Here is a 57671-nt window from a genome sequence, read left to right as displayed (position 1 = left end):
TCAATTCTTGTTCTGTAGCAAGGGTTTCGTCTTGGTTTTCTAATGCAGATAAAGCATTGGCATGATCAGTTTGAAGTGACGGTATCGCACTTTCCCAACCCCTGCTAATACGCGGTACCGTTGAAATAGTTTCAAACAAAATGGCACCACCAATCACGTCACCATCGATACCGTCTAACACTTCAAGATCAAAACGCGCTTCGCCATTGGCAAGTTCAATAATTATTGGATTGGTTTGGGCAACTTGCCATTCGCCTTCATTAATACGGAAACGCCATGTATCCACACCCGCTTCGGTGGTTGCGGTCAACAATACTTTACCTGCGTCGTAAACTTCAACTGAAATGCTATCTAAGTCATCTTGATTTGGCACACCATCACCATCACCATCCCCTGTTGGGCCATCGATGAGACTGAAATCTGAATTGTCCGCGATGCCATCACCATCAATATCCTCCCATTCCGTATTGTCTAACGGATAGCGGTCAACCCAGTCATTGAACCCATCGTTGTCATCATCAAGATCGACTCTGTTATATATACCATCGTTATCAGTATCGAAATAAATACCGAGCGTATCAATATAAGCAGATAGGATCTCATCTTGGCTGAGAGCTTGATTATGGGCAGCGAATGCATAGATACCATCACCAGTTTGCAATGAACCGCTGTGAATACCCAAAGGTGTTTGAGGATGATTAATCAAAATAGCGTTTTGCAGGATACTCCCCACATGGACACCATTAATCCACATCTCCGTTTGACCGCCACGACCGACAATCACCACATGCGCTAGGGCACCATAAGGACTGGCTATGGATTGGCCATTAACGGGGAAGAATACATAATCAGATGTGCCATATAGAGTCGCCCCCATATTATTAGCCTTTTGCTCGAAACGGATTTGCCAATGGGTGTTAAGCCCTTCAGCATTGTTTCTATTACCCAATAAACCGCCGATATTTGAGGTGTTTTGAGTAAACTGAACAATAAATTCATAAGACACTTCACCACTCAAGTTACTTAAATCGAGCGTTTTCTCAAACGGCTGTGTGATCAAATCAGTCACAACCAACTCTGGTAAAATGCTTAATTGCGCATGATTTGCTATCCACTTAGTGGTATTAAGTTGATTAGGTGTCGGTAGACTCGCTTGAATGCTAGCTAACACATCAGGGATGCCGTCACTGTTGTTATCAATCGATAAATCAGCATCCGTTGGATCGTTAGGATCAAGACCATAATCCACTTCGATGCGATCTGGCATGCCATCACCATCGTTATCGGTATATGGATTGTTATCATCCGAGTCATTGATCCCGAGTACCCCGTCATTATCTTCATCGAGTGCGTTTTGGGTATTGACTAATACGATAAGCGCTTCAACGTCTTCGAGTGTCGACCAGCTATTTGTTGCCAATGTCGCTTGATAATAACTTAGCAAGCTTTCAGGCAAATATTGATTAGGGAACAACGCCTCAAGCTGCGCTAGGGTCACCTCATCGGTAGCAGTATTTTGTAGCTCAACGAACTGGGTATCGGTGCTAGATTGGCTGCTGTTCACTTCAGCGATTAACGCATTCAATTGCGCGATGGTTGAGGCGGTAGTATTGCTCAACGCACTGCGATACTGGCTAAGAATAGCTACATCGCTTGAAACATCTGTTAACCCGATAAACTCCGCAAACAAGTCAGAATCGTTAATCGCACTATTGGCAACACGTGATGCAAGATTAGCTAACGCTAATGGATTCACTATTGACTCAATGGACGCCGTTTGAATGTTCGAGAACCTCACGCCATCTTTAACCACGGACCAACTGACACTCTCATTAGCATTTCTATCGACTGTTAACACCGACATTAATGTTAATGTGAAATCGTCCCCCTGATAAAAAACGTTCACATTACCGCTATCCGTCAAAACACTACTGGCTTGAAGATCAAAATTGGTATTCAATACCCAAGGGATATTGGGTACGCTGCGTGGTGTCAGCACCTTAAATGTCACCAGCTCATCATAGTGTTTAGCAATATCAACCAATCTAAAGGTCGCAGTACCATCTCGCAGCACGGTTATTTCACTCAACTGCGCTGGAGTTAAATAATTAAACTCTCCGGTTTGCACAACACGAGGGGAAAGATTAAACACTTGAATGTTCGCTGATTCAGCGCCGATATTTTCTAGTGACAGCGCATGTCGACCATTACTTTGTAGGTCACTGATTGAAAGTTGGTAATTCACACTGTTTTGAACATTGGTAAGCTTGGAATGCTCAACAAAGCGAATCGAAGGTCGTGTTTTGTCGACATAACGGGTTTCGAGCACATATTCAGAAATATTCGCTGGCATAGTAAAGGCCGTTGGCTCAGTGATCTGGCTGCGCACCCCATCTGAAATCAATACAAATGTGATATTGAAACGCGCAATATATTGACTATCAATCTGTGCCAATAAGTTACTCGTTCCTAAACCAACCTGAACTTGTTCAGGAACACCTTGAATAAAGTCATCGACCTCCATTTCTTGTTCAAGTTCCGCCACTTTCGTTGTCGTTAGATTGAACAACTTGCTGGCAGCGCTCGCTTGGCGACCACTTTTATCGAGGCGCTTCATCAGACGACGCGTATCGCGATACATCCGCTCTTTCAGCGCTTGTGATAATTGCCCATCCGTTTTGAGGGTATTCACTAAGTCAGTAATCGCTTGATTTGGCTTTCTGCCGCCAGCTTCAATCGAAAGCCCTGCCAATACTTCACGCATATTTCGAGCTTTTTCGAACGCTTCTAAACCATACTCGGCAATATATTGTTCAGCTTTTTCTGAGCTTGATAAATCCACTGGGCGCAGCTTATCCATCAGGTCGGGATCGTTTGTTCCTAAAAACTCTTGCGCGATTTGTTGACGCAACATAGCAATTTTCGCTTGAGAAAAATCCCCTTCCGCTAACTGCGCAACGGCTTCAGACAACGGCGTGATCACTAACGTCTCGCTATTCGACGCTTGATCCATAACGGCACGTAACGACTGATTCGTCATATCAACATTCAAACCAGTAGATTCATCGAGGTAATTACCATTTTTCGCCACTACCAATACACGAGAATCCGTTGGTTTTATCTGTGCGGTATAGTTACCATTAGCATCGGTAATAACATCAGCACCTCCGATATTAAGTTTATCAATGATCGAGCCATCATCGTTGATGCTGAAAAATTCAACCGTCGCGCCTGAAATTTCATTAGCAACTACAGAGCCTTCCATCGCAATGGAATCTTGCTGCGTATCAACTTCATCAATCACCACTTGCAGTGCAGCGACATCAATAATAGAAGCTTGTTCTGCAATCGCCGTTTGGTAGAAGTTGATATTATTTTCATCAAATATCAGACCTATGATGTCACTTAATGTCTCTATTGTTACGGCACTGGCATTGTTGTTAATCGCCGCCGCTTGTACAACTGCGAAGGCTGCAAGACTTGCATCAACACCATCAATGAGCAATTGGAGGGCCGCGATATCAATAATGTCGGTCGAATCGGCAATGGTAATTTGATAGCCATTGATATTAGCCGCGTCGAACGTCAAACCTAAAATATCACTCAAAACATCCGTAGTGATTCCACTACCATCATTGCTAATGACTGCGGATTGAACACTTGAGAAAGCCGTTACGCTCGCATCAACATTATTTATTAAGACTTGTAATTCGCCGACATCGGTAATCTCACTTTCATCTGCAATTGCCGCTTGGTAATCGGCCAAGTTAGCATCAGTAAATGTCAGCCCCTCAATGCTACTGAGCGTGCTCAGAGTCAGGCTGCTACCATCGTTGCCTGTTGCCGCCGCTTGCACCTCGGCAAAGGCCGGGAGACTCGCATCCACACTGTCAATCAAGGCTTGCAACGCCGCTACATCCGCAATGCTCGTTTCTGCTGCTATCGCACCTTGGTAATCGGTGATATTCGCACTATCCAAGGTCAGTCCACGGATGGCGCTTAAGGTATCAACCGTTAAACCCGACGCGTCATTGTTGCTCGCCGCCAATTGCACTTCTTCGAACGCCGTGATACTGGCATCCACGCTATCTATCACGCTTTGCAGTGCCCCTACATCGGCTATCGTGACTTCTGTGGCAATCGCCGCTTGGTAAGCCGCCACATTCGCTGGAGTAAAAGTCAAACCGATGATGGCATTAAGCGTGCTCTCTCCGATACCGCTCGCATCACTGCCCGCTGTCGCTTGCACCTCAGCAAAGGCGGCTACGCTGGCATCGACCTGATTTATTAACGTTTGCAATGCCGCCATATCAACAATCGTGGTTTCACCAGCAATCGCCACTTGGTAATCCGTCACGTTCGCTGGCGTGACAGTCAAGCCGATGATGGCGTTGAGGGTACTCTCGAAAATACCGCTGGTATCACTGCCCACTGCCGCTTGCACCTCAGCAAACGCCGCTACGCTGGCATCAACATTATCTATTAAGATTTGCAGGACATTCATATCAGCAATCGCTGTTTCTGCCGCAATCGCCGTTTGGTAATCGATTAGGTTCGCACTATCAAAGCTCAACCCGATGATGGCGCTAAGCGTGTTTTCATCGATAGTGTTGGCATCGTTACTTGTCGCTGCCAATTGCACCTCAGCCAACGCCACTACACTCGCATCAACACTGTCTATCAAGCTTTGCAACGCCGCCACATCCACGATGCTCGCTTCGGCTGCTATCACATTCTGGTAATCGGTGATGTTGGCGCTGTTGTAACTTAAACCACGAATGGCGATGAACATTGCCTCATCGATGCTCAATGCATTGCTGCTTGTGGCCGCTACTTGCACAGAAGCAAATGCGGCGATACTTGCATCTACACTGTCAATCAGCACTTGCAACGCCGCCACATCCGCGATGCTTGCCTCTGCCGCTATCACCGCTTGGTAGTCAGCCTCGTTCGCACCATTAAAGGTTAAACCAATAATATTCCCCAAGGTGATGGTGTTGAAACCGGTAACGTTACTGTCAGTCGCCGCCGTTTGAACCTCAGAAAACGCCAATAAGCTCGCATCCACACTGTTAATCAGCACTTGCAGCGCCGCCACATCGGCAATACTTGCCTCTGCCGCAATCGCCGTTTGGTAGTCTGTCTCGTTCGCACCATTAAAAGTTAAACCTAGGATATTCCCTAAGGTGGTGTTGCTAATACCGGTAACGTTACTGTCAGTCGCCGCCAACTGCACACTAGCAAAAGCATCGACGCTGTTATCAACACTGTCGATCACTGCTTGCAACGCCGCCACATCCGCGATGCTCGCCTCTGCCGCTATCGCCGTTTGGTAATCGGCCTCGTTCGCACCATCAAAGGTTAAACCAATAATATTCCCTAAGGTGGCGTTGCTAATACCGGTACCGTTACTGTCGGTCGCCGCCGTTTGAACCTCGGCAAACGCCAATAAGCTCGCATCCACACGGTCAATCAGCACTTGCAACGCCGCCACATCGACAATACTTGCCTCTGCCGCTATCACCGCTTGGTAATCGGCCTCGTTCGCACCATCAAAGGTTAAACCTAGGATATTCCCTAAGGTGGCGTTGCTAATACCGGTAACGTTACTGTCGGTCGCCGCCGTTTGAACCTCGGAAAACGCCAATAAGCTCGCATCCACACTGTTAATTAGCACTTGCAACGCCGCCACATCGACAATACTTGCCTCTGCCGCTATCACCGCTTGGTAATCGGCCTCGTTCGCACCATCAAAGGTTAAACCTAGGATATTCCCTAAGGTGGCGTTGCTAATACCGGTAAAGTTACTCTCGGTCGCCGCCGTTTGAACCTCGACAAACGCCAATAAGCTCGCATCCACACGGTCAATCAGCACTTGCAGCGCCGCCACATCCGCGATGCTCGTCTCTGCCGCTATCACCGCTTGGTAATCGGCCTCGTTCGCACCATCAAAAGTTAAACCCAGGATATTCCCCAAGATGGCATTGCTGATACCGTTAACGTTACTCTCGGTCGCCGCCAACTGCACACTGGCAAAAGCATCGACGCTGTTATCAACACTGTCGATCACAGCTTGCAACGCCGCCACATCCGCGATGCTCGCCTCTGCCGCTATCGCCGCTTGGTAATCGGCCTCGTTCGCACCATCAAAGGTTAAACCAATAATATTCCCTAAGGTGGCGTTGCTAATACCGGTAACGTTACTGTCGGTCGCCGCCGTTTGAACCTCGGCAAACGCCAATAAGCTCGCATCCACACGTTCAATCAGCACTTGCAGCGCCGCCACATCGACAATGCTCGCCTCTGCCGCTATCTCAGCTTGATAATCGGCCTCGTTCGCACCATCAAAGGTTAAACCAATAATATTCCCTAAGGTGGCGTTGCTAATACCGGTACCGTTACTGTCGGTCGCCGCCGTTTGAACCTCGGCAAACGCCAATAAGCTCGCATCCACACGATCAATCAGCACTTGCAGCGCCGCCACATCGACAATACTTACCTCAGCCGCTATCTCCGCTTGGTAAGCGGTCTCGTTCGCACCATCAAAAGTTAAACCAAGGATATTCCCTAAGGTGGTGTTGCTGATACCGTTAACGTCATTGTCGGCCGCCGCCGTTTGAACCTCGGCAAACGCCAATAAGCTCGCATCCACACGTTCAATCAGCACTTGCAGCGCCGCCACATCGGCAATACTTGCCTCTGCCGCTACAGCCGCTTGGTAAGCGGTCTCGTTCGCACCATCAAAGGTTAAACCCAGGATATTCCCTAGGGTGGTGGTGTTGAAACCGGTAACGTCACTGTCGGTCGCCGCCAACTGCACACTGGCAAAAGCATCGACGCTGTTATCAACACTGTCGATCACTGCTTGCAACGCCGCCACATCCGCGATGCTTACCTCAGCCGCTATCGCCGCTTGATAGTCAGCCTCGTTCGCACCATTAAAAGTTAAACCTAGGATATTCCCTAAGATGGCATTGCTGGTACCGTTAACGTCACTGTTAATCGCCGCCATCTGTATATCAGAGAACGAGCTAACACTATCATTGACGTTATCTATCGTATTTTGCAACTCACTGACCGTTGAAATAGCTCCCCCACTACCAATTTCTAATTTATATTCCTCCAAATTATGGACAATAAGGTTTTCTAGGTCGAGAATACTCTCTAGCGTAATCATATATATATCACTAGTATCGCTCGCCGCCGCTGCATTTTTTACTGTTACAAAACTCTCGTTACTTGTATTGATATCACTAATATATCTTTGAATCTCACTAATACTTCTAAAATCAGTTCTTCCAACAAGGCGAGATTGATACTCTAATAAGTTATCTGATTGAACATTAACTAATAAACCATCCAACTCCCAATCAGCTTGCGTTAATGTAGTTGCATTAGCGATTGCATCATTAATTATCGAAATCAATGCATCATCACCATTTTCTGCATTAATGTAGTTTTGTAACCCCAACCCATAATTAACATTTGTTATTGAGTTACTTACAAAACTAGATATATAGTTCGACAACAACTCTTTTTTTACATTTGATAACGTCACTAATGCGGCGAGATTTTCGTAAGTAATGGCATTCGCGTCTGTCGCCAACGCCGTATTTATCGCACTAATGGAGAGATTTTGCCCGGTTAATATTGCATTAACTTGATCTAAGCTTGTGAGTGTTAAACTACTGATATTTTTTATTTCAACACCACTGTTTGCGTTAAAATCAAAACCTTTGTAGTCAAGATAGGTCGCATCTGGCAGATAAGCTCTAGCTACATTAACCCTTCTATTATTAATATTTAAGGTATCTGTTACTTTGCTAACTGACGCAAGAACACCTACATCTGTGTGAATCGTTAAGCTTGTGTTATAGGCGACATGTTGCGATAACGGAATGATTGCATTGCCCATAACTGCACCATGGATGGTACAGTAATAACTGAAGTTGCTATTATCTACATTGGTCAATGTAACAGCAGTATAAGCACCATTTTGACCAGGCACACCCGTGCTAAACATCGAAAAGTTATTGCTATCTGAAATAAATCCAATAGGGTGATTTACATTACTGCTAGCTGATTGATCAAAATAATATGTTACATCCGGCGCCAATGATAAGGTTGGTTTTTCTTCACCATCTACAAGAAAAACATTTGCCCCTAAGTCACTATCAAAAACAACTTCTATCTTATGAACTTTTATGTCTTTTGGCGTTAAGTATAATGATTCATTGTTGCTCGTATCATGAAGTTTTAATTTACCTGCCTCTGAAAACAAATACTGCCCAGGTAAATTATATTCGCGCTCTAGCACACCTTCTAACATTCGGCTGAAGCCCAACCGAACAATATCATTTCTTAATGAGGTTACATCTGTACTATAACGTGAGAATGCATCTAAAGGTGTTTGTAATGCCGCTGGTTGTTGGTACGCATCAATCGTCGCGCTCAACAATGACTGATTTGAGTTAACCTCTTGAACTTTTGCGAACAGAGTCGCACTCGTTACAGGCAAATTAACAATAGAAGCCAAATAAATCTGATAGTGGGTCTCATTGGCTTCGATTATCGTGTTTTCAAGCGACAACACTTTTTCTAGAAGGCCTATCGATAAACTATTAAAACTTTCATTTTGTAGATATGTATTAATATCTGCCAACGATTGAATACTTTCATCTGTCCGATAAATTAAAGATTGTATAGAGTCTACGCTATCGATAGATAATTGTTCAGCAATAGTGGTTCGATACTCAATAAGATTCGCTTCTATAAATTGTAAATCACGGATAGCCGACAGGGTAATTAGTTCGATAGTAGACGCATCGCTACTCGTCGCCGCCGTTTGAACCTCGGCAAACGCCAATAAGCTCGCATCCACACGGTCAATCAGCACTTGCAGCGCCGCCACATCCGCGATCCTTACCTCAGCCGCTATCGCCGCTTGATAGTCAGCCTCGTTCGCACTATTAAAAGTTAAACCAAGGATATTCCCTAAGATGGCATTGCTGGTACCGTTAACGTCACTGTTCGTCGCCGCCAACTGCACACTAGCAAAAGCATCAACGCTGTTATCAACACTGTCGATCAGCACTTGCAACGCCGCCACATCCGCGATGCTCGCCTCTGCCGCTATCGCCGCTTGGTAAGCGGTCTCGTTCGCACCATCAAAGGTTAAACCCAGGATATTCCCTAAGGTGGTATTGCTGATACCGTTAACGTTACTGTTGGTCGCCGCCGTTTGAACCTCGGCAAACGCCAATAAGCTCGCATCCACACTGTTAATTAGCACTTGCAGCGCCGCCACATCCGCGATGCTCGCCTCTGCCGCTATCGCCGCTCGGTAAGCGGTCTCGTTAGCACCATCAAAGGTTAAACCCAGGATATTCCCTAAGGTGGTATTGCTGATACCGTTAACGTTACTGTTGGTCGCCGCCGTTTGAACCTCGGCAAACGCCAATAAGCTCGCATCCACACTGTTAATTAGCACTTGCAGCGCCGCCACATCCGCGATGCTCGCCTCTGCCGCTATCGCCGCTTGGTAGTCAGCCTCGTTCGCACCATCAAAGGTTAAACCTAAGATATTCCCTAAGGTGGTGTTGCTGATACCGGTAACGTCACTGTTCGTCGCCGCCAACTGCACACTAGCAAAGGCACTAACGCTGTTATCAACACGGTCAATCACCGCTTGCAACGCCGCCACATCGGCAATACTTGCCTCTGCCGCTATCGCCGCTTGGTAAGCGGTCTCGTTCGCACCATCAAAGGTTAAACCCAGGATATTCCCTAAGGTGGTATTGCTGATACCGGTAACGTTACTGTTGGTCGCCGCCGTTTGAACCTCGGCAAACGCCAATAAGCTCGCATCCACACTGTTAATTAGCACTTGCAGCGCCGCCACATCCGCGATGCTCGCCTCTGCCGCTATCGCCGCTCGGTAAGCGGTCTCGTTAGCACCATCAAAGGTTAAACCTAAGATATTCCCTAAGGTGGTATTGCTGATACCGTTAACGTTACTGTTGGTCGCCGCCGTTTGAACCTCGGCAAACGCCAATAAGCTCGCATCCACACTGTTAATTAGCACTTGCAGCGCCGCCACATCCGCGATGCTCGCCTCTGCCGCTATCGCCGCTTGGTAGTCAGCCTCGTTCGCTCCATCAAAAGTTAAACCTAAGATATTCCCTAAGATGGCATTGCTGGTACCGGTAACGTTACTGTTGGTCGCCGCCGTTTGAACCTCAGAAAACGCCAATAAGCTCGCATCCACACGGTCTATCACTGCTTGCAACGCCGCCACATCCGCGATGCTCGCCTCTGCCGCTATCGCCGCTTGGTAGTCAGCCTCGTTCGCTCCATCAAAAGTTAAACCTAAGATATTCCCTAAGATGGTATTGCTGATACCGTTAACGTTACTGTTGGTCGCCGCCGTTTGAACCTCGGCAAACGCCAATAAGCTCGCATCCACACTGTTAATTAGCACTTGCAGCGCCGCCACATCCGCGATGCTCGCCTCTGCCGCTATCGCCGCTTGGTAGTCAGCCTCGTTCGCACCATCAAAGGTTAAACCTAAGATATTCCCTAAGGTGGTGTTGCTGATACCGTTAACGTCACTGTTGATAGCCGCCGTTTGAACCTCAGAAAACGCCAATAAGCTCGCATCCACACGGTCAATCAGCACTTGCAGCGCCGCCACATCCGCGATGCTCGCCTCTGCCGCTATCGCCGCTTGGTAAGCGGCCTCGTTCGCACCATCAAAGGTTAAACCTAAGATATTCCCTAAGATGGCATTGCTGGTACCGTTAACGTCACTGTTGATAGCCGCCGTTTGAACCTCAGAAAACGCCAATAAGCTCGCATCCACACTGTTAATTAGCACTTGCAGCGCCGCCACATCGGCAATACTTGCCTCTGCCGCTATCGCCGCTTGGTAAGCGGTCTCGTTAGCACCATCAAAGGTTAAACCTAAGATATTCCCTAAGGTGGTATTGCTGATACCGTTAACGTTACTGTTGGTCGCCGCCGTTTGAACCTCGGCAAACGCCAATAAGCTCGCATCCACACTGTTAATTAGCACTTGCAGCGCCGCCACATCCGCGATGCTCGCCTCTGCCGCTATCGCCGCTTGGTAGTCAGCCTCGTTCGCTCCATCAAAAGTTAAACCTAAGATATTCCCTAAGATGGCATTGCTGGTACCGGTAACGTTACTGTTGGTCGCCGCCGTTTGAACCTCAGAAAACGCCAATAAGCTCGCATCCACACGGTCTATCACTGCTTGCAACGCCGCCACATCCGCGATGCTCGCCTCTGCCGCTATCGCCGCTTGGTAAGCGGTCTCGTTAGCACCATCAAAGGTTAAACCTAAGATATTCCCTAAGGTGGTATTGCTGATACCGTTAACGTTACTGTTGGTCGCCGCCGTTTGAACCTCGGCAAACGCTAATAAGCTCGCATCCACACTGTTAATTAGCACTTGCAGCGCCGCCACATCCGCGATGCTCGCCTCTGCCGCTATCGCCGCTTGGTAGTCAGCCTCGTTCGCTCCATCAAAAGTTAAACCTAAGATATTCCCTAAGATGGCATTGCTGGTACCGGTAACGTTACTGTTGGTCGCCGCCGTTTGAACCTCAGAAAACGCCAATAAGCTCGCATCCACACGGTCTATCACTGCTTGCAACGCCGCCACATCCGCGATGCTCGCCTCTGCCGCTATCGCCGCTTGGTAGTCAGCCTCGTTCGCTCCATCAAAAGTTAAACCTAAGATATTCCCTAAGATGGTATTGCTGGTACCGTTAACGTCACTGTTGGTCGCCGCCACCATCACCACTTCAAACGCCGTCTCACTGGCGTTGGTACGATCCACCAGGGTTTGCAGCACTATCATATTCCCCAGTGTCGCACTGGTGAGTTTGACAATTTCACCACGATACGCATTAAGGTTGTCGCCCTCAATGTTGGTTAATCCAATAACATTTTGTAATGCCGCGAGCGTGACCGTCTCTGCGGTTTCACTGTTTGCCGCCGCTGATATGATCTCCAGACTATCGACGCTGTTGTTCACATCGTTAATAAAGGTTTGGATGTCGACTGCACTAGTGAAAGCTGGATGGTTAGTCAGGTGGTGCTGATACGCCTCAAGATAACCACCCGCGCGGACACCCGTCAAAATGGCACCGGTTTGCCACGCTTCTTGCGTTAATGGGGTATTGTTTATGATCGCATTGTTCACAAGGGCGATGAGTGCATCGTCACCGTTGACACGATTAATGAGGCTTTGTAACTCAGCCCCATCGTTAATACTGACCAGGTTGTTATCAAGCATCGCTTGCTGGTAACCAGACAATGACGATGACTGCACATTGCTGATGGTCACTAAACGATTTAGATCCTCTGCTGTCATCTCGGTAACATCAGAAGCTAACGCGACATTGATGTTATCGATAACACCGATATGGGCCGACATCATCTGCATCACATGATCCAGGTTTTGTGCCGTAAGAAGCTCGATACTGCGATTGGTTTCGCTTGCCGGCTCTGCAAAGCCTCGGTCGGATAGATAATCGTAGGTTACTCCATCACGGTGTTGAGTAAAGGCCACCGGTTGACCATTCACGGTAACGCCCGACTGTGCATCAATCACCGCAGTGACGCCAAGCTCGGTCAATGCGGATGTGACCGCGAGCGTCAGCGCTGGATCACCTAAGTCAACCGAATTCCCCATTCCAGCACCATGCAAAGTGCAGAAGTAGCTCAAATCGGTATTTGCCGCGCCGATGGTCACTTCGGTGAAAGCACCTTGTGTACCCGGCGTGCCAGTCGATTGCATCGTAAAATCACCCGTCGTTGAGGTAAACGCGATTGGATGGTTGGCATTACTGGCATCCGATTGTTCAAAGTGATAAGTATTACCTGCATCTAACGCTAAGACCGGACGCTCCTCGCCATTAATCACAAAGACATTGCGACCCGATGCCATGCTGTAGGTCACTGACACGGGGATTGGTTTGATGTCATCCTTAACCACATAGAACGGGGTATTATCCGCCGGATTGATCGCCACTAATTGCCCATCAATAGAATCAAAATACGTGGTATTGAATGTCGACCCTCGCTCGCTTAACCCCATCAATAAACGATTAAACGCCCCTTGATATTCGATGTCAGAGCGCGTCATTAACGTATTTAAATACGAGTGTACTGGAGCAATCGCATCGCCAATGTTCGCCACATTGGTGATCGCCAAACGAAGATTCGCCAAAGCGGCTTGATGAGTATTAGTCTCTTGTATGGTCGCGGCGAGAGCCTGAGCGGTAATAGGGAGTGAGTCTAGGTGAAGGTTAGCAAGCGAAATTTGATAAGCGGATTGAAGCGCAATGTCGTAACTGTCTTCTAATGCCAATATTTTCAATAACAGAACGCCATCAAGATCAAAGGCGCGATGTTGGCTTAAACGAAGATTGACTTCAGCCAGTGCCGTTTCGCTTTCATTCACCTTGGTTAAGAATGCGTTAATGTCACTTAACTCATCCACATCACTTGGGGTGGATTGCGTTAACGCATCTTGATAGGCCGCCAAATTGACCGACACCACTAATGTTGGCTCTAAACCTAAGAGGGCGTTGAAGGTCTCAATAGAGACGGCCTCCGCACTGCCTGTGGTCGTCGCATTATTGAGTGCGGCAAACGCATCCACATTCGCATTGACGTCATTAATGAGCGTCTGTGCTTCTTCAATTGATGACAGTGGTTGACGATTCAAGATCTCATCGTTGTAACCCACTAAGTAAGCCAATGCTTGAGTTGAGGTGAGCAATCCATCCGTTTGCCACTGCATTAATGAAATCGGCGACTGTGGCGTAATATTGTTCAATAGCGTTAAGAAATCTTGCTCTGAGTTCACCTGTGCCATAACAGTATTAAGCGCTGCGAGATCGTCAAGACGGCTTGCTTGTTCAATCGCATTGAGATAGTTAGCAAAATTCACTCGGGTGTAATTCTCTAGATGCAAAATGGCATCAAAATCTGCCACCGTCAGCGCACTAGTATCGCCCCCTAATGCCGTTCGAATGTTATCAAAAGCAACAACACTGGCATTCACTTCATTAACAAGACGTTGAAGCTCAAAGAGATCATTGATGGGTTGGCGACGCTGCGCTTCGCTGTTGTATTGGCTCAAATTAGGTTCGTCCATGACGTCGTTCAGCAGCATATCCGCTTGCCAATCCGATCGTTCTAATGGTGCATTGTCATTAATAGCATTCACAGCAGACAGTAAGGCTTGCTGCTGATTAACTAACCGCAGCAGCGCCTCTAACGTGGCCAAATCCGCTAAAGCGCTCTCTGCACTGATAGCTTCTATATAAGAGGTAAGATTGGCGGCATCAAAATGACTGAGATGCAAAATCGCTGCAAAATCTTCTTCTACCAACGGACTCGCATCCCCTCCGGCCAGATTGCGCACTTTATCCAATGCCGCCACGCTCGCGTTGACCTCTTCAATCATGGCTTGAAGAGCCGAGATATCAGTAAACGGTTGACGAAGCATCGCTTCACTGTTGTATCCATCAAGATATGAAGCGGTGGTTTGTACGTTGATAAGCTGCGCATCCGCTTGCCATTGGATGAGACTCATCGGTGCTTGCTCTGTCATACCATTGACCGACGCCAGCATATTTTGCGCTTGATTGGTCGCCAACAGTAACTCGCTTAGGGCATTCACATCGACGATCGACGAGGCATTGCTGATAGCCACTCGATAAGCGGCTTCGTAACCGGGTTCAAAATGTTCGAGATGCAAAATATCAGTGAAATCCGTCGCCGCAAGCTCGCTCGTATTGCCTCCTACCGCACTTTGAATGTTGTTAAAAGCCGTGACGCTGAGATTGACATCACTCACTAATTGTTGGATCTCCTCTAGACTGCCCAGCGGTTTGCGTTTCATGGCTTCGCGATTATAGGCGTCTAAGTAATCCCCTTCTCGAACGCTTTCGACCATCCCATTCGCCTGCCATTGCATCAAACTGAGTGGACTACCTTCGTCTATCTCATTGATGATAGCCAGTAGCCCTTGGGTGTCGTTGATGCTGAGTAAGATGCGATTTAACGCCGCCACATCTTTAATGGCTTCTTGACTCGCGATCGCTTGCAGATAAGCGGCAAAATTCTCTGCATCAAAGTTTTCAAGATGCAGCACGATTTCAAAATCATTTAACGTCAGATCGGTTGCATCACTTGTGATGGCCGCTTGATTCATCTTATCAAGTGCGCTAACGCTGTCATTGACTTCATCCACTAACACAACAATGGCCGCAAAATTTTCTAGCGGTTGGCGCTCGATGATTTCGCTGTTGTACGCATCGAGGTTCTCATTAACAAACTCAGAGATCAGTTGACCGTCAAACCAATCTGATAACATTAATGGAACTGCGGCTATCATGCCATTGGCGCTTGCTAACAACGCTTGCTCTTGATTCACTCTAAGCAGTAAACGGTCTAGCGCCGTGATGTCACCAAAATCACCATTGATTTGCAGCGCAGTTTGATAATGTGTCAACAATGCTTGATCAAAATGGGTTAAATGCAAAATGGCATCAAAATCCGCAACGTCAATCTCGCTGATGTTGCCAAGAGCATAGCCTTTCACTTTAGCAATGGCATCCAAGCTACTATTGACTGAAATAATGAGTGTCTGCAGTGATTCAATACTGGCAAGCGTCTCAGTTAATACAATTTCATTTTTGTAATCAGTCAATGCATTGCTATCAAAGGTGAGGTTGATGATGCTATTAAACGTCTCAGCCTCAATCAGTGCATCGTCTCCTGAAATAGACGCTTGTTGAACCACTTTAAACGCACTCATGCTTCGATCGGCCGTATCAACAAACGATTGCAGATCAGCAAACGAAACAAACGCATCACTATCATCAAGCAGTGAAGCGTAGTAATCGACGTTGCTCTCTTGGAAATTCAAATCCAAAACGCTCGCAAAGCTAGCCACCGACAAGGCCTGTTTTTCAAGTTGATTAAAGTCTTTCAAAGACGTGCGTTGAACAATCGAAAATAGATCAGACGACACTTTATTCGTTAGACGAATGCCATCACGATTGACGTAGTAAAAAGATAACGTGTCATCCAATGACAGCGGCCCTCGATCCACGACATCCAATTCCCCAAATTCTACATCATTGATTTCATAGAAAAGAGAAAAGTTGTCGTTGCTGCGGTAATCAGAAATAAGGAGTTCGCTATCAAAAGACCACTCGATATCTAGGATGTCATTACGATCTTCCATGACGTTAAAACTGAAGTTGGCGAATGTCACATCACTATCTGCCAGCGAACGTACAGCCAATACCGCAATACCATCTTGAAGCACTCTCAAGAAGGTCTGCTGGTTAATCTCAACAACTTCAATGGTACGTTTAGACATGTTGTTCAACACCGTCCCAACATCGTCGCCTGAAGTCTGGCTAATTTGCAGGGGAATAAGACCATTGCTGTTCACATTACCAATGCTGTAAGTAAACGCTTTAACGGTTTCAACAATGGTAAAATTGACATATTCGGTTTTTGACGTCCCCGTCTCTTTATCGGTTAATTCAACCATTAACGCCGCGTTTATGAGTGCATTAGTCGAAATTTGTACGGCGTTGGTCTCCTGTTGAGAGCCAATATTGTTGACAATAAAAAATTTGAAATCGAATATGTTACGAAGTTGCTCACTAATGAGCAGATCGAAAGCATTAATGTTGCCAGGTTTCACTTCAATCAGCTCCGGCAATTTTCTAGCATAGAAATCACTAGCGACTTTGGCTTTTACCTCTTCTTTAAACTCTTCGGTGACATTCAAAATGGTGCTATTTTCAAGTTCTACTTCAATGCCTTGACTGTCGAGGACCGCAATCGCCCCTTCAATCAAGTCTTCTTTAAAATCATTACTTAAATCACCATCGTTGACGATAATTTCTTCTTTAATTTCTGCTAACGCTTCAACTGGATTACCCCCTTTCGCAAGGCTAGACAGACCTGACAAGATCAAGTTGTAATTAAGCGTGGCGTTTTTCGCTTGTTTGTCCGCTGGGGTGTCATCTGATGGGGTGTCATCTTGCTCGACAATTGGAGAGGTTTTGGTGATCAAATCAGGGTCTGCGGTACCAAAGAAGATCTGGGCGATTTCGGTATTGACTTTTTTGGCGTTGCTTGAGGATAAGTCACCGTCCATTAACTGAGTTGAGAGTTCCGTTAGAGGGGTGATAACGGCAATATTCTTTTCAGCAGGTGAATCCTCGGTGACTTCAGCGATTTCGGTGACCGCTCGAAGCTCAGTATCGGTGAGGTCAATGGCAAGGCCGGTCGCCTCATCTTTGTATGAGCCACCTTTAGAAATGACCAGAACCTGTCCACTGTATTCGGGTATTTCAATGGTGTAAGACCCATCGCCGTTGGTAAACACTTCACTGAAGTTCAGAAGCTGCCCAACGTCTCCGTTGTCTTCGACGGCATAAACTTCCACTTGGGATCCGGAAACTTTGTTGGCAACAACTACACCATTAATGGTGTTTTTAACCATAAAATCAGGAGATTTATCGTCAACGGTAGCTAAGTTTGAGCTATCACAAGCGACCAAAACTAGAACGATAGTAACCAGCATGTTTGAAAAGCGATTCATGTCCATTTCTCCCTGATAGGGGCAAAATCTATTATCTACAATAATTTTAGTTATTATCTAGCCAGTTCATTATATAAAACTTGTATACTATTACATGTTAGTACAGATTAAGCATAATGCGAGTGTTTCTAGTAAGGGCGCGAATATACTTTGTTAATCTGATGTAAAAAGAACTTTTTCCCTGTAATCTTTATTCCATGCGGCTTGGTTCATCTTTCTTGGTACAGACAAGTTACCCTCTGATTTTCTAAATAGGTTCTGCACAAAGCGACGACAACAAGCCATATTCAACGCCGAATCCCCGGCGTAAATTCGCTGCTCGTCTTCTTTAAAAATAACGTCCAACGCCCAGTGCTGCTGATTCTCTATGTGCCAGTGCTTTCTTGTTGCCTTTGTGGCTAACTCTAAAGATAAATAGTCTGTGCAAATATAGTACGAAGTTTCATAACTCCCTTTCCCTTTGACACTCCTATCTCTTACCACTGCAACAATGCTTTTTACTAGACACCACTTCTCTCTTAAGGCTAGCGCATTTTAACCGCAGACTCTAAAAGCACTGAGCGGTATTCATCATTCAGTGCTGCATTCTTTTTCTTTCGAGCCATACTCATCTTTTGGGTTGTATCAAACTTAAACAAGTTGAGGGCTATTTTCCTTAACGCATTAAAAGCCAACGCACCATTTCCTTTTCTAATTCGGCATTCATCTTCTCTGAAGGTCATGTCTAACATCCAGTGCATACTCTCTACTTGCCAATGACCACGGACAGCTTTAAGTGCTTGTTCTGCATCTAATTCCAGTGAACTGATATACCAACGAGTCTCTTTGCTAACCTTGCATGTTATGGAGTGCTCGACCTCAGAAGTGATTTTAATAATGCTTCTAAGTCCCTCCCAATGATATTGTTTAGTCAGCCATTCTTTATCAACCACAAGGTGCTCACAGTGTCGCGTCTCGATTCGACCATGTCCTGCGTCTACATCCGTGTGTTGAGCATAGTTCTTCTCGGTGAATTGCTCTCGACACGCCTTATGCCACCAAGCTTCTAGCTCTGCCTGCATCGTTGAGTGATTCCCTTTTAGGGCCAAGACATAGTCCGCTTTGCTTTGAACTATTTGTTTGGCAATCTTGCGCTGACAACCCATCGCATCGAGTGTGATGATGCAGTTCTCTATATCAAGTAAGGTTAACAATTTAGGAATAGCGGTTATTTCATTGCTTTTATCGTCAACGGCGGCCTGACCTAAAACAAGTTGGTTGGAGCAACTCCACGCACTCACCGAATGAAGCGGATTTTTTCTTCCGCGAGTATCGAAAGAGTGGCGTGCTGTTTTGCCATCTACGGCAATGATATCAGTGCCTGTCGTTTGAACTAGCGTCTTCATCCACGACTGAAACGCTTGCTCAATCTCATCTGCTCTGAGTTTGGTGATAACTCTTGCAATTGTATCGTGACGAGGGATGCCATTGAGGAATGGACGGTATTTACGAAGCCAATCTAAACGATTATGGCCGAAATCTTCGATGTCCTCCCAGCCCTCCGCGCCAGAAATCACCGCACTAATAGCAAGTAAAAGAATATCTAAGAGTTGGTGTTTTTTACATCGTTCAATGCGAGGGTCAACGATGTTTTCGAAATGCTCTAGAAACGAATCAGACATGGAAAAGACTCTAAATGGATAATAGTTACCAGATCTGATCCCTTAAATTAGGAAAAGTTCAAATTTATAATGATCTTGCCTTAACTTCTCTCTGAGTTCTTCGCTAAAGGCTGCAGGAAGCACGTAAACCTCACGAACCTCTTTTCTACCATGCCCTTTATCTTCCGTAATGTAAGATTCCTGTTTATCTTCAGGCAAAGCCCAATAGTCTTGGAATTGCACATCAATTTCTGCTAATAAACTTGGTTGATTCAGTTTAACTTGTACTAGGATATCTCCACCTTTATCAACCACTTTATTCAGTGTTTCAACCTGACAATGCAGGGCATCAGCAGTTAATAAACATCCTTTGATATCTAAAGCGTCTAGCATGTTTCTTATTGCTAGCAGCTCCATACCTTTGCCGTCACAAGGTTGGTGTGTGGGAGTCAAACCCTCGTCTACATCAAATGCCGAAACCATATAGAGGGGGTGCTGTTGTTTGCTTGCTTTTGCCCCTTTTAGAACCTTCCCATCAACACTGATTATAGGCTGAGCATGCTTCTCTCTGTGCAAATTGACCCAGCCCACCATAGCTTCCAATAGCGTCTCTGGCACAACGGAGCTCATGATCGCAGCTATATTATGTCGAGTGGGAAGACCATTTTCGTAGGGGAAATACTCACGTAACCACTCGATATTTCCTTCACCGAAATCCTTAATCTCTGTCCATTTATTTTGACCACAAATCATGGCTGTTATGACCACGAAAGCGACTTCCATAACAGGATAAACTTGATTGATGTGCGAACGGGTATCTTTCACTTTTTTAAGTTACTCAATGATAATCATGTGCGAATTTCTCATGTTTTTTTACTTCATGATAAGATCGTGATTATCTAAAAAAGTTCCCTGTAAAATAAATCCTTTATTTTCAATGATTAAAGTTCGATCCCGCCCTTTAAGGAGTAAGGAGTAAGGAGTAAGGAGTAAGGAGTAAGGAGTAAGGAGTAAGGAGTAACAAATAAAGAGTTACTGATTTAAAAAGAAAAAGATAGTATTTCGGTAATTATTAAATATGTAATAAACCGTTTGACCTGTACAAAAAATTTTAAATTCATCTTCAAAATATGGAAGTTATCGGGAGGTAAACTATGCTAAAAACATTATGAAGAGAGGTGTATATGATTTACCATTTTAATAATTACACATTAAAAAACGTCTTATTTCTTATATTGCGCAGTTTGAAAACTAGAAATGAAATAAATTTACCACTGATAAAAAAAATTTTTTTAAGTGGGACCGTTTCATGTTTACTACTAATTCAAGGTTGTCTACATGTAAATAACGGTGATTTACATTTTGATGAAACCCCACCGGATATCAACTATCTACCAATACTGCTACCTTTTATCTTTGGTGGGAATGGTTCTGGTATTCCTATCACAGACTCCATAAGTTTAACGGCTGCACATGTAGCTAAGTATGACTATAGTAATGTTATCGCTTACCATCCAACTTGTGATGTTGCATTGATTGAAGAAAATAACCAGGATCGAAATAAGATGAGATTAGGAATGATACACTCAGGAGAAGCTCTGACTAACCATGGTTATGACATATCGGGAAAGGTAGTTAAAGGGGAAGGAGTATATATTATGGATGTCATAATTGAAACTTACCCCGAATGTAATTATAGCTTAAATACAGCTCCTCAAATATCTGGAATGTCCGGTGGGCCTGTCATAAACAGTTCTGGAGAATTAGTTGGTGTTATTCATGGTATAGGTTATGAACCTCCGATTCTACTTGAAAAAGGTGAAGCTGTTCATTTAGAGCGTTATTCTTATTTTGTCTCTATAAATTTTATAAGAGATTGGCTTGAAACTGAGCTTGAGGCCTTAGAAGAATAGAAGGTTCCTCGTGACGTTCTGAGGAAAGGCGCATTTATCCTTCAAAATGCAGCTGTCTATATCTTGATAATGGCGGCCCGATGCATATAGGCCTTTTATCAGCTGAAACCTCACTTTGCTGATACCAACGACGATATTTTCTCAAGTCAATTTGAATCGGCGACGGTGTCGCCTTAGCGGCCTACGGCCGAAAACAAAGAGACTCAACCTACTAGGGTGCTTTACATGGCTCGTTTATCCCATAGGTTATGCATCCGAATAAGCTCATCAAACAACTCTTTAATGCCAACGATACTTGGCTGAACTACCTCAATAAGTACCGAGAAACCCTCCGAACCGTCGTCATTGAAAACGTCACCAAGATGCTCGCTTGCAGTACCGCTGCTTTTGGCTCTAAAGAGTATCGATGCAGTCATGCTGACTGCACCCATCACAAATACATTCACCAGACCTGTAAATCTCGCTTTTGCAGCAGTTGTGGCATAAAAGCCACAGAGCAGTGGATACGAAAGCAACAACATGTCTTTCCTGAGTGTGAGTATCAACACGTAACGTTGACGCTACCACACACGTTGTGGCCAATCTTTCGGGATAATCGTTTTCTTCTCAATCATCTCTTTAGCTGTGCAGCCAAAATCTTTTTAGGATGGGCAAAGCAACTCGATATCGATATTGGCGTGTTCTGTGCACTTCATACCTACGGGAGAAATCTGAATTGGAATGTGCACATCCACTCATCTGTCACCCGCGGGGGCTTATGTAAGAGGGCAGGTCTATGGAAGCCCATTTTCTTTAAAGCTAAGACCACTGAGAAGTGTTGGCGTACCGCCATCACTCAACTTCTCAGCTCCAATTACTCAGAGTTAGACTTGAGTGGAGAGGACTGCCCTTTCATTCGTAATGAGCAAGATTGGTCCCGATTTTTAACCAGCCAATATTGCCGACGATGGAAACTGCACTTTGCTAAGAAAACGGTCAATGTGACCCCCACCATGACCTACATGGGTCGATACCTAAAGCGACCACCGATATCGGCGTCTAGGTTACAACATGATTTCCAAGGAGGATTAGTGACATTTGATTATCTTAATCATAGGAAGGGTCGAACGGAATCCATCATTTTGAGTCCAGAAGCTCTGATAGAGCGCATGATTGAGCATATTCCAGATAAGCACTTCAAAATGATTCGATACGTCGGTTTTCTATCAAACCGACGTCGTGGTGAGATGCTCCCTAAGGTCTACGATGCCTTGGGCATCACCCCTAAAGACTTACCTGAAATGCCCGGTTACGCAGCTATGCTGAAAGGGTATGTGAAGGTTGACCCGTTTGAGTGCATTCTTTGTGGTCACCGCTTAACGTTTCTTCTCTTTAGAGCCGGAGAGGCGCTGTCAGAGCTGGTCCATCATGCTCTGGTTCAATCCCAAATAAGGTCAATTTAGGCATTTCGCAGGATGAGTGTATCTGAAATAGCGAAAACAGCGTGAAAGTGTTCAATTAACACCCGAGTTTAGATTGTAGAGCAGACGTTAGGTCTGTCCGGGACTCATTCTGACGTGAGTTAGGTTGCGATTTTTCAGGTTAGGAAACATTGAGATTCCTTACCTTCGAGCGAAAAGCCTTGCCCTAAGGGTAACGCTCAAAGCAAAGCTTGCTTCAATGAAAGGCGACTTGTAGCGTTGATAGCTGCGATCAGCCTCTCATTGTGACATTCATAACTACTAGAAAACCTAACACGTTAAAAACAAAAAAGTGTCGTAACCATTTTGCTTTTAAAGGTAAATACACATTTCACATTTATAAATGTGAAATACTTTTACTACCATTGACTAGTTTCTCTATCGCCTCTAATACATCCTTTTCGAGGTCTCTAGGCAAGCCCTGTAGAGTAATATGGCTTCCTTTTTTCGTTCGTTTCACAAAAGCTTTCGTTTCTCCAGATTCAAAGACCGGTGTTACACTTTTTGTTTTCTTAGCACTGAGTTTTTTTGCCAGTTCATGCCATTTATCGACCACCATCTTAGACTGTTTATCTAATGACACTGTTTCGATATCAAGCGTTGCTTCTTTTAGATCTTCTATTGTTTCATTGAGCAAGTTTTTATTCAGCACAGCCTTTGTCGCTGAATTTAGCTTTAATACATATGCCTGCGGCAGTGTTTTAACAGGTAGTAACTCAAGCAAAGGCGTTGGACAGGAATAATATGCAATACTGAGACTTATATCTTGTTGGGTATACCCACGTTCCCTTTCCAATTCAGCTTGAGTCCAATTGTGTGTTTCCATCAGTTTAGTGTAGAGCTTACCTTTTTCATAATAGGAGAACCCTTTTTTCCTATCTGAAGTTTCAACTACCCATCTAATCGTTTCTAGATTTGGTTTGCAGTCAAAGATATCTACCGTTAAACCTACCTTACGATGCAATGCAGAAGCGAAGCGCCGAGAACCTTCCATAATAGAGTGCTTCCCGTTGTTATCGACATAAGCGATGATTGGCATTAGTTGAAGCCCCATACCTATTTCATCAATAATGTCAGCTAGTGCTTCTTCTGTACGTTCGGAGATATCTCTGACGTTATCACTATCAATGACGCAAAGCTCTTTTAACTGCTCATACGACATGTACGATGTAGCGACTGTATAAACTTCACCAGAAGGGGTAGTCAGTTTTCTTTCTGGTTTAGACAAAACAATGCCGGAATGCTCTTGGAGAAAATCACTAAATGATATGCCGGCTTTATCCAAACTATCAGATAACTTCGAGTAATTAAGTTCTACATCAATCTTTGCTTCAGATACACTATCCATATCCCCTGAAGGCATAGAAGGCACTTTGGTTGGCTTCGCTGCAATTTTACTGGCTAGGGCAGCTTGAATAGCCGCACGTCGTTTGTTCATTTATTTATTTTCCTTATCCCATATTTTTCTAACTTGAAGCATGATATCCATGAGTATCTGATCAGCATTCAGCTTCGCATTCTTGAACGTGCTTTTATGACCTGAATACATCGATTTAGATAAATCGTAAACCGTATTTCTATCTAACGAACATAATCTAACTGCTTCAGATTTTTTAAAGGTTGTAGAAAATAAGTATCCGTTGAAATGCTCATTGAGTTCCTCTCTTACTTCAAGTGAGGATGCACTATTTTCCTCATAATTGGTCAACAAGAACTTAATAAAATCGTAGCCTTGATGACCTTGTGCAATAAGGTTTTTATAAATTTTCGGTAGATAGCTTAGATACTGACACGTTGCATCTGTATCGTTTTGGTTTGCACCCAGAGGGACTATTACACTAGTAGCAGCATTGTAAGCATTAATTGAGGCGTAGCCCAAAGAAGGGGGGGTATCGATCAAAACGATATCCACGTCTTCACTGATTGCTTCTATGACCGCTTTCAAACGCGAATATGGTGAAGAAATTGAGTTAGAAAACACTCCTTCATGGAAAATAGCTTCGATATCCCTATCTCCCTGAGCAGCAGGTATAATTTTAAGGTTAGGGATTGTCGTGTCAGAAACTGACGATCGAATTAGAGCTCGATAACCTTCTGTTTGAGGGTCAATTTGAATCAGCTCACCGATTGTAGGTCGCTCTTCTCCGTCTAAGGAAGGTTGGTAGGAACTCAATGTACTTTGACCGTCCATATCAATGACTGCAATACGATAACCTTCGTGGTATTCCATCGCTATACCAGTAGCAATTGTGATACAACTCAGAGTTTTTCCCACGCCACCCTTTTGGTTCTGCACGACTAAGACTTGTGCTTTCTGGTTTTTCTTACGATTAAAAGGCTTTAATTTTTTTTTGAGGATGGTGCTTTCTGGTAAGGCATCACGAATTTTATAGATTTGATTAATATCGAGCATCCAATTAATTCCACTCGATACGTGAGCCTTAGGATCAAAACCAAGTTCAGCAGCATGTTTTTCAATAGTGCGATAATCACATTTCAAATATTCAACCGCATCTGGTCGGTCAAACGTTCTAGGAAGTTTTGGTCGAATATCTTCACGTTGAGCGAGTAGATTTGACGCTCCTTGCGCTATGGTTTCCAATTCTTTTAGTGTCTCAATCTGTCGGCTCATATTACCTACTCCATCTTAGTCAGCATCATCAATTGATTGTTACAATGACACATAAAAAAATCCATGTAAACAAAAACAAAGAATCTAATAAAATTTCTACATGATCGCATTTGAAACACATAAAAGTTACAATTAATCTTAACAAAGGAATACAATAAAAACAGATAAATCACTGATTAATATCAAAAAATCAAGCTTCACATTTATAAATGTATATTTTAAAAATAAAGCTTTTGGAGGAAAAATCCTTTGGGAGGTTAATCGTTTATAGTCGTTTTACACCAACTTTATAGAAAAGCTAAAAGAGACATTATGGATAGTTTACAAAGAGTGCGAAAATTGATGAATAAAAAGCACCAGATATCGGTACTTTATTAGAGTGTTATAGGTTACTTATAAAACGTCCCTGAGATTTTTATGTTCTTCAATTTCTTCTTGTTCTGGATTAGTCCCAGGCAGCGTAATTTTTAGGAATCTGTTTTATGCTTTGCGTTGATCGCGCTGGTTTGGATGCCTTCGTAATCTCTTGTTTACCCCGGATTTCATCTTTGTTCACATGATGGACGGGTACCAAACTGGCACCAGATTCACTGGCAAGTTTCTGAAAAGATTTTTAATTAAGCGATCGTGTTTTACCTCTAAGGCAAGATCATTATAAATTTGAACTTTTCCTAATTTAAGGGATCAGATCTGGTAACTATTATCCATTTAGAGTCTTTTCCATGTCTGATTCGTTTCTAGAGCATTTCGAAAACATCGTTGACCCTCGCATTGAACGATGTAAAAAACACCAACTCTTAGATATTCTTTTACTTGCTATTAGTGCGGTGATTTCTGGCGCGGAGGGCTGGGAGGACATCGAAGATTTCGGCCATAATCGTTTAGATTGGCTTCGTAAATACCGTCCATTCCTCAATGGCATCCCTCGTCACGATACAATTGCAAGAGTTATCACCAAACTCAGAGCAGATGAGATTGAGCAAGCGTTTCAGTCGTGGATGAAGACGCTAGTTCAAACGACAGGCACTGATATCATTGCCGTAGATGGCAAAACAGCACGCCACTCTTTCGATACTCGCGGAAGAAAAAATCCGCTTCATTCGGTGAGTGCGTGGAGTTGCTCCAACCAACTTGTTTTAGGTCAGGCCGCCGTTGACGATAAAAGCAATGAAATAACCGCTATTCCTAAATTGTTAACCTTACTTGATATAGAGAACTGCATCATCACACTCGATGCGATGGGTTGTCAGCGCAAGATTGCCAAACAAATAGTTCAAAGCAAAGCGGACTATGTCTTGGCCCTAAAAGGGAATCACTCAACGATGCAGGCAGAGCTAGAAGCTTGGTGGCATAAGGCGTGTCGAGAGCAATTCACCGAGAAGAACGATGCTCAACACACGGATGTAGACGCAGGACATGGTCGAATCGAGACGCGACACTGTGAGCACCTTGTGGTTGATAAAGAATGGCTGACTAAACAATATCAGTGGGAGGGACTTAGAAGCATTATTAAAATCACTTCTGAGGTCGAGCACTCCATAACAGGCAAGGTTAGCAAAGAGACTCGTTGGTATATCAGTTCACTGGAATTAGATGCAGAACAAGCACTTAAAGCTGTCCGTGGTCATTGGCAAGTAGAGAGTATGCACTGGATGTTAGACATGACCTTCAGAGAAGATGAATGCCGAGTTAGAAAAGGAAATGGCGCGTTGGCTTTTAATGCGTTAAGGAAAATAGCCCTCAACTTGTTTAAGTTTGATACAACCCAAAAGATGAGTATGGCTCGAAAGAAAAAGAATGCAGCACTGAATGATGAATACCGCTCAGTGCTTTTAGAGTCTGCGGTTAAAATGCGCTAGCCTTAACAAAAGAGACTGAGGAAAGAGAAAGAATTGATCAGGGGTTTTCTGGACCATCAAGGATGGACAATAGGAGAAGAGCCACTGACATACGAAAAGCTGAAAAACCTCGCAAAAGCAAAGACACGCTAAAAAGGGCTGTTATCTGATATAGCTTGTTTAGTCTCACTTTATGCTACCGGATTTCTTTCTTCTAAAGTAAGTAGCACGACTAATACCAGTTCAATCCAAGAAACAGCCGCTCTTCTGAAGAGCGATCTAATACTGAATAGAGAATAAAGCTGAGCCTCTGGCTATAATCAGACCATGTCGCTTCTTATCATGTGATTTTTGTTAGTATCATCATCAAATTACATCACACATGGAAGCGTCATGTCTTTTAGTTGGATCGCCTTTACTCTTCTCGCAGCCTTTAGCCAATCTTGGCGCAATGCCTTTCAAAGCAAACTCAGTGGCACCATGAGCGTGGCTGGCGTGACGTTGGCGCGTTTTATTTGGGCTGGCCCAATAGCCCTTATTTACCTCTACACCCTCTATCAATGGCAGCCTGTAGCTATCTCCGACTTTTCGGGTGAATTTGTTTTCTATATTGTTGCTGCCGCCATTATGCAGATCCTCGCGACCGGCTTAATGGTGATGCTGTTCAAGCTAGAAAACTATGCGATAGGCGCTGGGTTAGCCAAGTGTGAAGCTCCTGTTTCTGCGGTGCTCTCCGTGTTGTTTTTTGGCTCCGCATTAACAGTGACAGGTTGGGTCGGCGTACTTATTGGTACTTTAGGCGTGCTAATCATGAGTAGCGCTTCTGGCTGGCGAAGCTTGTCCCCGAAAGTGTTCTTGTTAGGTATGGCGTGTAGCACCGCCTTTGCTTTAACGTCTCTTTGGGTACGTGAAGCTAGCTTGAGCATTGGCTTACCCTTCCCTCACAGCGCAGCGTGGGTGCTGTTCCTAGTTATTTCCCTTCAAACAGTGATTATCTGTACGTACCTCTTTTTCAGAGAACGCGACACGTTACACCAGATATTCAAGAAGTCGAGATTGGTGGTGATGACAAGCTTAGCCAGTGTGATTGGTTCTCTTGGCTGGTTTAGTGCGATGTCACTTCAAGCCGTGCCTTATGTGAAAACGTTGGGGCAAGTTGAGGTGGTCTTTATGGTGTTGATATCTTACTTCTGGTTGGGGCAAAGCATCGCGCGCAAAGACATTGTTGCGCTCATATTACTCTCGATCGCAGCAGTATTAGTGATGTGGCAATGAGTAAGTTTCTCAATGCTTGGGCGTTGGAAAATAATACCCGAACAGAACATTCATCCACAGTATAAATCTTACCGTGGCATAAAATGATAAGAACGACCGCCACATAATTTTTATAGTGCTTGTATCAGCTATTAATCATAACCCAATAGGATACAGCCCAATTAAAACGCTCGCTCAAATCGCACTAGCAACGATCTTTTTTACAACCTCAATGATGGTATTCGCTGAACCCGCGACGATAAACCAATCCCAATCAAAAACGGCAACCACAACTGTGAAACATGAAGCAATGACTGTAACGTTAACTGATAAACATTTGTAAGCGCCAGTTACTCGGCGTATTGATGAGGAGAACCGAAGCCGTTAGGCTTTGGTTAGATTCCAAGGTAGAAGCGCTTCTATGTCTTCCAACGTCTCTGCGTATGGTAGCTTACTGAGAAGGGTGTGAAGATAGGAGTAAGGTTCAAGACCGTTTAATTTCGCCGTTTCAATCAAACTATAGCAAGTCGCACTTGCTTGAGCTCCTGATGGCGTATCAGCAAAGAGCCAAGCTCTTCGACCCACTGCGAATGGGCGGATTGCATTTTCTGCCATGATATTACTGATGCGTAGCTCACCGTTATCACAGTAAGCCACCAGTTTTGACCATTGATTTAACATATAACTGACCGCTTTACCCGTTAAGCTGTCTGACGGTACTCGATTAATGGTCTTGTCTAAAAACACCTTCAGTTTATCTAGCACTGGGATGCTGTACTCGCAGCGGTATTTTACGACTTGCTCTGGCGTATATTCTTCAGTTTCTTTTAACTCAGTCAGCTTACGCTCAATTCGGTAAAGTGTATTGATGTAACCGAGCGCGGTATCAGCTTTACTCACTTTTACTTTTTTACCTTTCGGCTGTGCATCTTGCGCTTCGATGAACTTACGGCGTGCGTGATTCATACAGCCAACATGAATAAGACTGTATTTTTCACAGGCAGCATTGTAGCCCGCATAACCATCGGTTTGCAGGTAGCCTTTAAAGCCATCGAGAAGCTCAAGTGGTACTTCTTTTTTTCGAGACGGATCGTAGTGGAACAGAACGCTTTGCTTATCTGGCGGCCCGCCTAATGAGACCCACATATATTTATCGGATGTCACAGCACGACCAGGCTCTTTAAGTACCTGAAGTGGCGACTCATCCATCATGATGTATCGACCTGCATTTTGCTGCTCACGTAATAGGTTGATGAGGGGTTGAAACACATCTGAGACCTTAATTACGTAGTTAGCTAATGTCGTTCGAGAGAGGCCACCGCCATACCGTTTCAGCATCTTTTCGATACGATATCACGGTAATCCATCGACGTATTTTGAGGTAATGACGTGAGCGATGAGGCTAATGCTACCGATAGAGCCAGGAAGCGGATGCTTTGGCAACGGAGCCGTAATGATATATTGAGCGTCTTCTTTATCATCAAAGACCGCTTTCTCTTGCATATATTCCAGGACACGAATTTTAGCCGGCACGATGTCGAGCTCTTCTTTCACTTTTGCAAAGAAAGTGCTCTTAGCCCCTATTTTTTCTTCATCTGTTAGGTACAGGAAGATTTGCTCACGCGGTAAGTCTTTAGATAGCGGTTTTCGGCCACGAGGCTTAGTATCATTATCGTCTTGACCCCTTTTGTTATCTTGGTTATTTTCAAAAGCAGTCAGGTCAGGGTCAGTACACAGCTCTGATTCATCGAACAATAAAAATTGGTCTACGGAGGTTTTCTCGCTACTTGGTGCAAAGCGTTTGAGTTTTAGGTGGCGAACCACTTCCTCTAAAATTGCGATGCGAGCTGAGTGAGATTGAAGGCGCTCGGATTGAGATTAAAGTTTCGCTTCTTTTTCTGCTAACTGAGCACGAAGCTGCTCGATTTCAGTCAATGTTTTGGAAGAGAAACTCATGGGTAAAATAGCCTTTAACACCTTATGTCAAGAGGCTTTATTTTACCAAAATAAGGCATTAAATTCCTTAAAATAAAGACTCATATTCGAGTTTTTTATAACCTTTCATTAGGGTAATATCGTACCCATCCAGTAACCAATTTAGCTGCTGCCCAGTAAGAGTGACTACCTCGTCGGAGCGCTTTGGCCATTTAAACTTTTCTTCCGCTAAAGATTTGTAGTACATCACAAAACCATTATCTTCCCAGAACAAGCACTTAATTTTGTTACGCTGTTTGTTGGTAAACGCATAGAGGTGGCCACTGAATGGGCTGTGTCCAAGTTCCATTTCGATGAGTGCGCTCAACCCATTGTGTGACTATTCGAAAATCAATAGGGTCACGGTAAAGATAAACAGCAGGCAGATGGTGAGCAGGTCTTAACGTTGGTTGCATTAGGTTAACTTCTCCAGCAGTTTGAGTGCGACATGGGCATTCATTTCGTCAACCCCATCAATCAATAGACCACTAGGCAAGGTTACTGAAAGGCTTGAGGAGGTATGCTGCATTTCCACTTGAGCGATAGTGAATTGAGAAGAGACGTGTTCGTGTTGGACGCCTCCAATCCTTTACGTTTCCAGTAACTAAACTGACTTTGGTCGATTTGGTGAGAGCGGCAATATTGGGCTTGAGTGAGCTTAGTTTGTTGCCATGCATCGATGTGCTGCTGCCACTGTTGGTAAGAAATAGACATAATTGAACCTTGTATGAGTAATGAGTGCTGTCATTATCAGGGTTCAAATTAAGTCGCGAAATAATGCGGAGTTATTGGCGCTTACGATAGAACTCTTTTAAACAAAAAAAGAACCCTATGGTTCTTTTTTTGTACTAGATAACGATACTTAGTTGCTATATCGACTCTCTACAAGCTTCAGTCTCTTTAGCTTACTTGAGCTAACTTAGATGAAATGAAAGCGGCAAGCTCATCTAATTCTCCATTAACCCACTGGTTAAACCTCTTGGCTCTCAATCGCTTTACACTGTCGATTAACTCACTTTTCGATAACTTGATATTATGGCCAGTTTCTAAACGGCTCATCAAACTGTAGAAGTGCTCGGATTCAATGATTGTCTCACCATAAGTGAGTTTCTTAAGATGTCCTTGCACTTTATGTAGCGCTTCTACAGCAACATCTTTATTGGCATTTAAATCTATGGAAACTAAATGAGCAATACGGTCTATGTGATTTTCATCGTCATAGGCAGATATCGTGTATTCAGATTCTAACAATTTGAATTTTCGGTAATTCGCGAAACGCCTAGTTGTATGTGTTACATATTTAAACAATAGGTCATCGCGAAGTGCATCTACGAGGACGTTACGTTTCATCTCATCAGCTAACGCAAACTTGTTTACCAACGGGTTCATTATCGTTGGAGCATTCTTCTTGCCTTCCTTGAACGTTGAGCCTGTCGCTTCTATCATTTGTTGCTCATCACAATCAATTACGGCCACGTAGTTACCATCTTGATCTTTTGTGAATGAAATATAGTACCCGCACAAATTGTAGTCTTTGGTAATCATTTGATCATTGCGCATTACTATGTCACCGGGTTTACATTTATAGATTTCCAACGCGGCTGTGATGTCATTATGAAGCTTTTTATCACTCCCATCGAAAAACATATGTTCGGCAATTAACGATAGCTCCAAAGACTCATACGCTACTCGCCTTACACGTAGACACATGTAGAAGAGCAGTAACAGAGGATCACCAACTGCAATCTGTTTAGGTAAAGTGAAAAATACTTCTTTTTTAGCCAGGATTTCTATTAGTTTGGGATGAAATGTATAGAAGAACAGTGTCGGCTTTACTTCGACGCCGTTCTCATTGATAACGGGAGCGAGTTTCGAGTTAGTTTCAAGTTCAATAATAAACTGGAAGTCTTTTTGCGTGAAAAGTTTCTGAAGCTCTTCATCTACAATTACACCGTCCAGATCTGTCCATTCATAAACCGTGTGACGTAATTCCTGAATTTGTTCTCTTATACGATCACGAGTCTGACCGTTGTCACTCAAACCACGTAGATACAAGATTTCTTCTAGTTTTGCAGCACATTCAGTATTTTCAAACGGGCGCGAAAACCGCTTGGTCTTCATCGCCCGGGCGTTATATGCAATAGCTAACGACAATAGTGCCATTAATGTTTGGATAGCACCCTTAGTTGACACTTGTTCATGTCCCTTTGCTGCAACCGTATAATTACCACCTTTTGGATGCTTGAATTGGACAAGCACTTTAGGGCTGCCATTTCGTTTGTTTGGAGCCAGTGCTATGTACTCAGTAGGTAAGATTTCTTTATCATAAGGCACACCTCTCGGAAGATAAGGTCGCAGATCAATATCCTGCTGAGATAGTGATTTTTTCTGAAGAGCATTTTTTACACTTTCACGATTGGATTTTTTATTGCCTTTGGGACGGTTGCGATCCGTTAGAGAATCACGATCGGCAATTATGGCTAGGTCGACTTTTTTCGCTAAGGTGTAAATATTTGAAGTAGCCCGTTTTTGACCATTGTGAGTGACTTCATGTAAGACTAAGAACCCTAAGTTCTTAAGTTCCATAAGAGTACGTCGAAGGGTTGCAGGTTTAATTTCATAACGTGCTTCGACGCCTTCTTGAAATACCTTATTGGCTATGCCACTGTGTGATTTAGCTAAAGTAATCAGATGTTGAGCAATAATGCGTTGCTTTAAACCTAAACTCATATCTTGAATTGTATCAAATAACTCGACATCAGCTGGATCGAAAAGAAAAAGAGTAAAACGCCTTTTCAGGTCAATTTTTCCTAGCAATTCTTGTGAGATATCGTTGAGTTCTATCGGCATGTGCTTTATCACTGTTTTTCATGATGCTTTAATCATAACCGTTGAACAAGAATAAGCAACCATGTCATTAGCATCCATTCTATTCTGATTTAAGTTCTTAATAATATGATCTTTTTAAAAATGATTTCTTTAGTTGATAAAGGTTTAATGATTAATATGATTACACCCATATCTAATGTCTTAAGTCCCTTATACAATTCTTGATCGCTCAATTTAGTACATTGATATAAGAGATGAACGTAAGCCTATGTTTTACTTAAAAATGCGAATATTTTGTCCCTTTGTATTTATGATCGCTCATTTCAAATCAGTCATAAAATGGGTCTGTGGATAGATCCTACAATGATCATTTGATCGCTCAATTAGATCTTTTGATCGCTCAATTGCTTGTTCATGATCGCTCAATTGCTTGTTCATGATCGCTCAATTACTTTCCACAACTTATTTGGGTTTTAAACACGATATCCACAGGTTATGCATATGTGAGTGATGGTTGATTCACTTTCAAACTGCCATGATCGCTCATTAGAAAAGTTACAAAAATCTAAAAAAAATAAATAAATTCAGTGGTTTATATTGAATTGCATCACTGTGTGAAACTTTTCTTATTATGTGATCAATCTCCCAAAATATTTTCAATCAAACAATTCCTCTTAATATAGTCAGCAGCAATGGTCTTTGTTTTAGGATTCTATCCCTGATCAGTCATGAACGGCCTAAGCGGCAAGCCCCGCTGGGTATGGGTTTAACACCCCTGCACAGCAATGAGCGATCATGAATGTATTAAGCGGCAAGCCCCGCTGTGTATGGGTTTAACATCCCTGCACAGCAATGAGCGATCATGAATATAATGATCGGCAAGCCCCGCTGTATATGGGTTTAACATCCCTGCACAGCAATGAGCGATCATGAATGTATTGAGCGGCAAGCCCCGCTGTGTATGGGTTTAACATCCCTGCACAGCAGTGAGCGATCATGAATGTATTTAGCGGCAAGCCCCGCTGTATATGGGTTTAACATCCCTGCACAGCAATGAGCGATCATGAATGTATTGATCGGCAAGCCCCGCTGTATATGAGTTTAACATCCCTGCACAGCAATGAGCGATCATGAATATAATGATCGGCAAGCCCCGTTGTGTATGGGTTTAACATCTCTGAACAACAACGAGCGATCAATAGTTTCTAGACTAATTACTCTGCGCACAAAAGGTTTGAATACCTGGTTATATGTTAATGGCTAGAGGGCGTTTGTGCCTTTAGATGCTGACTTTTATTAGTAATTGTTAATGATTTCAATTGTTTAAATATCGCTGTTTTCCCTGACCCTATACCTAAAAATTCTGAACTAGATATGACTGCATAGCCTGACTGTAAGGAGGCCGTATTTGAAATTGATATGGCTGTGCAGCGTGACTATACGATGTCAGTATTTGAAAGCGGCATGACTGTACGGCATGACTATACCGTACCTACATTTGAAGTTGATATGACTGTACGGCGTGACTGCAAGGTGTTCGTATTTGAAACTGATATGACTGTACGGTGTGACTATACTGAGTCAACAATTGAAACTGATCTGCTCCAGTTAGACTGGACACCGCATTAAGCGACATATTGTTTTTCAAAGTTAACTGGACTTAGATACCCAAGGGCACTGTGCCTTCTTGTTCGATTATAATCAACTTCGATATATTCAAAAAGTGCTTGGCGCATCTCTTCTCGCGTCATTATCGGCTCGTATTGAACGGCTTCTACTTTCATTGAGTGGAAAAAGCTTTCAACACAGGCGTTATCCCAGCAATTTCCCTTCCTACTCATACTTTGTTTTAGATTATGGGCTGAGATTAAGTCTCTGTAATCTTTTGAACAATATTGGCTACCTCTATCACTATGGATAATTACCCCTTCGGGCATGCCTCTACGGAACAATGCCATTGATAGCGCATCACAGACCAGAGTCGCGGTCATTCTGGTGCTCATTGACCAACCAACTACTTGCCGTGAGTACAAGTCGATAACAACCGCCAAATACATCCAACCTTCGCTTGTCGCTAGATAGGTAATATCTCCAGCCCATTTTTGGTTTGGTGCTGTCGCATTAAAATCTTGCTCTAGCAAGTTCGGGGCAACAGGAAGCCTATGCTTGCTGTCTGTCGTACATTTAAACTTACGGGCTGCCTTCGCGACTAAGCTCTGGCGCTTCATGCTCGTGGCAATGGTTTTTACATCGTGCTTATTACCATTTGCCTCAAGTTCTTTTTGAATACGCCTTGCACCGTCGCGTTCCTTTTTATCATCAAAGACTTCTCGAACTTTGCTGTCAAGCTGCTTTCGGTGCTCGTTGCGTTGAGTGACTTTATGGCGATTATCAATCCAATAATAAAACCCACTTCGAGAAACCCCAAACACCTTAGCCATACGGACAATCCTATATTGCATAAGGTGTTCGAGCATAAACTCATAGCAATCTACTTTAGATTTTTCGCGAAGTAGGTGGCGGCCTTTTTTACGATATCTAGCTCTTCAGCTTGCTCAGCCAATAACCGTTTGAGTTTGGCATTTTCAGTGGCGAGTTCCCTTTCTCTATCGCTGATTTTCGCATCTTTTTTGACGGCTTTACGCCATCCATAAATTTGAGATTCATACAACGATAGCTGTCGTGCCGCAGCAGCGACACCGACTTTCTCTGCCAACTTAAGTGCTTCGGATTTAAATTCAGGAGCATGTTTGATTCGTGTTTTCTTAGTTGTCATTGTTCACCTCGTTAGTGATTGTACTCACTTAACTCAGTGTCCAAAACTTCTGGTGCAGATCACCTCGAAAGAATGCAGCGTTTTGGGAAGATGGGCATCCCAGAAATGAAGCTGTAGAGGCCCTGAAAAACGGAACAATAGCGGAGTGGAAATCCGAGTCTGGTTATCACTATCGCTCAATATCTGAGACCGCAATGTCTTGATATAAAGGACTAACCAGCGGTAAATTGAGCTTGAGGTGTTACAACGCTCAAGTGGGTGAAATCATGGCGAATGTCAAAGCTATAAACAAAGTCATAGGACTAGGCATGCCTGTTCGAAGCTAACGGTGAGTCACATATGGCGTCGTTGACCTTCAAGCTGATTTGATCAACAACGCCGTAAGTGTTCAGTAACAGAGTAAACGATGAGTACTAGAGCAAATCTCAGTTACTCGTATCTTCGAGCTTTTCTATGAGTTCTTTTATGCTCATAGGTTGAAAAAAATAAAAGCCTTGAATAATATCGACACCAATTGATTTCAAATATTCTAACTGCATTTTATTTTCAACACCTTCTGCCACAACATTTATTCCAAGATTCTCTGCAAGGTCTACTATTGTTTTTACTAATGCCTTCCCTTTAAGTCCGTCTTCTATCCCTTTCACGAATATCTGATCTATTTTTAACTCCGAGATTGGCGTATCCTTGATCATGCTTAAGGATGAAAATCCTGTTCCGAAATCGTCTAAAGAAAGCTTCACGCCTGCATCACTTAACTTCTTAATTTGATCGGTTGCATTTGAACCTGCTACAATGGCACTTTCAGTTATCTCTAGTTTTATTCTATTTAAACCTATATTTCTCTTTCTAGAGATATTCTTAATTAAACCTAATACTTGACCTTTATTCAATTGAATAGGGGATATATTAATAGAAATGGACATTTTTCCACCTGATAAAGAGTCAAGATATTTCATGTCTTCGATAACCTTTAGTATAATCCACTTTCCTATCTCTAATATTAAACCAGACTCTTCTGCTATCGGGATAAACCTTTTAGGAGAAATCTTTCCATATTTACTACTATTCCATCTTAGTAGCGCTTCTAATCCAATAATTTCATTTGTTCTTATGCTTATTTGAGGCTGGTAGTATACTTCTAGCTCATTATTCGGTATAGCCTCTCTCAACATTTCTCGAACTAAAAAAATCTCATTTATTTTTATATTAGTATCTATGTTATAAAATCTATAAGTGTTTTTTCCATCTTTTTTAGCATCATACATTGCAATATCTGCTTTTTTCATTAAATCTTTGTGATCTATAATACTATCTCTAGTCGTAGCTATGCCGATACTTAGATTTATGACGACTTTTTGATTATTAATTACAGTGGATTTTCTGAATTCATGGATTATTTCTGATGCCAGATTAGCTGGTTTGAAACTCGTATCCTTTGTTTTTACAAAAATAGAAAACTCATCTCCTCCGAATCGACATAGTACATACTCGCAGTTTTTTGAGATATATTTTGGGTTCATCATCACTAAACTGAGTTTTTTCGCCGTTTCCTGTAACACCTTGTCACCAAATTCATGACCTAATGAGTCATTAAATATCTTGAACTCGTCAAGATCGATAAAGAATAAAAAGCCAGAGATAACTTCACAATCTTTTGAGAATAAATTATTTATATAGTCCTCGAAAAAAACTCGATTTCTCAGGCGGGTCAAACTATCAAAGTATGTAATATCTTTTATTCGTCGATTCTGTCTTGATAGTTTCTTATTAAAGTTTACCATCAAAAGTAAAAGCTCTCTTAGTTCCCTATCCATGTCTTTTGGTATTGAAACGCTTCTAAGATTTACTTGTGATCTTTTTAATTGAGTAATAATATTCTCTATTGGTAGTATTATAAATTTATCAATATGACTTATCAGTATGAGGTTTGAGGTTGCTATGATAAATAAACAAAGTGCAAGGCCAATATACAAAGTGTTCCCGAATATATCTAACAAGATTTCGGGTCTCCACCCCACAATGTAATGAAGAGTTAAAAATGATGATTCCTTATATAAATAACTATCGGCATTTCTCTTTTTTAATTCTAATTTGTCAAGTGGAATATCATGTTCTAAAGTGATTCCATTATAGTGAATCAGGCTTTTATTGTTATATAATGCATGCCATCCCCCCTTGCCCATATGGGATGCATCCATATATTCTATAATGAAATCTAGAGGATATATCAGAGCTATGTGACTATAACCTTTTTTATTTTTATTTTTATTTTTATTTATTTTTTTTATCAGCTTAATCCAAAGTTTTTCTTTGAATTCTATAATTTCCAAATACTCATCAATATCTTTTTTCGATATTTCAGCTATAATGTTATTATAAATTTCATTGTTTCCGTTTTTATCGTTTGTTATTGTTTTTCTTTCTGTTGTATATTTCGCATCTCTATTGTTATCTATTATGTAATATAATGTATTTTTTTCATTATCAAGAAAATATTCATTAAAATCTAGTTGTCTTATTTCTGGGTTAAGGTTATTTTCAATTATTATAATTATCGTTGATAATGTCGATAGTATGTGATCTATTTTCTCCTCTATTATCCACTCGAATCTTTTATTTTCTTCCGATAATAAGAATTCTATCTGAGTTTCAATGTGAGATTTGTATGTATAGTAGGAAGAGGAGATTATTAATATTATCTGTATGATTATAGACACTGTTGACGTTACTATAAGTCTTTTTTCTAATTTCATTATATAACCTTCACTTTTCGTCTAACAATAATTAATTCAGGAAATTTTATTCTGCGTTGTTAGTAGTGATTGACCTATTGTTCGCTCGATAAAAATCAGTGTAGTTGTAATTCCCATCAGGTACCAGTTAAAGAAGTTAACTGATCTAACAGGGCGAGAGCATCAGGGCGTCCGCATGAATGGTTAAGATTTAGCCATCGATGTAAATCCAGCCATAAGAACTTGTTCCAAGTAGGCAGGCTTCATCATACACCGCTTCTGTTTCATCGGTACGCTAATCTTGGTTGACTCAGCTCTGAGCATGTTCAGTGCCATATGTCTTAATCCCGCCATGTTTTCAGCAGCATTTTCTCTATAAATCTGACAAGCATCTTCACCCATACTGACATCTAAAATCCAATGCATGGATTCAATGCCCCAGTGGGCACGGATAGCCTCTCTTGCCTGCTCTGAGGTCAGTTCTGCTGAACTAATGTAGTAACGATACTCCAACTCTGGAGCCTTGCCTTTTGTTGCTCGGTAGTTTTCGACCATCACAATACTGGTTAACCTATCCCAAGTGGAGAAGTCACCCTCCAACTCACGAGCACTCAGGATATGACAAGTACGCGCTTCAATCCGGCCCTTCTGCTTCTCAACTTGATACCTATCCCAGTCAATCGGATCTCGCCGGCGTGAGGAGAAGGCGGACTGAATCGAGGCCGCTAACTTGCCTTGATTACCCTTAACCGATAATAAGTAATCACCGCCTTTGCTCGTGATAGCCTTTGCTATCTTAGTCTGGCAGGCCATCGCATCAATCGTCACGATAGCACCTCGTAAGTCGAGCATCTGGAGGAGTGCAGGTATCGCTGTGATTTCATTACTCTTAGCATCGGTTTTTAGCTGACCTAATACGAGTTGATTAGCACAGGAATAAGCACTCACCATGTGAATGGTGCTTTGCCTGTCGTTTCTGTCATAGGAACCCCGTAAAGTTTTGCCGTCAATGGCTACCACTTCACCACCAGTTAACTTGTGCACTGCTTTCATCCAGGCTAGAAAGCAATCTCGGAACTCTGCCGGGTCGATGTTTGAAATCAGACGAGCAAAGGTATCATCAACCGGCACACCTTTTTCGAATAAACCATGTTTAAGAAACCATTCATGGTGTCCGAGAACATACTCGCGAATATCAGTCCAGCCTTGACCTCCGGCTATTACGGCACAAATTGAACCAAATAAAATGTCGAACAGAGGATAGTCTACTTTTGCGCTTTGTCGTTCGTCTCGAATGATGCTGAAATACGTTTTGATGGTATCTAAATTCATGGGTGCTCCTCAAAAGAGGAGAATAAGATCACAACCAACCCATCAGGTCAACGTTAGTCAACCATTGGGCGAAAAATGTTCATGATCTTGCCCTGATTAGGGAGGTGTGTAGGATCACTTAAGAGTAGATCTACATGAGATTTTAAGGCTATCACCTGCTCTAATGGTAATTTTTCTAATAAGATTATTACTTTATCAAAGGATGAACCTTCTACTAATTCTTCACTCATAGTTTAATAACCCATTTATTGATATATATGTCAACAATAACTATAGCTACAAAAGTACAGGTTGTGATTAAATTAAACTTAATGATACATAATTAATGTGGAATATCATGAGCGGGACGATGGAAATCTCGGATAGCATAAAGCCTCACCAACAGCTTGTGACATGGTTCGGTCGACGGTTGTTAAGAGTGCGAAAGGCCTGTCCGCTAACAAGGGCGGGATCGAACTTTAATCATTGAAAATAAAGGATTTATTTTACAGGGAACTTTTTTAGATAATCACGATCTGATCATGAAGTAAAAAAACATGAGAAATTCGCACATGATTATCATTGAGAAACTTAAAAAAGTGAAAGATACCCGTTCGCACATCAATCAAGTTTATCCTGTTATGGAAGTCGCTTTCGTGGTCATAACAGCCATGATTTGTGGTCAAAATAAATGGACAGAGATTAAGGATTTCGGTGAAGGAAATATCGAGTGGTTACGTGAGTATTTCCCCTACGAAAATGGTCTTCCCACTCGACATAATATAGCTGCGATCATGAGCTCCGTTGTGCCAGAGACGCTATTGGAAGCTATGGTGGGCTGGGTCAATTTGCACAGAGAGAAGCATGCTCAGCCTATAATCAGTGTTGATGGGAAGGTTCTAAAAGGGGCAAAAGCAAGCAAACAACAGCACCCCCTCTATATGGTTTCGGCATTTGATGTAGACGAGGGTTTGACTCTCACACACCAACCTTGTGACGGCAAAGGTATGGAGCTGCTAGCAATAAGAAACATGCTAGACGCTTTAGATATCAAAGGATGTTTATTAACTGCTGATGCCCTGCATTGTCAGGTTGAAACACTGAATAAAGTGGTTGATAAAGGTGGAGATATCCTAGTACAAGTTAAACTGAATCAACCAAGTTTATTAGCAGAAATTGATGTGCAATTCCAAGACTATTGGGCTTTGCCTGAAGATAAACAGGAATCTTACATTACGGAAGATAAAGGGCATGGTAGAAAAGAGGTTCGTGAGGTTTACGTGCTTCCTGCAGCCTTTAGCGAAGAACTCAGAGAGAAGTGGTGTCTAGTAAAAAGCATTGTTGCAGTGGTAAGAGATAGGAGTGTCAAAGGGAAAGGGAGTTATGAAACTTCGTACTATATTTGCACAGACTATTTATCTTTAGAGTTAGCCACAAAGGCAACAAGAAAGCACTGGCACATAGAGAATCAGCAGCACTGGGCGTTGGACGTTATTTTTAAAGAAGACGAGCAGCGAATTTACGCCGGGGATTCGGCGTTGAATATGGCTTGTTGTCGTCGCTTTGTGCAGAACCTATTTAGAAAATCAGAGGGTAACTTGTCTGTACCAAGAAAGATGAACCAAGCCGCATGGAATAAAGATTACAGGGAAAAAGTTCTTTTTACATCAGATTAACAAAGTATATTCTCGCCCTTGGAAAAGGCTCTAAATGGATAATAGTTACCAGATCTGATCCCTTAAATTAGGAAAAGTTCAAATTTATAATGATCTTGCCTTACAGCGAAGATGTCATTTGGGCATTAAGTAATTTGAATCTCAACCAAAATTGATTATAATGAGCTTAACAATGGCTTCCTCCAGAACTTCGGTTCGTAAGAGTGGAAGCTTTTTTTTGCCTAAAATTCAGAGATGCGCATGACGGATTTAGTGCCATACAGAAAACCTTACCTTACCAGTGAACAACTTTGCACCAAGCTAGCAGAACAAGGTTTAAAATTTGAAGATGAACAAGCTAAAAAGTTCGCTGCCAATATCCTAAGCCGTTGCAGTTATTATCGCTTTAAGGCTTATTTATCACCTTTCCAAGATGCCGAAACAAAGATGTATAATGGAGATACATTCTTTTCTCATGGTTACGAACTCTATCAATTTGATGCCGAGCTGCGTAGTTATCTCTTTAATATAATTGAAAAAGTTGAAGTTGGAGTTCGTTCTTCCTTTGATCAATGGATGACAAATCAAACAAACAACCCTTTCTGGTATTTAGATTCAGCCTTGTTTGTAAATAATGGTAACCAAGTCAAAACTGTTAGCCGAGTTCGCGATATGTTTATAGGCTCACAGGAACTTTTTGCACAGCATTACCAAAAAAAATATTACAACGAGTTTTGTCCATTCTACCGAGATCTTCCTCCGGGTTGGGTGGCTATTGAACTAATGACATTCGGCAATCTAGTAAATCTGATGCAAAGCTTAAGCCTTGAATCTGTTCGCGACTTAAAACTAGACCGATTTGCGAAGAAAAAACTCGATGTAGAAAATTTCACTTCACTTTGTTCATGGATGGTAGCCCTACAACAAGTTCGAAATCATTGTGGCCATCACACGCGCCTATTCTCACGTAACTTACCCGCACCAAACGGTATCAAACGAATTATGAGCAACGGCATTCCTTTAGTAAGAACTCGACCAAACCCAAACAAACGGGAAGAAGATCAGTTGAACCGCTTATATACTTCGGTAATTGCGTTACAAAGAATATACTCAGGGCTTAAATTCGAGGAAAAGCTTGGACCTGCGTTAGCCCACTTGTTTGATAAATATCCGATAGCCAATCGTTTTATATCTGCAATGGGCTTTCCTGCGGAGTGGAAGCAAGAACCTTTGCTTTTCGAACTTAATTAAACCAGCCTTATAATGATTTTGATGACCTCTATGTAAGGCGCATTTGCCCCATTGTGAGTTTCGCCAAAAAAGCCACGCACTAGGACGGATGTGTTTTGACCAAACATAACTAATCTGAAACCCAAAGTTCATAAAGTACGAAAAATGGGTATCAGAGTGCAGGTCTTAGTTCAAAGAAAGTCGATGACTTTTGCCCTACAAACCGCTCTTAAAACGTCAAAAACTTACAAAGCGTTATAGAAACATACCGCTTTGTTCAAATGTCTAAAATCTTCGCTAAGAGCGTTTGAGGCGGTCTGAGGGCTGTTTCTGATAACAAAGTCACATATTTACCATACATGGTCGCCCCAGTTTGCCAAGTATCCACGCTCTAAAAAATCAAACTAGTTAAGATTGCAGTCATACATCCGGACTTAGTTCGGCATATTCGCCGCTGTCCCTAAAGGATTTCGCTGACCCAAGCCTTATCATAATAACGGTAAGTGTTCACCAAGCCCCTATTGACAGAAAAAGTGTGACACTCAGCACTTGATCCACTTTTTACTATTGAGTGATCATTCCAGTGCTTCATCCTGTTTGTTATGAGCAGAAAGAAAACCCCTAAATTTCAAGAGGAACCTCCCGTAGCCTCTGACCTTAATGAAGCAAACGCACTGATTGAAGAGTTGTGGGAACAGTTGCGCCACCTTACCGATAAACAAGCAATTAACTCCAAAAATTCATCGAAACCACCTTCGTCTGACAACCCTAAGGACAAGCATGAGCGAAAAAGATCAAAGCTCTGGTGGTCGCAATTCGAGAGGAGCTAAAGAAGGCCACACAGGGCATCAACGAAAACTCTCAGCTCTAAAAGCAACGGATTGTAGTTAACCTGAACTCTGGATAAAATTTGAATAAATAATGAACTAAAAGCTCGTTCAGAGATCTGATCACTCGACTAGTCTGGTAGACCTCAAAGGAGAACGAGCATGGATAAATTAATTGAAACTTTTTGCGATGTAGATGACTTTTGTCAGATGTTTATTGAGCAGTGGCACAATCAAATCATTGAAAGTGGTGAGAAAAAGCGCAAAAGAACATGTAGGTTAACTCCCGCTGAGATAATGACTATCCTCATTCACTTTCATCAATCTCACTATCGCGATTTCAAGAATTACTATCTCAATTATGTCAGTAAAGAGCTACGCAGCTATTTTCCTGAACTGCTCAGCTACACGCGATTCCTCGGTGTTACTGCAAGCGTTGTTATTCCTATGTGCTCTTATCTCACTTCCAAATTGGGTAAGCCAACAGGTATTCAATTTGTTGATTCAACAAATTGAAGTCTGTCATATCATCAGAGCGAAGAGAAACAAGGTGTTTGACGGCATTGCCTGTCATGGTAAAGGAACTATGGGATGGTCGTTCGGTTTTAAGTTGCACCTAATTATCAATCACTTAGGTGAAATTATTTCATTAAAACTTACCAAAGGTAATGAAGACGATAGAAAACCCATTCCAGAAATGTCTGAGGGACTATGGGGTAAACTCTATGCAGATAAAGGTTACATAAGTAAAGCGCTAACAGGCGAGCTTCTTGATAAAGGAATAGAGTTAATTACCACTGTGAGAAAGAATATGAAGAAAAAGTTCATATCTTTATGGGATAGAGTACTATTAAAAAAACGCTTTATAATTGAGACAGTTAATGACCAGTTAAAGAACATTTCTTACATTGAACACTCCAGACATCGCAGTATACATGGCTTTATGTTGAACTTAACTGGTGGTCTGATTGCTTACTGCCTTAAAGATGACAAGCCGAGCCTGGATCTAACAGCCCAAGAGTCTGAGCTGTTAGATATGTATGGTTTAGTCGTTGCTTAACCAGATCTCAGGTTAGTTATCGATTGTTTCCCTGAAGTGTGCCCTTGCTGTGCCCAGTCAGATATCGATATTCAAGGTGGTCCTTACTACCGCCATCAGGTCTTCGATATTCCAAAACCCACTGTCGATATCACTGAATACCGTTTATTTTCAGGTCAATGCCGCCATTGTAAAGAAACAGTGAAAGCTCGAAAGCCCGACAATGCATCACAAGGTATTATCGGTCCCAATTTACTCAGCTACATTGGCGTGCTTGCGGGACAATATCATCTCAGCGTTCGAAAAATCCAATCACTGCTCAAAGAACAGCTTGGCACAACCTTTTCGGTCGGTGCGATTAGCGAAGCACAAACCAAAGTCGCTTCAATGTTGACTCCATTGCATCAAGCGATAAAACAAGCGTTAAAGAAAGCCCCTTTGGTTCATGCCGACGAAACCTCTCATCATAGGAATGATGAGCAAAGCCTTCGTTGGTGTTGGTTAGTGGCCAGTGATGACCTCGTCTATGAACAAATATTGTATTCTCGATCGACCTCCTCAGCGAAAAAGGTCATTGATGAAGACTATGCAGGCATTGTGGTGAGCGACCAGTGCCCAAGCTATAACTGGATAGCCGCAGACCGTCATCAGCTATGTTGGGCACATGTGAAACGCAACCTTCAACAAATGGCGGATTATAGTGGCGGTGGCCATACTGCTTATATTGGCAAGCATCTATGTTTGCTGACGAACGCCATTTTCCATACTCGCCATCGTTATGAGCAAAGTGAATTGGATTATTCACGGTACTTGCGGCGAATGCACAGGCTACAAAAATCGTTCGACCATTGGTTGAGCAAAGGGAAAGGTGTGATGGTCAAGCGGTATCGAGGGCGATGCAAGTTACTGCTCAAACATAGAGAGAGCTTGTGGGTTTTCCTCAAGAAAACGTCAATCCCCTTAACCAATAATGAAGCCGAGCGATGTATTAGAGGCTTTGTAATCCAAAGGAAAATTAGCTTCGGAACGACCTCAGATGCAGGCGATAAATTCCGTAGTCGTATCCACACACTCATCGAAACTTGCAAAAAGCGGGGTCTATCAGCAATGTCAGTGTTGAGTGAGATCATCACGTCAGTCGTTGAGAAAAAACCGTACCCAAACGTCTTTAATCTTTAAGGCGTACCCGTCCTTTTTAATAAAATCAAACTTTCTTGGTGAACGTTTACGTTTAACGCTTGTTTTATCGCTTGATGCAATGGAGTCAACATTGAAGCGACTTTGGTTTGTGCTTCGCTAATCGCACCGACCGAAAAGGTTGTGCCAAGCTGTTCTTTGAGCAGTGATTGGATTTTTCGAACGCTGAGATGATATTGTCCCGCAAGCACGCCAATGTAGCTGAGTAAATTGGGACCGATAATACCTTGTGATGCATTGTCGGGCTTTCGAGCTTTCACTGTTTCTTTACAGTGGCGGCATTGACCTGAAAATAAACGGTATTCAGTGATATCGACAGTGGGTTTTGGAATATCGAAGACCTGATGGCGGTAGTAAGGACCACCTTGAATATCGATATCTGACTGGGCACAGCAAGGGCACACTTCAGGGAAACAATCGATAACTACATCCGTTGCTTTTAGAGCTGAGAGTTTTCGTTGATGCCTGTGTGGCCTTCTTTAGCTCCTCTCGAATTGCGACCACCAGAGCTTTGATCTTTTTTCGCTCATGCTTGTCCTTAGGGTTGTCAGACGAAGGTGGTTTCGATGAATTTTTGGAGTTAGTTGCTTGTTTATCGGTAAGGTGGCGCAACTGTTCCCACAACTCTTCAATCAGTGCGTTTGCTTCATTAAGGTCAGAGGCTACGGGAGGTTCCTCTTGAAATTTAGGGGTTTTCTTTCTGCTCATAACAAACAGGATGAAGCACTGGAATGATCACTCAATAGTAAAAAGTGGATCAAGTGCTGAGTGTCACACTTTTTCTGTCAATAGGGGCTTGGTGAACACTTACGCTAGATAGGGCTTACTCTCACTTTAGCGCTTTACACAAGTTGGCAATCGAAGAGGCCAAAAAAGACAAAAACTGACCGTAGATAAGGTAGAATAATGAAATCATACTTCCGAAACTTCACGGGAATATAACCCTCAATCCTAGTGTGTCTGCACGGTAGTGAGGAGAAATACTCTGCATGTAGTGAGGGTCTAGAGTCTGCTCAGTGGGAATACGAAAGTTTCCGCCTTTGTAGATCATTTCTATCCCTCCTCCTGAAGTAATAATAATACTTGACGTCCATTCAGAAACATTACCAAATAACCCGCAAATAGTGGCTCCGGAAGAAGAGCATGTCTTCGAGACTTCCTGAATTCCAGACACTGTTTTAGGAGCGTGATACACATCGTTGAGAGTTTGCATATATATGTTGGTCCATTCATCCTGAGTAGGGAGTCTTCCTCCGGCCCATACAGCAAAAGCGTGAGCAGACCACCAATCAACTCCTCGAACAGGATTGTTAGGAGATAAGATCTGAGTTTTCCAGTCTAACGGATCATACGAGTGCTCTTTTGGTTGGTTGCTCGAAGAAAACAAATTCAAATGTACTAATGGGTCGAGTAGGAATTGATTATACTGTCCTACCGTTATCTCATGGATAGAAACTTGAATACTGGTACTATGGTTTTCAAGATCAGAATCTGCCAACAAGGAAGAATTGACGTCACTCTTAAAGTAGCTAGCGGGTATGGCCAATAGCGACTGTTTAGGCACTCCAACTAAATAGTTACTATCAGGAATTTTAATAGTGCCTTGATCATGTACAAAGGTGTCAAAAATGCAGCGGAATCCTACTTGCTTACTTTTGGTCTTTGGATGAGCAGTTCGGTAAGACAAGTTCAGTGATGACAATATACTGTCTTTATCGAAGCCGTTCCCACCTTTAATTATTCCAGACTGATCACTTAGAACCCATTCTGATACATTACCAGATAGATCGTGGATGCCGTTAGGCGTTGACGTGCTTATTACCTTGCCACAACTTTTTGTCGTGTTGAAAATGGGGTCAATATAAGGGTTATCGTCGTTTGAAAAAGAGTTACCCCATGGATAAAGACGCCTTTCTATACCCGTAGCCGCAGCTTCCCATTCATACTGAGTAGGCAGCCGCCCACCAACACTATCGCAATATCGTTGAGCTTGCAGGAAGTTAACTCCTGTTACTGGTGAACTAAGTTGCCCACTTATTTTGTGGCTAAACGTCGTCGAACGCTCTTCTCTCCCTGGAGAGTTTTGTACAAATTGATTAAATTCTTTTTGTGTTACCTCGCACCTCTGTATAAATTTGTTTTTTATATTTATTTCTACTTCTGGCTGTCTCAATGAGTCCCTGATGTTATGGTTTTTTGATATATAAGAACGATTATCATCAATAATAAGATCTAAATAGTGGTTATCGCTTTTAACTTTCAAATTATTGACACTCAAAGCCGGAATGTCATTCAGACTAGACATAGTGCTTATGACTATAACCAATGAAAATGAAAAAAATATAACCAAGACAAAATAAATATTATTTTTCATGATATACTCTTTTTAAGACTTTTGAGGAAAAAAGTAAAAATAAAACAAACAAAGCTATGAATAGTATAATCGCTACTTTAACAGATTTACTAACAATAGGTGGCTTGTTGGTAGCTATGACATCGCCTTGAAGGCTTGGTTTACTCTCTTCAGCTGGTAAAACTAACTCTCCCGTATCAGTACTATATTCTGAAAATATTAGTCCAAGCGTAACTTGACGTGTTTTGGAGTCTAAAACTCCGACCAGTCTCCACTGAGGGTTCTCACTTTCAATGTTATCCACATAAAGCAATATTGAGTTTCTGTTAAGCTTGATCCTATTCCCTTTATGAGGTAGTGGATATGTACTGAGATTGATTTCTAAAAAATTATCTGATGAGTTGTCCAGAGGCGTAAGAATAGATGAATTATATAAGTTAATTTCATTTACTGGCCTACCTTTATACAGACCAATTGCCGCAGATCCTTCGTATTTTTCTATTATATCCACGCTATAAAAAGAACGAGAATTATCTAAGTTAATAAGATAAATAAGATCGCTTGCCCAGTACTTGAAGTTATTTGTATTTGATGTTTTTTCGACAATTTCACTAACTTCTATTGGGTTGATTTTCTCTAAAGAATCAAATGTACCGTTTGCTATTTTTGTATTTCCCTGGAACATTATTGCATAACTCACAGCAAGAGTATGGACAAAATCAACATTGTTTTTTTTAGAGCTTAATACTGGCATCCCAACAAGATTTATCGTTGAGTTTATGTCGACTGATGTATCGAGTAAGTCATAATTTTCATTATATGAATGGTTGTCGCCAATATTCAATGAGTCTTGAACTATGAATGAATCATCAATATTAGGAATATCAACACGCTCTGATAAGCCCTCCTCAAGTAGGCCATTTTCACTTCCTTTTTCAGAGTCTTTACCAGTAGTACCTTTACCAGAAGATAGAGATTTTATATTGGAACCCTCATTATTTATACCCTCATCATCTGATCTTTTGTCAGCAACCTTCAATAAACTTCTTCCATATTGACTCACCATCTCTTCGCCCATAAAGTGCCAATGTTTTGGCTTTAGTTTATGGTCTTCTAGAACCGACATGAACAAATAATAGTTTGTTATGTCATAGATATCGACTCTGAAAAACATCTTATTAACTTTAGATAGACTTGAGAGATAACTGTCGAAACTAGAATCTTGAGTCAGCAATGATTCTTTCGTCCAGAATCTCTTTGATTGAACTTCATAAACACCATTCTTTAAAAGTTCGAATATTGGAATTTTATCTTTGATAATCCTTTTTTCTAATGGGCTATTGTAGTAGTCATGTAAGACTGATGGAGGACTACTTTTCAATGAATTCATAACTAAGGAAGAAGCGATCTCTCGACTTAGTATGACGGTAATCTCTTTTACTTGCTCGACTTTGATAGATTCTTTTTCTTTTTCACCGATTATTACAGTTATTATTAAGATTAATAATATGATCACGCCATTTGCTAAAATATCGGACAGTGTCATGCTGAAAGTATTAAGAATTTTATTTTTTCTGACCATTATTCTTATCTATATAGTAGGGTATATCCCCTAGGTTGATCGCCTTCATTGTATTTCCATCTACTATCATCCAACCTATAGAGACTCTTTTTCCTTTATATGTCTTTTGTATGCAGTCTCTAGCTTTCCTCATCGTACCTACACTATTCTCTAAGATAGAAAATATGATTTGAGAATTTTTTTGAGAGTAGATTTTTCTTGTGTAATCTATAAACTTGCTGTTGGAGCCGCATATATCATCATATTTTTCAAATTCCCCGGTCTCGATAATAAACAAGCTGTCAGGATAAGTGATAATAACAAAACCATTTCCGTTTTCTCCCCACTTTATCTTGAAATCCCCCTCATCTGATAATCTGTCTAATCTTTCTTCAAGTCTAGCACTGGAAAGAAGGTTAATGATTAGGAATAAGACCATCAGTATCGCGAAAACACCGCCAAACACTTCTATACTTGCAATGCCCTCATTACTCTCTATATTGTCTCTACTTTTTTTCATATTCACCTCTTTCTAGATGAACTTGAAGTTCAGATATATATTTTCTTTCTGAATTAGAAGAAACCAGAGTAAAGAAAGTTGAGATAATACCAAGTGATAGCGCTACAAGTGTTGTGTCAAATGCAATACCAAGAGGAGCAATGGCTTCACTTATACCCTTGCTCATATTGCTCATGCTATCATCGTTAGAAATCACTATTTGAATATTCTCAGAAGATAGTGATATCCCTAACACAGTACCAATAAATCCTAGAACAGGAATTGACCAGTTTATGAATGATGGTAGTTGAAATCTTCTATAATGTGCTTCTTCAATAATCGACATTCTGGTATGTATAGGTATAGTGATCATTGAATTATAAGTGTTTAGGTTTCTACTTCTCTTTAGCTTTAAAAGATTTATTTTTGAGTTACAAAAAATAGAGAATGTATCAGAAATACACCAGAAAAATAAAAATAGAGTAATTGGAGGAATAGCTCCTCTATCTAATAGTTTTTCACTAATGTTAATAGTATAACTTTCTTTATAAATGTATACCATTACCAAAGTGAACAGTGTAATTGGCATGGCTACTAGAAAACTATAGAAACTATGGTTTTTATTCTCAACGTCATAAGAATAGTCTTTATTATTATTGCTACAATAAAATATTATAGAGTAAGATATAATACTGAATGATATAGCTATAACAGTTTCTCTTAAGTTTGAAAATGCACCAGAAAAAATCAAGTTGTATATTGTTATTGACGCGTAAGAGAACGACGCTATACTGATTATCACCTGAGAAGCAATAATGACATTTAAAGGAGTGTACTTAACCCTAAGCAATAACGTTACGTTAATAATTAAAATAGTCGATATAAAAGATATAAAAATGTAGTTTGTGTTAATGTATATAGAAACAATAAGTGTCGAAAGCAATGTAAGTATATTTAGTAATCTTATTATTTTCATATCAATAATTTCCATTTCCATTTTCATTAAGATAAAGCATACCATTACAACTATAGTATAAACTTATCGAAGTGCTAGGTTTCTATATATCCGTCATTCCGCAGCCAATTATAGATTTAAATTAGTGTGATCCCACGATCATTTATCAATAATGATTGCAGTTGAGACTTGACGCAGATCCCCCGTTTTGATCTATTACTTTTATTTGCCGGTAACTTGCGATGTCTGCTCCTCAACCTGTCATAAAACGCTTAGATCATCTTGGATTAATCGCTGCCTTCTGTCATGAGATTGATTTACCCGGGCTTATCGACCGCATAATTCCTAAGTATTCAGAGCATAATGTCTCACACGGTGATGCCGTTCTAGCCATGATTTTGAACGGTTTAGGCTTCCATAGTCGAACATTGCATATGTTTTCTGACTTTTTCGAGACAAAGCCAGTATCAAAGCTGCTTGCTAAAAACATAGAAGCGCACCACTTAACTGATGATGTTCTTGGGCGCACATTAGGTGCTTTATTTGAAGCTAATGTATCTGTTTTATATCAACTTATTGCAGAGCATACCGTTGCAAAATTGGGCCTCAAGACAGAGTCTGTCCACCTTGATATAACGAGTTTCCATGTTGATGGTGAATATGCTCAATCAGCAGAGGATGACATTAATTCTATTCAACTCGTCAAAGGTTATAGTCGAGATCACCGACCTGAATTGAATCAGGTTGTCCTTGAATTAATTTGTGAAAATCAAGCAGGGCTCCCTGTTTATATGCAGGCTCTCAGCGGAAACACGAACGATGCAAAAGCATTTGCAGAGGTCACTAAGCGCCATATTCACTGCCTTAAAGCCGCGCAAAATAGTCGTTACTTTATTGCTGATGCAGCTTTATACACGTCAGACAGTATTTGCTCACTTGATGAACAAAAGCAGAAGTTCATTACACGCGTCCCAATGACCATTAAAATGGCCAAACAAGCTCTACTGGCATTATCGCCAGCGCAATTAGAGCCTATCGGTAATGGTTATTCGGGGCACTGGATTGAATCTGATTATGGCAACGTGAAGCAGCGATGGTTGTTAGTGAACAGCGAGCAAGCGACAAAGCGAGAAGAAGCCACTTTTTATAAAAATTTGGATAAAAATCTGACCAAAGAGCTTAGATCTCTAGCTCAATTAGCTAAGAAACAATTTGCCTGTACGACTGATGCACAAAAGGCTATGAGTGAATTTCAGAGTCAATGCCAACTGTTGAGTTTCGAGCAAAGTGAGATACGGCAAGTGCCGGAGTTTGCTGGCCGAGGGCGCCCTAAAAAAGATGATGATCCAACTGGATACCACTACAAAATTGAAGCAAATCCGTTCACTGATTTAGAAAAAGTAAAACTCGCGAAGCTTAAAGTTGGCATGTTCATTCTTGCGACCAATGATACTGAAAGTACCGATCTCGATATGACTGCGTTACTGGAAGACTACAAGTCACAACAGAAAGTCGAGCGAGGATTTCGCTTCCTTAAAAGCCCTGAGTTTTTAACATCATCTATCTTCTTAAAAAAACCACAACGCATCGAAGCTTTACTCATGATAATGACCTTAAGCCTAATGGTTTATGCTGGACTCGAGCATAAGATACGTGAAGAGTTGGCTGTTACTGAAGAGTTTTTTCCAAGCATGGTTAAGAACAAAACCACATCTAAGCCAACTGCTCGCTGGGTGTTTTTAAAATTTGAAGGGGTCGATACACTTGAGTTCGGTGAACAATGGTTTATCACCGGCATTCAAGACCATCAGAGGCGATTGCTTCAATTGCTAGGTAAGCTGTATGAAGCAATTTATTCCTAAATGAGGTGCGGAATGTCGGCTGTAATCTTGTTCAACGCTTTGATCATAGCGTAAGTCTCGCCAACCTGAGCGTTGTAATTTCTTAGGCTTAGTTTCCCATCTAACAACTGTTTTACCCGATACATTGCTGTCTCTGAGAGCGAGCGCTTATGATAACCATACCGCTTTTTCCACTTCTTGTTGGAGCCGTACAGCTTCTGGCAACCTACCGCCAGATTGCGAGGATGTCCTTGTTCCCAGAAGGCTGCTCCTTCCCTTGGCGGGATGAGCGGAACCGCTTGCTTTATACGTATTGCATCATGGCAATGTCTTGTGTCATAAGCACCATCACCTGATATCTCAATGATTTTACGACGTGTTTGCTTAAGTAGGTTAGGAAGCACTTCGGCATCGGTAACGTTAGATAAACTCAGCTCTGCTGCGATTATTTCGTGGGTGCTGGTATCCACTGCTAAATGTAGCTTACGCCAGACTCTGCGCTTCCCATCAGTACCATGCTTTTTGACCTTCCATTTACCTTCGCCATAAACCTTGAGACCAGTGGCATCGATGGCCAGATGCTGTATCACGCCTCTGGTTTTGGTTTTAAATGAAACCTCAACTTCCTTAGCTCGACGGCTTATACAGGTGTAATGCGGACAAACAAGCGGTATGTTAGCCAACTTAAATACGGAGTCTAGAAAATCTTGCAGCGCTCTCAATGGCATAGAGAAAACGCGTTTTACCATCAGTGCGGTAGTAATGGCTAGGTCGCTGAATTGACGAGGCCTGCCGCGCTTGTTCTGTTTGCTTTACTTCCATTCGCTTATAGCTTCTTCATCAATCCAGAAAGTGAGTGAACCACGATTGATTAGGGCTTTGTTGTACTGTTTCCAGTTAGTTGTTTTGTAACAAGGTTTAGGCATAAGGCTACGATGATTAACTGATGTAGCCGATCAGATCGTAACTTCCTGATTTAGTGTAAGCGTTCACCGAGGTATCTTGACTTACCACGCCTGAAGAAGCATGTGCAGTTTATAGATCAAAAACATTCGGGTACGGTTTCTTCTCAACGAATGACGTGATGATTTCACTCAATACTGACATTGCTGATAGGCCGCGCTTTTTGCAAGTTTCGATGAGTGTGTGGATACGACTACGGAATTTATCGCCTGCATCTGAGGTCGTTCCGAAGCTAATTTTCCTTTGGATTACAAAGCCTTTAATACATCGCCCGGCTTCATTATTGGTTAAAGGGATTGACGTTTTCTTGAGGAAAACCCATAAGCTCTCTCTATGTTTGAGCAGTAACTTGCATCGCCCTCGATACCGCTTGACCATCACACCTGTCCCTTTGCTCAACCAATGGTCGAACGATTTTTGTAGCCTGTGCATTCGCCGCAAGTACCGTGAATAATCCAATTCACCTTGCTCGTAACGATGTCGAGTATGGAAAATGGCGTTCGTCAGCAAACATAGATGTTTGCCAATATAAGCAGTATGGCCACCGCCACTATAATCCGCCATTTGTTGAAGGTTGCGTTTCACATGTGCCCAACATAGCTGATGACGGTCTGCGGCTATCCAGTTATAGCTTGGGCACTGGTCGCTCACCACAATGCCAAGGGCGCGAATATACTTTGTTAATCTGATGTAAAAAGAACTTTTTCCCTGTAATCTTTATTCCATGCGGCTTGGTTCATCTTTCTTGGTACAGACAAGTTACCCTCTGATTTTCTAAATAGGTTCTGCACAAAGCGACGACAACAAGCCATATTCAACGCCGAATCCCCGGCGTAAATTCGCTGCTCGTCTTCTTTAAAAATAACGTCCAACGCCCAGTGCTGCTGATTCTCTATGTGCCAGTGCTTTCTTGTTGCCTTTGTGGCTAACTCTAAAGATAAATAGTCTGTGCAAATATAGTACGAAGTTTCATAACTCCCTTTCCCTTTGACACTCCTATCTCTTACCACTGCAACAATGCTTTTTACTAGACACCACTTCTCTCTGAGTTCTTCGCTAAAGGCTGCAGGAAGCACGTAAACCTCACGAACCTCTTTTCTACCATGCCCTTTATCTTCCGTAATGTAAGATTCCTGTTTATCTTCAGGCAAAGCCCAATAGTCTTGGAATTGCACATCAACTTCTGCTAATAAACTTGGTTGATTCAGTTTAACTTGTACTAGGATATCTCCACCTTTATCAACCACTTTATTCAGTGTTTCAACCTGACAATGCAGGGCATCAGCAGTTAATAAACATCCTTTGATATCTAAAGCGTCTAGCATGTTTCTTATTGCTAGCAGCTCCATACCTTTGCCGTCACAAGGTTGGTGTGTGAGAGTCAAACCCTCGTCTACATTAAATGCCGAAACCATATAGAGGGGGTGCTGTTGTTTGCTTGCTTTTGCCCCTTTTAGAACCTTCCCATCAACACTGATTATAGGCTGAGCATGCTTCTCTCTGTGCAAATTGACCCAGCCCACCATAGCTTCCAATAGCGTCTCTGGCACAACGGAGCTCATGATCGCAGCTATATTATGTCGAGTGGGAAGACCATTTTCGTAGGGGAAATACTCACGTAACCACTCGATATTTCCTTCACCGAAATCCTTAATCTCTGTCCATTTATTTTGACCACAAATCATGGCTGTTATGACCACGAAAGCGACTTCCATAACAGGATAAACTTGATTGATGTGCGAACGGGTATCTTTCACTTTTTTAAGTTACTCAATGATAATCATGTGCGAATTTCTCATGTTTTTTTACTTCATGATCAGATCGTGATTATCTAAAAAAGTTCCCTGTAAAATAAATCCTTTATTTTCAATAATTAAAGTTCGATCCCGCCCTTGTTAGCGGACAGGCCTTTCGCACTCTTAACAACCGTCGACCGAACCATGTCACAAGCTGTTGGTGAGGCTTTATGCTATCCGAGATTTCCATCGTCCCGCTCATGATATTCCACATTAATTATGTATCATTAAGTTTAATTTAATCACAACCTGTACTTTTGTAGCTATAGTTATTGTTGACATATATATCAATAAATGGGTTATTAAACTATGAGTGAAGACTTAGTAGAAGGTTCATCCTTTGATAAAGTAATAATCTTATTAGAAAAATTACCATTAGAGCAGGTGATAGCCTTAAAATCTCATGTAGATCTACTCTTAAGTGATCCTACACACCTCCCTAATACTCTTTCTGAGGAGGAATCATTGTTTATTGCCAATTTATATAAAGAAAAATAGATAGTATCCTTAAGGCTAGCGCATTTTAACCGCAGACTCTAAAAGCACTGAGCGGTATTCATCATTCAGTGCTGCATTCTTTTTCTTTCGAGCCATACTCATCTTTTGGGTTGTATCAAACTTAAACAAGTTGAGGGCTATTTTCCTTAACGCATTAAAAGCCAACGCGCCATTTCCTTTTCTAACTCGGCATTCATCTTCTCTGAAGGTCATGTCTAACATCCAGTGCATACTCTCTACTTGCCAATGACCACGGACAGCTTTAAGTGCTTGTTCTGCATCTAATTCCAGTGAACTGATATACCAACGAGTCTCTTTGCTAACCTTGCCTGTTATGGAGTGCTCGACCTCAGAAGTGATTTTAATAATGCTTCTAAGTCCCTCCCACTGATATTGTTTAGTCAGCCATTCTTTATCAACCACAAGGTGCTCACAGTGTCGCGTCTCGATTCGACCATGTCCTGCGTCTACATCCGTGTGTTGAGCATCGTTCTTCTCGGTGAATTGCTCTCGACACGCCTTATGCCACCAAGCTTCTAGCTCTGCCTGCATCGTTGAGTGATTCCCTTTTAGGGCCAAGACATAGTCCGCTTTGCTTTGAACTATTTGTTTGGCAATCTTGCGCTGACAACCCATCGCATCGAGTGTGATGATGCAGTTCTCTATATCAAGTAAGGTTAACAATTTAGGAATAGCGGTTATTTCATTGCTTTTATCGTCAACGGCGGCCTGACCTAAAACAAGTTGGTTGGAGCAACTCCACGCACTCACCGAATGAAGCGGATTTTTTCTTCCGCGAGTATCGAAAGAGTGGCGTGCTGTTTTGCCATCTACGGCAATGATATCAGTGCCTGTCGTTTGAACTAGCGTCTTCATCCACGACTGAAACGCTTGCTCAATCTCATCTGCTCTGAGTTTGGTGATAACTTTTGTAATTGTATCGTGACGAGGGATGCCATTGAGGAATGGACGGTATTTACGAAGCCAATCTAAACGATTATGGCCGAAATCTTCGATGTCCTCCCAGCCCTCCGCGCCAGAAATCACCGCACTAATAGCAAGTAAAAGAATATCTAAGAGTTGGTGTTTTTTACATCGTTCAATGCGAGGGTCAGCGATGTTTTCGAAATGCTCTAGAAACGAATCAGACATGGAAAAGGCTCTAAATGGATAATAGTTACCAGATCTGATCCCTTAAATTAGGAAAAGTTCAAATTTATAATGATCTTG

27 protein-coding genes and 9 pseudogenes (1 of these 36 running past the window's edge) are annotated in these 57671 nt (G+C 42.2%); 12 read left to right on the top strand and 24 right to left on the bottom strand.

Annotated elements, in window-relative coordinates; translation table 11 throughout:
- From BCU34_RS23820 to BCU34_RS23805, 4 genes and pseudogenes are all read right to left on the bottom strand, one after another.
- Positions 1–17665 carry the start of an ImpA family metalloprotease gene (locus BCU34_RS23820; RefSeq protein WP_413286285.1) on the bottom strand. The gene continues 48512 nt to the left of window position 1, outside the view, so only the first 17665 of its 66177 coding nucleotides appear in the window; it begins with the start codon at positions 17663–17665; the stop codon falls past the left edge of the window.
- 153 nt (positions 17666–17818) lie between these two features.
- A pseudogene (locus BCU34_RS23815) lies at positions 17819–18190 on the bottom strand (ISAs1 family transposase); the annotation flags it as partial.
- Positions 18190–19326: an ISAs1 family transposase gene (locus BCU34_RS23810; protein WP_413216405.1), complete on the bottom strand. Its 1137-nt coding sequence runs from the start codon at positions 19324–19326 to the stop codon at positions 18190–18192. The gene BCU34_RS23810 and the pseudogene BCU34_RS23815, both read right to left, overlap by 1 nt.
- An 84-nt stretch (positions 19327–19410) precedes the next feature.
- A pseudogene (locus BCU34_RS23805) lies at positions 19411–20130 on the bottom strand (ISAs1 family transposase); the annotation flags it as partial.
- Positions 20131–20489: 359 nt separating this feature from the next.
- Between BCU34_RS23805 and BCU34_RS23800 the strand changes: the two are divergent.
- Both BCU34_RS23800 and BCU34_RS23795 read left to right on the top strand, forming a co-directional pair.
- Positions 20490–21218 (top strand): trypsin-like peptidase domain-containing protein, encoded by a 729-nt coding sequence (locus BCU34_RS23800; protein ID WP_102530509.1) that lies wholly within the window; start codon positions 20490–20492, stop codon positions 21216–21218.
- Between the two features lie 248 nt (positions 21219–21466).
- Positions 21467–22660 (top strand): IS91 family transposase, encoded by a 1194-nt coding sequence (locus BCU34_RS23795; RefSeq protein WP_102478881.1) that lies wholly within the window; start codon positions 21467–21469, stop codon positions 22658–22660.
- Between the two features lie 355 nt (positions 22661–23015).
- Here BCU34_RS23795 and BCU34_RS23790 read toward each other — a convergent pair whose 3' ends face one another.
- Complete coding sequence (locus BCU34_RS23790) at positions 23016–24116, bottom strand: hypothetical protein (RefSeq protein WP_102478882.1); 1101 nt, start codon at positions 24114–24116, stop codon at positions 23016–23018.
- Positions 24117–25310 (bottom strand): ParA family protein, encoded by a 1194-nt coding sequence (locus tag BCU34_RS23785; protein ID WP_102530508.1) that lies wholly within the window; start codon positions 25308–25310, stop codon positions 24117–24119.
- 722 nt (positions 25311–26032) lie between these two features.
- On the opposite strand from BCU34_RS23785, the gene BCU34_RS23780 reads away from it, so the two are divergent.
- Both BCU34_RS23780 and BCU34_RS23775 read left to right on the top strand, forming a co-directional pair.
- A complete protein-coding gene (locus BCU34_RS23780) occupies positions 26033–27169 on the top strand; it encodes an ISAs1 family transposase (protein ID WP_413216426.1) in 1137 nt (378 codons plus the stop codon).
- A gap of 372 nt (positions 27170–27541) precedes the next feature.
- On the top strand, positions 27542–28423 hold the full coding sequence (locus tag BCU34_RS23775; RefSeq protein WP_102478699.1) for a DMT family transporter: 882 nt from the start codon (positions 27542–27544) through the stop codon (positions 28421–28423).
- Between the two features lie 363 nt (positions 28424–28786).
- Here BCU34_RS23775 and tnpC (BCU34_RS23770) read toward each other — a convergent pair whose 3' ends face one another.
- The 6 genes from tnpC (BCU34_RS23770) to BCU34_RS23745 form a co-directional block, all read right to left on the bottom strand.
- Positions 28787–29749 carry an IS66 family transposase gene (tnpC, locus tag BCU34_RS23770; protein WP_371958117.1) on the bottom strand — a complete coding sequence of 321 codons (963 nt, stop codon included), beginning with the start codon at positions 29747–29749 and terminating at the stop codon, positions 28787–28789.
- Positions 29750–29755: 6 nt separating this feature from the next.
- Positions 29756–30226, bottom strand: a complete 471-nt coding sequence (locus BCU34_RS23765) for a hypothetical protein (protein ID WP_371958115.1) — start codon at positions 30224–30226, stop codon at positions 29756–29758.
- A 199-nt stretch (positions 30227–30425) separates the two neighbouring features.
- Positions 30426–30704 carry an IS66 family insertion sequence element accessory protein TnpB gene (gene tnpB / locus BCU34_RS23760; protein ID WP_258186899.1) on the bottom strand — a complete coding sequence of 93 codons (279 nt, stop codon included), beginning with the start codon at positions 30702–30704 and terminating at the stop codon, positions 30426–30428.
- Positions 30705–30874: 170 nt separating this feature from the next.
- A complete protein-coding gene (gene tnpA / locus BCU34_RS23755) occupies positions 30875–31090 on the bottom strand; it encodes an IS66 family insertion sequence element accessory protein TnpA (RefSeq protein WP_240698030.1) in 216 nt (71 codons plus the stop codon).
- Positions 31091–31276: 186 nt separating this feature from the next.
- Complete coding sequence (locus BCU34_RS23750; RefSeq protein WP_102478702.1) at positions 31277–33226, bottom strand: replication initiator protein RctB domain-containing protein; 1950 nt, start codon at positions 33224–33226, stop codon at positions 31277–31279.
- Positions 33227–34830: 1604 nt separating this feature from the next.
- A protein-coding gene (locus BCU34_RS23745) for an IS3 family transposase (RefSeq protein ID WP_102480628.1) occupies positions 34831–35981 on the bottom strand; the annotation gives its coding sequence in 2 pieces (ribosomal slippage) (positions 34831–35738 and positions 35738–35981; 1152 coding nt in all).
- A gap of 62 nt (positions 35982–36043) precedes the next feature.
- Here BCU34_RS23745 and BCU34_RS23740 point away from each other — a divergent pair.
- A pseudogene (locus BCU34_RS23740) lies at positions 36044–36307 on the top strand (IS5 family transposase); the annotation flags it as partial.
- A 99-nt stretch (positions 36308–36406) separates the two neighbouring features.
- Here the strand turns inward: BCU34_RS23740 and BCU34_RS23735 are convergent.
- The 3 genes from BCU34_RS23735 to BCU34_RS23725 all read right to left on the bottom strand — a co-directional run bounded on the left by BCU34_RS23735 (position 36407) and on the right by BCU34_RS23725 (position 40278).
- Positions 36407–38737 (bottom strand): putative bifunctional diguanylate cyclase/phosphodiesterase, encoded by a 2331-nt coding sequence (locus BCU34_RS23735; protein WP_108145242.1) that lies wholly within the window; start codon positions 38735–38737, stop codon positions 36407–36409.
- 183 nt (positions 38738–38920) lie between these two features.
- A complete protein-coding gene (locus BCU34_RS23730; protein ID WP_102480625.1) occupies positions 38921–40048 on the bottom strand; it encodes an ISAs1 family transposase in 1128 nt (375 codons plus the stop codon).
- Positions 40049–40101: 53 nt separating this feature from the next.
- Entirely contained in the window at positions 40102–40278 is a 177-nt protein-coding gene (locus BCU34_RS23725) for a hypothetical protein (RefSeq protein WP_413216403.1), read from the bottom strand.
- Positions 40279–40599: 321 nt separating this feature from the next.
- Here BCU34_RS23725 and BCU34_RS23720 point away from each other — a divergent pair, with 321 nt between their 5' ends.
- From BCU34_RS23720 to tnpC (BCU34_RS23700), 5 genes and pseudogenes are all read left to right on the top strand, one after another.
- Entirely contained in the window at positions 40600–41703 is a 1104-nt protein-coding gene (locus BCU34_RS23720) for an ISAs1 family transposase (protein WP_413286284.1), read from the top strand.
- Positions 41704–41943: 240 nt separating this feature from the next.
- A complete protein-coding gene (locus tag BCU34_RS23715) occupies positions 41944–42933 on the top strand; it encodes an Abi family protein (protein ID WP_102479025.1) in 990 nt (329 codons plus the stop codon).
- A 581-nt stretch (positions 42934–43514) separates the two neighbouring features.
- Positions 43515–43794: pseudogene (locus BCU34_RS23710) on the top strand (DUF6444 domain-containing protein); the annotation flags it as partial.
- Between the two features lie 107 nt (positions 43795–43901).
- Positions 43902–44799 (top strand): annotated as a pseudogene (locus tag BCU34_RS23705) (IS982 family transposase).
- A gap of 15 nt (positions 44800–44814) precedes the next feature.
- Positions 44815–45957, top strand: a pseudogene (tnpC, locus tag BCU34_RS23700) (IS66 family transposase); the annotation flags it as partial.
- Between the two features lie 53 nt (positions 45958–46010).
- Here the strand turns inward: tnpC (BCU34_RS23700) and BCU34_RS23695 are convergent.
- The 5 genes and pseudogenes from BCU34_RS23695 to BCU34_RS23675 form a co-directional block, all read right to left on the bottom strand.
- Positions 46011–46683: pseudogene (locus BCU34_RS23695) on the bottom strand (DUF6444 domain-containing protein); the annotation flags it as partial.
- Between the two features lie 220 nt (positions 46684–46903).
- Positions 46904–48349 (bottom strand): formylglycine-generating enzyme family protein, encoded by a 1446-nt coding sequence (locus BCU34_RS23690; RefSeq protein ID WP_102530292.1) that lies wholly within the window; start codon positions 48347–48349, stop codon positions 46904–46906.
- Positions 48339–49910 carry a hypothetical protein gene (locus BCU34_RS23685; protein WP_102530291.1) on the bottom strand — a complete coding sequence of 524 codons (1572 nt, stop codon included), beginning with the start codon at positions 49908–49910 and terminating at the stop codon, positions 48339–48341. Before BCU34_RS23685 ends, BCU34_RS23690 begins: the two co-directional genes overlap by 11 nt.
- Complete coding sequence (locus tag BCU34_RS23680; RefSeq protein ID WP_102479411.1) at positions 49894–50409, bottom strand: hypothetical protein; 516 nt, start codon at positions 50407–50409, stop codon at positions 49894–49896. The genes BCU34_RS23685 and BCU34_RS23680 overlap by 17 nt, the downstream gene beginning before the upstream one ends.
- The gene (locus BCU34_RS23675) at positions 50396–51379 is read right to left on the bottom strand and encodes a MotA/TolQ/ExbB proton channel family protein (RefSeq protein ID WP_157934946.1); all 984 of its coding nucleotides are present in this window, start codon (positions 51377–51379) and stop codon (positions 50396–50398) included. The genes BCU34_RS23680 and BCU34_RS23675 overlap by 14 nt, the downstream gene beginning before the upstream one ends.
- Positions 51380–51585: 206 nt before the next feature.
- Here BCU34_RS23675 and BCU34_RS23670 point away from each other — a divergent pair, with 206 nt between their 5' ends.
- Complete coding sequence (locus BCU34_RS23670) at positions 51586–53205, top strand: IS1634 family transposase (RefSeq protein ID WP_102478500.1); 1620 nt, start codon at positions 51586–51588, stop codon at positions 53203–53205.
- On the opposite strand, the pseudogene BCU34_RS23665 reads toward BCU34_RS23670, so the two are convergent.
- The 3 genes and pseudogenes from BCU34_RS23665 to BCU34_RS23655 all read right to left on the bottom strand — a co-directional run bounded on the left by BCU34_RS23665 (position 53202) and on the right by BCU34_RS23655 (position 55904).
- A pseudogene (locus BCU34_RS23665) lies at positions 53202–54110 on the bottom strand (IS5 family transposase). The gene BCU34_RS23670 and the pseudogene BCU34_RS23665 sit on opposite strands and share 4 nt — an antisense overlap.
- 109 nt (positions 54111–54219) lie before the next feature.
- Positions 54220–54807, bottom strand: a pseudogene (locus tag BCU34_RS23660) (IS66 family transposase); the annotation flags it as partial.
- A gap of 20 nt (positions 54808–54827) precedes the next feature.
- Entirely contained in the window at positions 54828–55904 is a 1077-nt protein-coding gene (locus BCU34_RS23655) for an ISAs1 family transposase (RefSeq protein ID WP_413216401.1), read from the bottom strand.
- 348 nt (positions 55905–56252) lie between these two features.
- On the opposite strand from BCU34_RS23655, the gene BCU34_RS23650 reads away from it, so the two are divergent.
- Entirely contained in the window at positions 56253–56441 is a 189-nt protein-coding gene (locus tag BCU34_RS23650) for a hypothetical protein (RefSeq protein ID WP_102479703.1), read from the top strand.
- A 15-nt stretch (positions 56442–56456) separates the two neighbouring features.
- Here the strand turns inward: BCU34_RS23650 and BCU34_RS23645 are convergent, their stop codons facing one another.
- A complete protein-coding gene (locus BCU34_RS23645; protein ID WP_108145208.1) occupies positions 56457–57593 on the bottom strand; it encodes an ISAs1 family transposase in 1137 nt (378 codons plus the stop codon).
- Positions 57594–57671 lie beyond the last annotated feature (78 nt).

The sequence above is a fragment of the Vibrio sp. 10N.286.45.E10 genome, assembly GCF_002874195.2.
In the GTDB taxonomy this organism is placed as follows: domain Bacteria; phylum Pseudomonadota; class Gammaproteobacteria; order Enterobacterales; family Vibrionaceae; genus Vibrio; species Vibrio crassostreae.
Note: the sequence above shows the minus strand (reverse complement) of the source record. Positions and strands in the feature narration are given on the sequence as shown.

Bases quoted from the DNA above. Each gene is read 5' to 3' on its own strand.
- BCU34_RS23795 (WP_102478881.1), top strand. From the start codon at position 21,467: ATGCATCCGAATAAGCTCATCAAACAACTCTTTAATGCCAACGATACT.
- tnpA (WP_240698030.1), bottom strand. From the start codon at position 31,090: ATGTCTATTTCTTACCAACAGTGGCAGCAGCACATCGATGCATGGCAA.
- BCU34_RS23800 (WP_102530509.1), top strand. From the start codon at position 20,490: ATGATTTACCATTTTAATAATTACACATTAAAAAACGTCTTATTTCTT.
- BCU34_RS23690 (WP_102530292.1), bottom strand. From the start codon at position 48,349: ATGAAAAATAATATTTATTTTGTCTTGGTTATATTTTTTTCATTTTCA.
- BCU34_RS23750 (WP_102478702.1), bottom strand. From the start codon at position 33,226: ATGCCGATAGAACTCAACGATATCTCACAAGAATTGCTAGGAAAAATT.
- BCU34_RS23645 (WP_108145208.1), bottom strand. From the start codon at position 57,593: ATGTCTGATTCGTTTCTAGAGCATTTCGAAAACATCGCTGACCCTCGC.
- BCU34_RS23685 (WP_102530291.1), bottom strand. From the start codon at position 49,910: ATGGTCAGAAAAAATAAAATTCTTAATACTTTCAGCATGACACTGTCC.
- BCU34_RS23780 (WP_413216426.1), top strand. From the start codon at position 26,033: ATGTCTGATTCGTTTCTAGAGCATTTCGAAAACATCGTTGACCCTCGC.
- BCU34_RS23725 (WP_413216403.1), bottom strand. From the start codon at position 40,278: ATGAGTGAAGAATTAGTAGAAGGTTCATCCTTTGATAAAGTAATAATC.
- BCU34_RS23720 (WP_413286284.1), top strand. From the start codon at position 40,600: ATGATTATCATTGAGAAACTTAAAAAAGTGAAAGATACCCGTTCGCAC.
- BCU34_RS23735 (WP_108145242.1), bottom strand. From the start codon at position 38,737: ATGAAATTAGAAAAAAGACTTATAGTAACGTCAACAGTGTCTATAATC.
- BCU34_RS23715 (WP_102479025.1), top strand. From the start codon at position 41,944: ATGACGGATTTAGTGCCATACAGAAAACCTTACCTTACCAGTGAACAA.
- BCU34_RS23810 (WP_413216405.1), bottom strand. From the start codon at position 19,326: ATGTCTGATTCGTTTCTAGAGCATTTCGAAAACATCGTTGACCCTCGC.
- BCU34_RS23680 (WP_102479411.1), bottom strand. From the start codon at position 50,409: ATGAAAAAAAGTAGAGACAATATAGAGAGTAATGAGGGCATTGCAAGT.
- BCU34_RS23650 (WP_102479703.1), top strand. From the start codon at position 56,253: ATGAGTGAAGACTTAGTAGAAGGTTCATCCTTTGATAAAGTAATAATC.
- BCU34_RS23775 (WP_102478699.1), top strand. From the start codon at position 27,542: ATGTCTTTTAGTTGGATCGCCTTTACTCTTCTCGCAGCCTTTAGCCAA.
- BCU34_RS23675 (WP_157934946.1), bottom strand. From the start codon at position 51,379: ATGGAAATTATTGATATGAAAATAATAAGATTACTAAATATACTTACA.
- BCU34_RS23790 (WP_102478882.1), bottom strand. From the start codon at position 24,116: ATGAACAAACGACGTGCGGCTATTCAAGCTGCCCTAGCCAGTAAAATT.
- BCU34_RS23670 (WP_102478500.1), top strand. From the start codon at position 51,586: ATGTCTGCTCCTCAACCTGTCATAAAACGCTTAGATCATCTTGGATTA.
- BCU34_RS23730 (WP_102480625.1), bottom strand. From the start codon at position 40,048: ATGAATTTAGATACCATCAAAACGTATTTCAGCATCATTCGAGACGAA.
- BCU34_RS23785 (WP_102530508.1), bottom strand. From the start codon at position 25,310: ATGAGCCGACAGATTGAGACACTAAAAGAATTGGAAACCATAGCGCAA.